At 71.7% G+C, this 54,458-nt stretch carries 53 protein-coding genes (1 of these 53 running past the window's edge); 24 read left to right on the forward strand and 29 right to left on the reverse strand.

Annotation, left to right across the window (positions count from 1 at the left end):
* From ACFSNB_RS08610 to ACFSNB_RS08655, 10 genes are all read right to left on the reverse strand, one after another.
* The coding region (locus ACFSNB_RS08610) for a hypothetical protein (protein ID WP_377315765.1) at positions 1-642 on the reverse strand (642 nt) is incomplete at its 3' end.
* A complete protein-coding gene (locus ACFSNB_RS08615; RefSeq protein ID WP_377315766.1) occupies positions 632-1,651 on the reverse strand; it encodes an ABC transporter substrate-binding protein in 1,020 nt (339 codons plus the stop codon). The genes ACFSNB_RS08615 and ACFSNB_RS08610, both read right to left, overlap by 11 nt.
* A complete protein-coding gene (locus ACFSNB_RS08620) occupies positions 1,639-4,410 on the reverse strand; it encodes an MFS transporter (RefSeq protein WP_377315767.1) in 2,772 nt (923 codons plus the stop codon). The genes ACFSNB_RS08615 and ACFSNB_RS08620 overlap by 13 nt, the downstream gene beginning before the upstream one ends.
* A gap of 4 nt (positions 4,411-4,414) precedes the next feature.
* Positions 4,415-5,074, reverse strand: a complete 660-nt coding sequence (locus tag ACFSNB_RS08625) for an RraA family protein (RefSeq protein ID WP_377315768.1) — start codon at positions 5,072-5,074, stop codon at positions 4,415-4,417.
* Positions 5,071-6,057, reverse strand: coding sequence for a hydroxyacid dehydrogenase (locus ACFSNB_RS08630; protein WP_377315769.1), 987 nt, complete (start codon positions 6,055-6,057; stop codon positions 5,071-5,073). Before ACFSNB_RS08630 ends, ACFSNB_RS08625 begins: the two co-directional genes overlap by 4 nt.
* Before the next feature lie 25 nt (positions 6,058-6,082).
* Positions 6,083-6,502, reverse strand: coding sequence for an ATP-binding protein (locus ACFSNB_RS08635; protein WP_377315770.1), 420 nt, complete (start codon positions 6,500-6,502; stop codon positions 6,083-6,085).
* 3 nt (positions 6,503-6,505) lie between these two features.
* Positions 6,506-6,844, reverse strand: coding sequence for an STAS domain-containing protein (locus ACFSNB_RS08640; RefSeq protein ID WP_377315771.1), 339 nt, complete (start codon positions 6,842-6,844; stop codon positions 6,506-6,508).
* Between the two features lie 96 nt (positions 6,845-6,940).
* On the reverse strand, positions 6,941-8,401 hold the full coding sequence (locus ACFSNB_RS08645) for a GNAT family N-acetyltransferase (protein WP_377315772.1): 1,461 nt from the start codon (positions 8,399-8,401) through the stop codon (positions 6,941-6,943).
* A 42-nt stretch (positions 8,402-8,443) separates the two neighbouring features.
* Complete coding sequence (locus tag ACFSNB_RS08650) at positions 8,444-9,268, reverse strand: glycoside hydrolase family 25 protein (protein WP_377315773.1); 825 nt, start codon at positions 9,266-9,268, stop codon at positions 8,444-8,446.
* A 117-nt stretch (positions 9,269-9,385) separates the two neighbouring features.
* On the reverse strand, positions 9,386-9,796 hold the full coding sequence (locus ACFSNB_RS08655; protein WP_377315774.1) for a bacteriohemerythrin: 411 nt from the start codon (positions 9,794-9,796) through the stop codon (positions 9,386-9,388).
* A 201-nt stretch (positions 9,797-9,997) separates the two neighbouring features.
* Here ACFSNB_RS08655 and ACFSNB_RS08660 point away from each other — a divergent pair, with 201 nt between their 5' ends.
* From ACFSNB_RS08660 to ACFSNB_RS08670, 3 genes are all read left to right on the forward strand, one after another.
* Positions 9,998-11,017: a cysteine synthase A gene (locus tag ACFSNB_RS08660; protein ID WP_377315775.1), complete on the forward strand. Its 1,020-nt coding sequence runs from the start codon at positions 9,998-10,000 to the stop codon at positions 11,015-11,017.
* A 17-nt stretch (positions 11,018-11,034) separates the two neighbouring features.
* Positions 11,035-11,883, forward strand: a complete 849-nt coding sequence (gene sseA, locus ACFSNB_RS08665; protein ID WP_377315776.1) for a 3-mercaptopyruvate sulfurtransferase — start codon at positions 11,035-11,037, stop codon at positions 11,881-11,883.
* 177 nt (positions 11,884-12,060) lie between these two features.
* Positions 12,061-13,308 carry a dicarboxylate/amino acid:cation symporter gene (locus tag ACFSNB_RS08670; protein WP_377315777.1) on the forward strand — a complete coding sequence of 416 codons (1,248 nt, stop codon included), beginning with the start codon at positions 12,061-12,063 and terminating at the stop codon, positions 13,306-13,308.
* Between the two features lie 79 nt (positions 13,309-13,387).
* Here the strand turns inward: ACFSNB_RS08670 and ACFSNB_RS08675 are convergent, their stop codons facing one another.
* The 4 genes from ACFSNB_RS08675 to ACFSNB_RS08690 form a co-directional block, all read right to left on the reverse strand.
* On the reverse strand, positions 13,388-14,323 hold the full coding sequence (locus ACFSNB_RS08675; RefSeq protein ID WP_377315778.1) for an L-lactate dehydrogenase: 936 nt from the start codon (positions 14,321-14,323) through the stop codon (positions 13,388-13,390).
* Positions 14,324-14,423: 100 nt separating this feature from the next.
* Complete coding sequence (locus tag ACFSNB_RS08680) at positions 14,424-14,885, reverse strand: Spy/CpxP family protein refolding chaperone (protein WP_377315779.1); 462 nt, start codon at positions 14,883-14,885, stop codon at positions 14,424-14,426.
* Between the two features lie 89 nt (positions 14,886-14,974).
* Positions 14,975-15,454, reverse strand: coding sequence for a BPTI domain-containing protein (locus tag ACFSNB_RS08685; RefSeq protein WP_377315780.1), 480 nt, complete (start codon positions 15,452-15,454; stop codon positions 14,975-14,977).
* Positions 15,455-15,523: 69 nt separating this feature from the next.
* Positions 15,524-16,126, reverse strand: coding sequence for a thiamine phosphate synthase (locus tag ACFSNB_RS08690; RefSeq protein ID WP_377315781.1), 603 nt, complete (start codon positions 16,124-16,126; stop codon positions 15,524-15,526).
* A 34-nt stretch (positions 16,127-16,160) separates the two neighbouring features.
* Here ACFSNB_RS08690 and ACFSNB_RS08695 point away from each other — a divergent pair, with 34 nt between their 5' ends.
* Positions 16,161-16,829, forward strand: a complete 669-nt coding sequence (locus ACFSNB_RS08695) for a YggS family pyridoxal phosphate-dependent enzyme (protein WP_377315782.1) — start codon at positions 16,161-16,163, stop codon at positions 16,827-16,829.
* Between the two features lie 74 nt (positions 16,830-16,903).
* On the opposite strand, the gene grxD is transcribed toward ACFSNB_RS08695, so the two are convergent.
* The 3 genes from grxD to ACFSNB_RS08710 all read right to left on the reverse strand — a co-directional run bounded on the left by grxD (position 16,904) and on the right by ACFSNB_RS08710 (position 19,317).
* Positions 16,904-17,242, reverse strand: a complete 339-nt coding sequence (grxD, locus tag ACFSNB_RS08700) for a Grx4 family monothiol glutaredoxin (RefSeq protein WP_377315783.1) — start codon at positions 17,240-17,242, stop codon at positions 16,904-16,906.
* Positions 17,239-18,429 carry an ATP-binding protein gene (locus ACFSNB_RS08705; protein WP_377315784.1) on the reverse strand — a complete coding sequence of 397 codons (1,191 nt, stop codon included), beginning with the start codon at positions 18,427-18,429 and terminating at the stop codon, positions 17,239-17,241. Before ACFSNB_RS08705 ends, grxD begins: the two co-directional genes overlap by 4 nt.
* Positions 18,430-18,522: 93 nt before the next feature.
* The gene (locus ACFSNB_RS08710) at positions 18,523-19,317 is read right to left on the reverse strand and encodes an undecaprenyl-diphosphate phosphatase (protein ID WP_377315785.1); all 795 of its coding nucleotides are present in this window, start codon (positions 19,315-19,317) and stop codon (positions 18,523-18,525) included.
* A 167-nt stretch (positions 19,318-19,484) separates the two neighbouring features.
* Here ACFSNB_RS08710 and ACFSNB_RS08715 point away from each other — a divergent pair, with 167 nt between their 5' ends.
* The 8 genes from ACFSNB_RS08715 (at position 19,485) to cydC (ending at position 29,501) form a co-directional block, all read left to right on the forward strand.
* On the forward strand, positions 19,485-19,796 hold the full coding sequence (locus ACFSNB_RS08715) for an STAS domain-containing protein (RefSeq protein WP_377315786.1): 312 nt from the start codon (positions 19,485-19,487) through the stop codon (positions 19,794-19,796).
* Positions 19,797-19,809: 13 nt separating this feature from the next.
* Positions 19,810-21,897: a methyl-accepting chemotaxis protein gene (locus ACFSNB_RS08720; protein WP_377315787.1), complete on the forward strand. Its 2,088-nt coding sequence runs from the start codon at positions 19,810-19,812 to the stop codon at positions 21,895-21,897.
* Positions 21,898-22,253: 356 nt separating this feature from the next.
* The gene (locus ACFSNB_RS08725; RefSeq protein ID WP_377315788.1) at positions 22,254-22,886 is read left to right on the forward strand and encodes a response regulator transcription factor; all 633 of its coding nucleotides are present in this window, start codon (positions 22,254-22,256) and stop codon (positions 22,884-22,886) included.
* A gap of 407 nt (positions 22,887-23,293) precedes the next feature.
* Positions 23,294-24,865 carry a cytochrome ubiquinol oxidase subunit I gene (locus ACFSNB_RS08730; RefSeq protein ID WP_377315789.1) on the forward strand — a complete coding sequence of 524 codons (1,572 nt, stop codon included), beginning with the start codon at positions 23,294-23,296 and terminating at the stop codon, positions 24,863-24,865.
* A 14-nt stretch (positions 24,866-24,879) separates the two neighbouring features.
* Complete coding sequence (cydB, locus tag ACFSNB_RS08735; protein ID WP_465264563.1) at positions 24,880-26,034, forward strand: cytochrome d ubiquinol oxidase subunit II; 1,155 nt, start codon at positions 24,880-24,882, stop codon at positions 26,032-26,034.
* Between the two features lie 16 nt (positions 26,035-26,050).
* Entirely contained in the window at positions 26,051-26,161 is a 111-nt protein-coding gene (gene cydX, locus ACFSNB_RS08740) for a cytochrome bd-I oxidase subunit CydX (RefSeq protein WP_377315790.1), read from the forward strand.
* Positions 26,158-27,855, forward strand: a complete 1,698-nt coding sequence (cydD, locus tag ACFSNB_RS08745) for a thiol reductant ABC exporter subunit CydD (RefSeq protein ID WP_377315791.1) — start codon at positions 26,158-26,160, stop codon at positions 27,853-27,855. Before cydX ends, cydD begins: the two co-directional genes overlap by 4 nt.
* On the forward strand, positions 27,852-29,501 hold the full coding sequence (gene cydC / locus ACFSNB_RS08750; RefSeq protein WP_377315792.1) for a thiol reductant ABC exporter subunit CydC: 1,650 nt from the start codon (positions 27,852-27,854) through the stop codon (positions 29,499-29,501). The genes cydD and cydC overlap by 4 nt, the downstream gene beginning before the upstream one ends.
* A 136-nt stretch (positions 29,502-29,637) precedes the next feature.
* Here the strand turns inward: cydC and ACFSNB_RS08755 are convergent, their stop codons facing one another.
* The 9 genes from ACFSNB_RS08755 to ACFSNB_RS08795 all read right to left on the reverse strand — a co-directional run bounded on the left by ACFSNB_RS08755 (position 29,638) and on the right by ACFSNB_RS08795 (position 40,143).
* Positions 29,638-30,507 carry an OmpA family protein gene (locus tag ACFSNB_RS08755; protein WP_377315793.1) on the reverse strand — a complete coding sequence of 290 codons (870 nt, stop codon included), beginning with the start codon at positions 30,505-30,507 and terminating at the stop codon, positions 29,638-29,640.
* 165 nt (positions 30,508-30,672) lie between these two features.
* Positions 30,673-32,589, reverse strand: coding sequence for an adenylyl-sulfate kinase (gene cysC / locus ACFSNB_RS08760; protein WP_377315794.1), 1,917 nt, complete (start codon positions 32,587-32,589; stop codon positions 30,673-30,675).
* 23 nt (positions 32,590-32,612) lie between these two features.
* A complete protein-coding gene (gene cysD / locus ACFSNB_RS08765; RefSeq protein WP_377315795.1) occupies positions 32,613-33,413 on the reverse strand; it encodes a sulfate adenylyltransferase subunit CysD in 801 nt (266 codons plus the stop codon).
* The gene (locus tag ACFSNB_RS08770) at positions 33,406-34,140 is read right to left on the reverse strand and encodes a phosphoadenylyl-sulfate reductase (protein ID WP_377315796.1); all 735 of its coding nucleotides are present in this window, start codon (positions 34,138-34,140) and stop codon (positions 33,406-33,408) included. The genes cysD and ACFSNB_RS08770 overlap by 8 nt, the downstream gene beginning before the upstream one ends.
* Complete coding sequence (locus tag ACFSNB_RS08775; protein WP_377315797.1) at positions 34,137-36,161, reverse strand: nitrite/sulfite reductase; 2,025 nt, start codon at positions 36,159-36,161, stop codon at positions 34,137-34,139. Before ACFSNB_RS08775 ends, ACFSNB_RS08770 begins: the two co-directional genes overlap by 4 nt.
* 151 nt (positions 36,162-36,312) lie before the next feature.
* The gene (locus tag ACFSNB_RS08780) at positions 36,313-37,368 is read right to left on the reverse strand and encodes a sulfate/molybdate ABC transporter ATP-binding protein (protein WP_377315798.1); all 1,056 of its coding nucleotides are present in this window, start codon (positions 37,366-37,368) and stop codon (positions 36,313-36,315) included.
* A gap of 54 nt (positions 37,369-37,422) precedes the next feature.
* Positions 37,423-38,256: a sulfate ABC transporter permease subunit CysW gene (gene cysW, locus ACFSNB_RS08785; protein ID WP_377315799.1), complete on the reverse strand. Its 834-nt coding sequence runs from the start codon at positions 38,254-38,256 to the stop codon at positions 37,423-37,425.
* Positions 38,256-39,110 carry a sulfate ABC transporter permease subunit CysT gene (gene cysT, locus ACFSNB_RS08790; protein WP_377315800.1) on the reverse strand — a complete coding sequence of 285 codons (855 nt, stop codon included), beginning with the start codon at positions 39,108-39,110 and terminating at the stop codon, positions 38,256-38,258. The genes cysW and cysT overlap by 1 nt, the downstream gene beginning before the upstream one ends.
* A complete protein-coding gene (locus tag ACFSNB_RS08795) occupies positions 39,097-40,143 on the reverse strand; it encodes a sulfate ABC transporter substrate-binding protein (protein ID WP_377315801.1) in 1,047 nt (348 codons plus the stop codon). Before ACFSNB_RS08795 ends, cysT begins: the two co-directional genes overlap by 14 nt.
* Before the next feature lie 199 nt (positions 40,144-40,342).
* Between ACFSNB_RS08795 and ACFSNB_RS08800 the strand changes: the two genes are divergently transcribed.
* The 3 genes from ACFSNB_RS08800 to ACFSNB_RS08810 all read left to right on the forward strand — a co-directional run bounded on the left by ACFSNB_RS08800 (position 40,343) and on the right by ACFSNB_RS08810 (position 41,510).
* Positions 40,343-40,558 (forward strand): hypothetical protein, encoded by a 216-nt coding sequence (locus tag ACFSNB_RS08800; RefSeq protein ID WP_377315802.1) that lies wholly within the window; start codon positions 40,343-40,345, stop codon positions 40,556-40,558.
* A 105-nt stretch (positions 40,559-40,663) separates the two neighbouring features.
* Entirely contained in the window at positions 40,664-40,897 is a 234-nt protein-coding gene (locus ACFSNB_RS08805) for an FmdB family zinc ribbon protein (protein ID WP_377315803.1), read from the forward strand.
* A 97-nt stretch (positions 40,898-40,994) separates the two neighbouring features.
* Positions 40,995-41,510 carry a disulfide bond formation protein B gene (locus ACFSNB_RS08810; RefSeq protein ID WP_377315804.1) on the forward strand — a complete coding sequence of 172 codons (516 nt, stop codon included), beginning with the start codon at positions 40,995-40,997 and terminating at the stop codon, positions 41,508-41,510.
* Positions 41,511-41,523: 13 nt separating this feature from the next.
* On the opposite strand, the gene ACFSNB_RS08815 is transcribed toward ACFSNB_RS08810, so the two are convergent.
* Entirely contained in the window at positions 41,524-42,114 is a 591-nt protein-coding gene (locus ACFSNB_RS08815; protein ID WP_377315805.1) for a malonic semialdehyde reductase, read from the reverse strand.
* 98 nt (positions 42,115-42,212) lie between these two features.
* Between ACFSNB_RS08815 and ACFSNB_RS08820 the strand changes: the two genes are divergently transcribed.
* From ACFSNB_RS08820 to ACFSNB_RS08835, 4 genes are all read left to right on the forward strand, one after another.
* Positions 42,213-43,226 (forward strand): polysaccharide deacetylase family protein, encoded by a 1,014-nt coding sequence (locus ACFSNB_RS08820; protein WP_377315806.1) that lies wholly within the window; start codon positions 42,213-42,215, stop codon positions 43,224-43,226.
* A gap of 139 nt (positions 43,227-43,365) precedes the next feature.
* Entirely contained in the window at positions 43,366-44,241 is an 876-nt protein-coding gene (locus ACFSNB_RS08825) for a glycine--tRNA ligase subunit alpha (RefSeq protein WP_377315807.1), read from the forward strand.
* Positions 44,242-44,243: 2 nt separating this feature from the next.
* On the forward strand, positions 44,244-46,310 hold the full coding sequence (glyS, locus tag ACFSNB_RS08830) for a glycine--tRNA ligase subunit beta (RefSeq protein WP_377315808.1): 2,067 nt from the start codon (positions 44,244-44,246) through the stop codon (positions 46,308-46,310).
* A 189-nt stretch (positions 46,311-46,499) separates the two neighbouring features.
* Positions 46,500-46,853, forward strand: coding sequence for a hypothetical protein (locus ACFSNB_RS08835; protein ID WP_377315809.1), 354 nt, complete (start codon positions 46,500-46,502; stop codon positions 46,851-46,853).
* Here the strand turns inward: ACFSNB_RS08835 and ACFSNB_RS08840 are convergent.
* Both ACFSNB_RS08840 and ACFSNB_RS08845 read right to left on the reverse strand, forming a co-directional pair.
* Complete coding sequence (locus ACFSNB_RS08840; RefSeq protein WP_377315810.1) at positions 46,808-47,617, reverse strand: hypothetical protein; 810 nt, start codon at positions 47,615-47,617, stop codon at positions 46,808-46,810. The genes ACFSNB_RS08835 and ACFSNB_RS08840 overlap by 46 nt on opposite strands.
* 76 nt (positions 47,618-47,693) lie before the next feature.
* Positions 47,694-48,836, reverse strand: coding sequence for a carotenoid 1,2-hydratase (locus ACFSNB_RS08845; RefSeq protein WP_377315811.1), 1,143 nt, complete (start codon positions 48,834-48,836; stop codon positions 47,694-47,696).
* A gap of 208 nt (positions 48,837-49,044) precedes the next feature.
* On the opposite strand from ACFSNB_RS08845, the gene ACFSNB_RS08850 reads away from it, so the two are divergent.
* The 5 genes from ACFSNB_RS08850 to bchZ form a co-directional block, all read left to right on the forward strand.
* On the forward strand, positions 49,045-49,911 hold the full coding sequence (locus ACFSNB_RS08850) for a polyprenyl synthetase family protein (RefSeq protein WP_377315812.1): 867 nt from the start codon (positions 49,045-49,047) through the stop codon (positions 49,909-49,911).
* Between the two features lie 260 nt (positions 49,912-50,171).
* On the forward strand, positions 50,172-51,110 hold the full coding sequence (gene bchC, locus ACFSNB_RS08855) for a chlorophyll synthesis pathway protein BchC (RefSeq protein ID WP_377315813.1): 939 nt from the start codon (positions 50,172-50,174) through the stop codon (positions 51,108-51,110).
* Complete coding sequence (locus ACFSNB_RS08860; RefSeq protein WP_377315814.1) at positions 51,107-52,102, forward strand: chlorophyllide a reductase iron protein subunit X; 996 nt, start codon at positions 51,107-51,109, stop codon at positions 52,100-52,102. The genes bchC and ACFSNB_RS08860 overlap by 4 nt, the downstream gene beginning before the upstream one ends.
* A 14-nt stretch (positions 52,103-52,116) precedes the next feature.
* Complete coding sequence (gene bchY, locus ACFSNB_RS08865; protein ID WP_377315815.1) at positions 52,117-53,523, forward strand: chlorophyllide a reductase subunit Y; 1,407 nt, start codon at positions 52,117-52,119, stop codon at positions 53,521-53,523.
* A 2-nt stretch (positions 53,524-53,525) separates the two neighbouring features.
* Positions 53,526-54,458 carry the 5' portion of a chlorophyllide a reductase subunit Z gene (bchZ, locus tag ACFSNB_RS08870; RefSeq protein ID WP_377315816.1) on the forward strand. Its footprint extends 528 nt past the window's final position, so only the first 933 of its 1,461 coding nucleotides appear in the window; its start codon is at positions 53,526-53,528; its stop codon lies beyond the right edge, outside the window.

The following is a 54,458-nucleotide window of genomic DNA, read 5'->3' on the forward strand; positions in this document are numbered from 1 at the left end:
GCCGGCCAGCGCCCGCCGCGCCCGGGCCAGCCGCCGCCCGAGCGGACGGTGGGCGCGGGCCAGGGTCAGCCCCAGCAGCAGGGCGGCGCCGGCCAGCAGCAGGATGGCGACCGCCAGCAGCGGCGGCGGCAGCAGCGGCGCGGCGGCGGCGGTGCCGTAGCGCACCGCGAGCTGCCCGACCGGGACGCCGAAGCCGTTCAGCAGCGGCAGGCCGACCACCCCGGACCCGTCCTCCTCGGCCTGCCACGGCCGGGTGCCGGCGGCGGCGGCCAGCCCCAGCCAGCGTTGCGCCACCAGATCGCCGAGGAAGCTGCGGTCGGTGCCGAACACCACCCGGCCCTGGGGGTCGAACAGCTCGATCGACAGGGTGCCGGAGCGGGCCTGCTCGCGTTCGAGCAGATCCTGGGCGCGCGGCAGCTGGTCCAGCGGCAGGCCGAGCGAGATCGCCGCCTCCAGCGGTTCCTTCAGGCTGTGGGCCAGGGTCAGGGCGCGGGCGGCGCGCAACTGGTCGAGCCGGGCGTGGCTGGCCTCGTCCGCCACCCAGGTCAGCAGCAGCGCGGCGGCGGCGGCCAGCGCCACCAGCCCGGCCCACAGCGGCCGGATCAGCCGCCAGGGCGGCGCGGCCGGGTCATCAGGGCGCATCGATCACCTCGGCATAGCGCAGCATGGTGATCGGCGGATAGACCGCCAGCCGCCGCGCCACCCGCATGTTGATCAGCAGCGAGAAGCGCGACAGCGATTCGACCGGGATCGCCTCGGCCCGGGCCTGCCCGGTCAGGATCCGTTCGATCTTGTAGCCGGCGAACTGGCCGACCTCGTGGAACGACGCCACCAGCCCGGCCAGCGCGCTGCCCTGGCGGATCATCGGCTCGTTGCCGCTGAAGCTGGCCAGGCCGAGATCGAGCGCGGCGGCGGTGACCGCCCCGGCCTGCGGGATGAAGAACGAGGTCGAGGGCAGATACAGCACGTCGGGTTTGCGTGCCGCCAGCCGTTCCAGCGCCGGGCGGATCAAGGCCGTCTGCGGCCGGCCGGCGCCGTCGAGCGGGGTCTCGGTCACCAGCTCGATCCCGCTTTTGTCGCACAGCGTCCGCAACTGGGCCACCGCGCCGTGGCCGTAGCTTTCCGCCTCGTTGTAGAGCACCGCGATCCGCTGCGGGGTGAACAGCGACAGCATCGCCTCGTACTGCACCGGCACCGGGGCGAGATGGATCACCCCGGTGGCGTTGCGGCCCGACAGCGGCAGCGACCGCACCAGTCCGGCGGCCAGCGGGTCGCCCACCGCCGCGAACACCACCGGGATGTCGGGCGGCACGTTGTCGCTGCCGTCGGGGTCATCGACCGGGCCGAGCACGCCGAGGGTCGCCTCGGTGGTGACGACATAGACCAGATCGGGCCGGGTGGCGCGGATCTCGGCGACGATCCGCGCCAGGGCGTCGCGGCTCTGCGCCGCGTCGCGCACGATGTATTCGACCGGCAGGCCGGCGCGGGCGAGATAGTCGCGCATGCCGCGATCGAGGTCGGTCGGGCCGCGCCACAGCACCACGAACACCCGGCGCGGCGGGGGCGCGGCGCGCAGTGGGGCGGGCAACGCCGCGACGGTGGCGGCGGCGGCGAGGGCATGCAGCAGGGTGCGGCGCCTCAGGGCGGGCATGGACGGGATCTCCGGCGCGGGGCGGTCAGACGGAACAGGACGATCAGGGCCAGGGTGGACAGCACCAGTCCGGCGCCCCACACCGCCACGGTCGGGCCGTAGCCCAGCCAGGCGGCGAGGCCGCCGGCGAGGATCAGGCCGAAAAAGGCCGGCACCCGCTCGACCACGCGGAACACCGCATAGACCCGGGGCAGGCCCAGGCTCTCGGCCTGACGGGGGGCGAGCGCCGGCAGCACGCTCATCTGCGACGGGATGCTGAGGGCCTGACCGACCCCCATCCCCACCACCGCCGCAGTGATCGCGGTGGCGGCCGGCAGCGGCAGCCCGGCCAGCGCCGCCCCGCCGCAGATCAGCGAACCGGCCAGCACCAGCCGGACATGCCAGGAAAAACGGTCGGCCAGCCGCGCCCCGAGCGGCGCCACCAGCGCCATCACCAGCCCGTAGACCGACACCACCCGGGCGATCTCGGCCTTCGACAGCCCGGCATCGAACAGGCAGAGCGGGGCGAGGTAGAACACCAAGGCGAGGTTGAACATCCGGTTGGGCAGCGCCGACAGCAGCAGCAGCCCGGCATAGCGGCTGTTGCGGGCGAGGGCGAGATAATCGCGCCAGCCGGCCTGCGTCTCGGCCCCGCCGGCGCCGGGGCGGCGCGGCTCGCGGGCGCGGCCGAGGCCGGGCCATGCCGCCAGCCCGGCCAGCACCGCCTGACCCGCCACCACCAGGAACAGCGCCCGCAGCCCGATCTCGTCGGCGATCAGCCCGCCCAGCGCGGTGCCGCAGAAGGTGGCGAGGAAGAACACGCTGGAAAAGCCGGCCATCGCGTAGGCGCGGTGGCGGGCCGGGGCCAGACTGGTGGTCGCCGCCTGCGTGACGGTGAAGACGATGCCGAGTCCGGCGCCGCCCAGCGCCCGCGCCGCCAGCAGGCTGGGCAGATCGGGCGCCCAGGCCGCGCCGAGGCCCCCCGCCGCCGCCGCCGCCGCGCCGAGGGCGAAGGTGGCGCGGTAGGACAGCCGGTCGAGCCAGGTCGAACAGGGCAGGTGGATCAGCGCCGAGGCCAGCCAGTACACCATCACCGGCGCCGCCAGCAGCATCTCGCGGCTGAGCCCGGCCATCGGCTGGTACAGTTCGGCGGCATAGAGCGGCAGCACCGACAGCGGCAGCGCGTCGGACAGCACGAACAGGAACAGGCAGATCCGCACCGAGCGCAGCGCCACCGGCCAGGGCGGGCGGCCGGCGCGGCGCTCCTCGGGCGGCGGGCCGTCCTGGCACCGCTCGCCCCAGGCCTGGGCGCGGCGCACCAGCCCGGCCAGCCCGAACCCGGCCCCGGTCGCGGCGCGGTAGGGCCGCTCGCCCCGCAGCACCGCCGCCGACCAGTCCTGGAGACTCAGCAACGGCCCGGTCAGCACCCGGTCGAGCAGCAGCAGCAGGATCTCCAGGCTGACGAACACCGCCACCAGCCCGACCGTGCCGATGTCGATCAGCCGCTCCTTGATCAGCCGGCCGGCGTAATCCTGGGCGACGCCCAGGGTGAGGGCGCCGTGGCGCGGCGCCCCGTCGCCCTCGCCCTCGACCGCCACCGTCAGCAGGTCGAATCCGCCCCGCCGCAAGGGACGCGGCTCGTCCTCGCCCTCCGGCGGCGGCGGGGCGATCGCGGCGAGGTCGGCCGGCACCGCCCCGTCCTCGGCCAGAATCCGCCCGTCGGCCCCGGTCAGGCGCAGGAAGGCGATCTCGGGATGGGCGGCGCGGGCATCGGCGAACAGCCGCTCGACCCCGCGCAGCGCGTCGGGCGGGATGCCGAGGTCGATCGCGTGGGCGATGTCGCGGGCCAGCAAGGCGGTGACGGTCAGCGGCTTGGCCAGCAGCGCCTCGCCCAGCACTTCATCCTGATGGCGGGCGATGGCGAGGCCCGAGGCCCCCGCCGCGATCACGATCGCCGCCACCGTCAGCGCCACCACCCGCGCCTTCAGCCGGCGCAGCGCCGGGCCGGCATCGGCCAGGGGCTCGATGGGCGGCTCGGCCGGGGCGGGGGCGCCGTCGAGCCGGGCCAGCGCCGGCCGCAGCAGCCCGTCGAGCAGGTCGCCCGCCGCCGCCGGCGGCGGCGGCGGCGTCCGTCCGGCCAGAAGGGCGTCGAGATGGGCCCGCCACAACGGCAGCCGCGCCGCCAGCGGCCGCAGCAGCCACCCCACCAGCAGCGCCAGCGCCAGCATCACCGGCAGCGCCACCGCCCCGGCCTGCCGCAGCAGGAAGGAATCGAATTCGTCCTGGGGCTGGTCCAGCACCGCGCGCGACTGCACCAGGGCGATCAGACCGATCGTGGCCCCGAAGCCGGAGCGGATCGGCACCAGCACCCCGAACCCGTCGGGATCGTCGATCTGCCAATGGCTGGCGGTGGGGGCGCGGCGCATCGCCCGCGCCCAGCCGGCCGGCAGGTCCTCGCCCGCCCGCGCCCCGGCCAGGGCCAGGGTGTGGAAATGGTCGCCCGCGCTTTCGAAGGCGACGATCCGCCGCAGCGCCGGGTCGGCGCGGCGGGTCTCGGCCAGCACCTGCTCGCCGCCCTGGAACTGGGCCAGCGGCAGGCCGAGGCTGGCGGCGCGGGCGAACACGTCGCGCACGTCGATCGCCGCCGCCAGCAGGCGCGAATCGCTGGCATTGACCAGGAAGCGATGGAAAAACAGGCTGTTGGCCACCGCGCCGATGCCGAGGCTGCCGAGCAGCACCAGCAGGACGGCGGCGACCAGCGGCAGGCGGACCGAGCGCATCCGCTCAGCCCCGTTCCGCCGGCCCGACCTCGAACAGCTCGACCAGCCGTTCGCCGCGCTCCAGCGCCGCCACCCAGCGTTCCTCCTTGGTCAGGTGATGGCGGGCGGCCGCTAGCACCGCGTCGGTCCAGGCCAGCGGCACCACCACCACCCCGTCCTCGTCGCCCAGGATCAGGTCGCCGGGCTGGACCGCCACCCCGCCGACCGCCGCCGGGGCGTCGATGTAGCCGCCGAAATTCTTGTGCGGGCCGCGCGCGGTCCGGCCCCGGCAGAACACCGGCAGATCGAGCGCCACCACCGCCGCGCTGTCGCGCACCGCGCCATCGACCACGATCCCGCCCAGGCCGCGCAGCCGCGACTGGCGGGTGACCATCTCGCCCAGCATCGCCACGTCCTCCAGCCCGCCGGCCGCCACCACCACCACCTCGCCCGGATTGGCGGTGCTGCACAGCCAGTGGACGCAGGCATTGTCGCCCGGCGCCGGCAGCACGGTGCGGGCCTGCCCGCACAGCCGCCAGCCCGGCTTCAGCGCCTGGATCGCCCCGGCCATCGCCATGTTGCGGTTGAGACAGTCCGACGCCACCGCCGTCGGGATCTCCCGCCACGCCGCCAATTCCTCGGCGTCGAGCCGGCGGAACGCCGCCTCCAGATATCGGATCGTCATGCGCGCTCTCCTTGCCGCGCCGTCCACACCGCCGGATTGGCGAGATGGGCCGGGCGCCGTCCCCCGAGCAGGTCGAGGATCTGCTCCGCCACCGCCTGTCCCATCCGCTCCAGCGCGGCCTCGGTCGAGCCGGCGACATGCGGGCTCAGCACCACGCGGTCGAACCCGGCCAAGGGATGGGCGGCCGGTAGCGGCTCGGCCTCGAACACGTCGAGCCCGGCCCCGCCGAGGCGCCCGTCCTGCAACGCCGCCACCAGCGCCGCCTCGTCGAGCACCGCGCCGCGCGCGGTGTTGATCAGGATCGCCCCCGGTTTGACCAGGGCCAGTTCGGCCGCGCCGATCAGGTGACGGGTGTCGGGCCGGCCGGGCAGATGGAGCGAGATCACGTCGGCCTCGGCCAGCAGGGCGGGCAGGTCGCGCCGCTCGGCGCCGCAGGCGGCGAACACCGCATCGGCGGTGGTGGGCGAACTGGCGAGGATCCGCATCCCCAGCCCCAGCCCGGCGATGCGGGCGAGCTGGCGGCCGCTGGCCCCCAGCCCGACGATGCCGAGCCGCTTGCCGGCCAGTTCGGTGAAGTCGGCGCGGAACTTGTAGCCGAAATCGCCCGCCCGCACCGCGCGGTCGGCCGGGACGATCCGCTTGGCCACCGCCAGCATCAGCGCCACGGCATGCTCGGCCACCGACAGGGCGTTGGCGCCGGGAGTTGACACCACGCAGATCCCGCGCGCGCTGGCGGCGGCGAGGTCGATCGCGTCGAGCCCGGCGCCGTGCTTGGCCACCACCCGCAGCTCGCCCAGCCGGTCGAGCAGGGCGGCGGTGACCGGGGCGTTGCGGCTGACCAGGGCGACGATGCCGTCGGGGGCGACCGCCTCGGCCGGGCCGGTGATCACCGCCAGTCCGCCCGCCTCCAGCCGCGCCACCGCCGCCGGATGGATCGGCTGGAGGCACAGGCACCGCGCCCGCTTGCCGTCTGTATCGCCCATGCCCGCAATCCGCCTTCCCTGGCCGTTACCAACGCTTGACCGCGCGGGTGTGGTTGATGCCGCCGTCGCGGCGATAGGCCACCTCGTCCATCATCCGGCGGACGAGGTGGACGCCCAGCCCGCCCACCCGCCGTTCGGCGGTGGAGCCGGTCAGGTCGGGCGGCGGGGCCTGGGCGAACGGGTCGAAGGCGAGGCCGTCGTCGCGCAGGTCGCAGACCAGATGGTCGGCGCCCAGCTCCAGCCCGATCTCGATGCGGTGGCGCCCGCCCTCGGGGAAGGCATGGCGGACGATGTTGACCGCCAGTTCCTCCAGCGCCAGCATCACCTGCATCGTCACCTTGTGCGGCAGGCCGTGGCCGGCGGCGAAAGCCTCGAACGCCGCCAGCAGGCGCGCCACCTCGTCGGTCCGGTTGTCCAGCACCAGATCGAGGCGGGCGCCGTCCATCGGCTAGCCCCGGACGGCCGCCACCGCCGCGGCGGGGTCGGGATGGACGCCGAGAATCGGGCCGAGCCCGCTGATCTCCAGCACCTCGGCCACGGTGTCCTGCACCTGGCAGATCGCGAAGCCGATCCCCAGCGCCATCGCCCGCTTGGCCGCCAGCACCAGCACCCGCAGCCCGGCGCTGCTGATGTAATCGACCCCGCCGAGATCGATCACCAGCGCCGGCCGGCCGTCGCCGACCCGGGCCAGCAGATATTCCTCGCAGGCCGGGGCGGTGGCGCTGTCGATCCGTCCGGCGACGGCGATCACCGGCATGCCGTCATGGCTGGTTTCGCTGAAACTCATCTGGCCTTGCTTCCTCCCTTGCCGCCGGCGCGGCGCCGGCCGGTGCCGTCGCAGTGTCCGCGTCGCCGGCATGGGTCGTCAAGCCCACCCTGTCGGTCAGGGGGGCTGGCCGGTCAGGCGGCGGCGTTCGGCGACGACATGGTCGAGCAGGGCGCGCCCGGCCGGCGAGACGGTGACGATCGCCTCGACGTTGAGCGCGAGATTGTTGAGATATTGCAGCCGCAGCACGTCGCCCCGGTTCAGCTCCGGGATCACCCCGCCGAAGAACAGGCCGAGCGCCTCAAGCCGGGCGCAGCCGGCGGCGGTGGCCGGGTCCTGCAACGGCAGGTCGAGATAGATCGCGTCGATCCGCCGGCAGCACAGGTCGATCAAATGGTGGCGGACCTGGGCGACCAGATCGGGGCCGAACGCCTCGACGGTGAGGAAGGCCATCCCCAGTTCCGGCCGCACCCGCACCCCCAGCCGGGTCTCGCCGCCCGGTTCCGCCGCCGGGCCGGGTTCGGCGAAGGTCCGGTCGAGCCCGAGCCGGCGGCAGAGGTCCTCGATCAGCGGGCGGTGATGCGGCGGGGCGTGGATCGCGCGGGCCGGCTCGGGATGGGTGCGCAGGTAGTACAGTGCCACCGCGGCGCGGTCGCCCTGGGGACAGGTCTCGATCCGGCGCGGATCGACGTCGCGCGGCAGGAAGCCGAGCAGGAAGCCGGTTTCCTGGGCGCCGAGCGCGTGGTTGCCCTTCTGGGTGAAGGGATGCAGCGTCATCGCCTCGCTGTAGATCCCGTACAGGCCGCGCGCTTGCGCCTGCTCGGCCAGGGTCTGCTTCATCGTCTTGAACAGATTGTGGCCGCGATAGCGCGGATCGACCACGGCGATGCCGGATTCGACGATCCGCGCCTCCGGCCCGTCGCGCAGCAGGGCGACATGGCCGACGATCTCGCCGCCCTCGGCCTCGGCGACGCAGGAGATCATCAGCCCGCTTTCCAGCATCTCGCGGATGCGGTCGGGGAAATAGACGAACTCGGCGTAGGTGTAGCCCCACGAGCGGTAGATGCAGCGCGCCAGCGCCAGCGCGTCGTCGGGGGTCATCATCCGCAGGCGCGGCGGCGCGGTCGGGGCGGGGGCGGCCGGGCGCGCGCGTTCCTCGGCGGTGAGGTAATCGGTGATCGGCGCCACCGGCAGGCTGGCGGAAAAGACGATGCGCCGGCCGTTCTTGCCGAGATTGAGGAACTCGATCTGTTCGGCCAGCCCGCGCATCAGGGTCAGGCCCAGCCCGGCCCCGTCGGGCAGGCGGGAGAAATCGACCGGCAGCCCCTTGTATTCCAGCGCCACCTGCAACCGCCCCGGCTGGCGCAGCAGGGCGACGCCGATCTCGCCCGGGTCGCCCGGCTCGAACGCCTGCTCGATCACCAGCAGGCAGGCCTCCTCGGCCAGCAATTCGAGCCGCACCAGCGCCTTGGCGGCGAAGCCCTCCAGTTCGGCCACGGCGCGGATGAAGTCGCGCACCGGGGTGACCAGCGGGCGGCGGGCGGGAACGGTCAGGCGGGCCAGCAGGGTTTCCGACATCGGGCGGGCTCCGGATCGGCCGGCGTCAAGCCGGGCGCGGGATCAGCCGCGCCGGACGAGGCGGCTGGCCGGGCGGCCGGCTTCCTGCTTCCAGAACCGGCCGAGGGCGACGGCGTCGCCCCGGAACAGGTTGCGGTCGCAGCGTTCGATCCCCCACACCCCGCGCACCCGGGCCTCGCGCGGGCCGCCATCCTCGGTGTCGCCGGCATATTGCCAGAAATGCCAGCCCTTGCCCTTCCAGGCGGTCGGCACCTCGGGCTCGGTGCGGTAATCGCCCAGCCACAGCGGGCACTGGGCCAGGATCGAATGCGGGCCGATCCGGCCGCGCAGACTGTGGCCGCCGCGCCCGGCCGGCTTGCCCTCGGCCCAGGCGGCGTTGGTGTAGATCAGCGGATAGCGGCCGGTGGCGGCGAACACCGCATGGACGAACTCCTCGGCCTGATGCAGCGTCATCGAGTTGCCGGGATTGAGTTCGTTCAGTTCGAGGTCGAGCGCGATCAGGGTGGTCGGGCCGGGCTTGGCGGTGGCGAGGAACATCGCCGCCTGGGCCGCGCCGGGATATTGGTGGGTGCCGAAATGATAGGCCCCCCACAGCAATCCGGCCTTTTCGGCCTGGGCGCGGCGCTGGGCATAGGCCGGGTCACGCCAGTCGCCGCCCTCGCTCGCCTTGTGGATCACGCCGAGGATGTGGCTTTTTTCCCGGGCCAGGGTGAAATCGCGCACCACGGTCGAATGGCTGATGTCGATCACCGCGTCGATCCGGCCGCGCGGCTTGGCCGCCACCTTGCGCGACCCGCCGGTATTGGCCAACGCCGGTGCGGCGGCCAGACACATCAGACCGGACAGCATCGCTCTCCGCGTCAGCATCGCGTTTCATCGCCTCGATATGTTGCAAGGGCGGGACGCAAGACCCCCGAGGCAACATGACACCACAAAAAAGCCGCGATCGCAATCTTCACCAGCGAAAACCGGGGCTTGCCGGCCTCAGCGTTCGAGATAGGGGCGGTAGCCCTGATCGATCTCGATGATGTGTTCAATCAGCGCCTGGAGGAAATGGCGCAGCGACAGCCGGAACAGGTCGGGGTCCGGCACCAGATTGGCCGACAGGCGGATGTGGCGGGCGAGGTGGCGCAGCACCCGGTGTTCGACCTTGTGGGCGGCGGTGTGGGGATAGGCGGTGTCGGAGAAGAAGCGTTCCTCCCCCTGGCAATGGCGTTCGAGCGTCGCCACCAGCCGGTCGAGCGCCTCAAGCAGCGGCAGATCGACCCCACGGCCGATCAGCCCGCCCACCGCCGCGATCTGGTCGAACAGGGCCTGATGCTCGCGGTCGAGTCCCGCATCGCCGACGGCGATCGCCGGGGTCCATTTCGGCAGGGTTTCCACCCGTGTCGCCATGTCGCCCACCGGGCTCTCTCCTGTTCGCGGTCTTGATTACTTTTAGTATAAGCGGTCGCGGGGTTGTTCCGCCAGAGCTTTGCATTGCCGTCTTCCCCGTTTCGGTTGCGGCCGCTCCCGTCCTCCCCGGTGCGGGCTTGCGCCGGGCGGTCTGGAAAGTTACAGTTCCAGAGTCGTAGAAATCTCGGGTTCAACAAAATCATGACGGACATTCGTGACGGGCTGGTCGGCGCGATCGGCGAAACCCCGCTGCTGCGTCTGGCCCGCGCCTCGGCGGCGACCGGGTGCGAGATCCTGGGCAAGGCCGAATTCCTCAATCCCGGCGGCTCGATCAAGGACCGCGCCGCGCTCGGCATCATCCGCGACGCCGAGCAGCGCGGCTGGCTGCGGCCGGGCGGGCTGATCGTCGAGGGCACCGCCGGCAATACCGGGATCGGGCTGGCCCTGATCGGCCGGGCGCTCGGCTATCGCAGCCTGATCGTGATGCCCGAGACCCAGAGCCAGGAAAAGCGCGACATGCTGCGCCTCGCCGGGGCCGAGCTGGAACTGACCCCGGCGGTGCCCTACGTCAATCCCGACAATTACGTCCGGGTGGCGCAGCGGCGGGCGGCGGAACGGGCGGCGAGCGAGCCCAACGGCGCGATCTGGGCCAACCAGTTCGACAATCTCGCCAACCGCGAGGCCCATCGCGCCACCACCGGCCCGGAAATCTGGCGCCAGACCGGCGGCCGGATCGACGCCTTCACCTGCGCGGTCGGCACCGGCGGCACCCTGGCCGGGGTCGGCCGGGCGCTGAAGGAACGCCGGCCCGAGGTGCGGATCGTGCTGGCCGATCCGCACGGCTCGGCGCTCTACAGCTATTTCGCCGAGGGCCATCTGCGCGCCGAGGGCAATTCGGTGGTCGAGGGGATCGGCCAGGGCCGGATCACCCGCAATCTCGACCATGCCGCGATCGACGATCAGGAGCGGATCGGCGACGACGAGGCGCTGGCGGTGCTGTTCGACCTCGCCGAGCACGAGGGCCTGCTGCTGGGCGGCTCGTCCGGGATCAACGTCGCCGCCGCGATCCGGGTGGCGCGCAAGCTCGGGCCGGGGCACACGGTGGTGACAGTGCTGTGCGATCATGGTACGCGTTATCAGAGCAAGCTGTTCAACCCGGCCTTCCTGCGGCAGAAGGGTCTGCCGGTGCCGGCCTGGCTGGAGGGCGAGCCGCCCCACTGAGCGCGGAGACCGTGCCGATGAGCCTTTCCGTTCCGGACCCGCTGGTGACCGCCGCCTGGCTGGCCGACCACCTTGCCGCTCCCGATGTCCGGGTGGTCGATGCCACCTGGTTCCTGCCCACCCTCGGCCGCGACGCCCGTGCCGAATACCGCGCCGGCCACATCCCCGGCGCGGTGTTTTTCGACATCGACGAGATCGCTGACCGCAGCGTCGATCTGCCGCACATGCTGCCGCCGTCCGAGCGTTTCGCCGCCCAGGTGGGGGCGCTCGGGCTCGGCAACGGCCACCAGATCGTGGTCTATGACGGCAATGATTTCGCCGCTTCGGCCCGGGTGTGGTGGATGTTCCGCGCCTTCGGCCATGACGATGTGGTGGTGCTCGACGGCGGCCTCGGTCAATGGCGGCGCGAGGGCCGGCCGGTCGAGGATCTGCCGCCGCCGCCGCGTAACCGCGTCTTCGTGCCCCGGGTCAACCGGGTGCTGGTGCGCGATTTCGACCATGTGCTGGCCAATGTCGCCTCGGGCCACGAGCAATTGGTCGATGTCCGCCCCGCCGCCCGTTTTCGCGGCGAGGCGCCGGAACCGCGTCCCTGTCCGATCGCCGGCCATGTTCCCGGCGCGCTCAACCTGCCGGCCTCCGAGGTGCTCGATCCGGTCCACCGCACCCTGCTGCCGGCCGAGACGCTGCGGGAGCGGGTCGCCGCCGCCGGGATCGATCTCGCCCGGCCGATCGTGGTCAGCTGCGGCTCGGGGGTGACCGCCTGCATCGTTGCCCTTGCCTTGTTCCGGCTTGGCGTCACCGCCGCGATCTATGACGGGTCCTGGGCGGAATGGAGCCAGCGCCCCGGCGCCCCGGTGACGCGCTGAGCCGGTTCCGGCCGGGGCGAATATTACAATTCGCCCGCCCCTGACGAAAGCAGGCTTCCCCTTCCCGGCAAATTGTGTCCGAAATATGTCGGAAAGCCGCAATCGACAGCGAATACGCCGTCCCGTATTCCATCGCCGATTGGGGGCGCGAGGCTGGAACGCTGGAAGGGCGAATAAATGAGACGGTTGACTCGGCATCTTTATTTCTGGGTTCTGATTGCGATCATCTCTGGTGGGACTCTAGGTTATTTCGAGCCGCAGTTGGGGGTGAACCTGAAGCCGCTGGGCGACGGCTTCATCGCCCTGATCAAGATGCTGATCAGCCCGGTGATCTTCTGTACCGTGGTGCTGGGCATCGCCGGGGCCGGCGACATGAAGAAGGTCGGCCGGGTCGGCGGCAAGGCGCTGCTCTATTTCGAACTGGTTTCCACCCTGGCCCTGATCATCGGGCTGGTGGTGATGTGGCTGATCCGGCCCGGCGACGGCTTCCACGCCGATCCCAGCCAGCTCGATGCCAAGGCGGTGGCGAAATACGCCAAGCTGGCCGAGGAACAGAGCACGGTCGATTTCATCCTGCATATCATTCCGAAGACGCTGTTCGACGCCTTCACCGCCGGGGGCGACCTGCTCCAGGTGCTGCTGGTGGCGATCCTGTTCGGCTACGCCATGAGCCGGATGGGCGAGAAGGGCGCCGGGGTCCATCGTTTCATCGAGGAATGCTCGCACATCTTCTTCGCGATGATGAACGCGATCATGAAGCTGGCGCCGCTCGGTGCCGGCGGGGCGATGGCCTTCACCATCGGCAAGTACGGCATCGCCGCGCTGAAGCCGCTGGCGGCGCTGATGGGCAGCTTCTACCTGACCTGTTTCCTGTTCGTCGTGGTGGTGCTCGGCCTGATCGCGCGGGCCACCGGCTTCTCGATCTTCAAGTTCATCGGCTACATCAAGGAGGAGCTGCTGACGGTGCTCGGCACCTCCTCATCGGAATCCGCTTTAGTGCCGCTGATGGCCAAGCTTGAGAAGCTCGGCTGCTCGAAGTCGGTGGTCGGGCTGGTGGTGCCCTCGGGCTATTCGTTCAATCTCGACGGCACCAACATCTACCTGACCATGGCGGCGTTGTTCGTCGCCCAGGCGCTCGACATCAACCTGACCCTCGGTCAGGAGGCGACCTTGCTCGGCGTGGCGATCCTGACCTCGAAGGGGGCGTCGGGGGTGACCGGGGCCGGCTTCATCACCCTGGCGGCGACGCTGGCGGTGGTGCCGAGCGTGCCGGTGGCCGGTCTGGCCCTGATCCTCGGCATCGACCGCTTCATGTCCGAGGCGCGCGCCCTGACCAACTTCGTCGGCAACGGTGTCGCCACCATCGTGGTGTCGCGCTGGGAAAAGGAACTCGACACCGAGAAGATGAAGCGGATCATCGGCTGAGGCGACGGCTCGCCGCGCGGCGAAACGGCGGGGCGGGGCGCGGGGGCGCCCCGCCCCGTGGCGTTTTCGCGCCTCGCCGTTACAGCGTGACGCTGTCTGCGGCCTCGCGCAGCAGGGTGGCGGAGCGGCGCAGGGCGGCGCGCTCCTCCTCCGACAGATCGGGCGGGAACAGGGTGGCGATCACCCCGCCCGCGCCGACGATGCGCGGCAGCGACAGGGTGACGTCGGCGATGCCCTCGATCTCGGCGGTGGGGGCCGACACCGACAGCAGCAGCCGCTCGTCCTGGTCGATCGCGCGGATGATCCGGCTGAGCCCGGCGCCGATCCCGAACCAGGTCGCGCCCTTGCCGTCGATGATGCGATAGGCGGCGCGGCGGACGGATTCGTCGATCTCGGCGCGGATGGCGGGGTCGAGCGGCCGGCCGCGCTGGGCCGCCACCTCGGCCACCGGCAGGCCGCCGATGGTGGCGCCCGACCAGCCCAGCACCTCGGAATCGCCGTGCTCGCCCAGCACATAGGCATGGACCGAGGCCGACGACACCCCGAGATGCTCGGCCAGCAGGGCGCGGAAGCGGGCGGTGTCGAGGATGGTGCCCGAGCCCAGCACCCGCCCCCGCGCCGGTCCGGCGAGGCGGGCGACCATGTCGGTGATCACATCGACCGGGTTGGAGGCGACCAGCAGCACCGCCTCGGGGGCGGCGTCGAGCACCGCCGGCACGATCTGGCGGAACACCCGGGCGTTGCGTTCGAGCAGGTCGAGCCGGCTGTCGCCCGGCCGCTGCGCCGCGCCGGCGGCCAGCACCACCACCCGCGCTCCGGCCAGATCGGCATAGCCCCCGGCCCGCACCCGCGACGACCACGCGAACGGGGTGGCGTGCTGGATGTCCTGGGCCTGGGCCTCGGCCAGCTTGGCGTTGAGATCGACCAGGACGATGTCGCTGGCGCTGCCCTGCAGGACCAGGGCATAGGCGGCGGTGCTGCCGACCGCGCCGGCGCCGATGATGCCGACTTTCATGGGGGGAGTCCTCCGGGGGGGGATGAGGGGTCCCGCCAGCTTACCCCGGGAATGCCGCCGGGGGGGACGACATTGTCGCCGCCCCGGGGGCGTGCCGGCCTCAGCGCATGCCGCCGGGTGGGGGCGGGGGCGGCAGCAGCGGCGCCTCGCGGTCGAGCAGCGCCCGCTGTTCCGGCCGCAGCAGCTCGGCCAGGGCGGCGCGGCGCTGGTTGAGATCCTCGTGCACCTGGGCGCCGGCGGCCTGACGCTCGGCCCGGCCTTCCATCCGCTGCGGCATCGGCTGGGCCTGGGCCTCGGCCCGCATCTTGGCGCGCATTTCGTTGGCGGCGGTGACGCCCTCGGCATAGGAGGACCACGCCGCCTCCTGCGCGGCGGTGATGCCGAGCCGGGCCTTGAGGTCGGGCAGCTTGGCCGGATCGGGCAGCAGGCCGCCCCGGCCCATGCCCCCCTGGCCCATCCCCATTCCCATCCCGGGTCCCATCCCCTGGGCCAGCGCCCCGCTCAGCGGGATCGCGGCCAGGGCAAAAGCCAGCGCGGCGGCCATCAGGCAAGGTCTGTTCATCACGACCTCCTAAAGTGCGACAGAGCTAATATATAACACGGATCGCCACCGGCGGCGAGTCCGACCCGGGGCCGTGCCGCTCCCCCGGGTCAGCGTCGCTCGGGCCCGGGCGCCGGTGCTGGCGTGGGACAGTCCGGGATCGTGCCGGACAGGTCCTCGATCCGGGGCAGCAACTGGTTGAGCGGCTGGGCTCCCCGGCCGTCGCCGAAATCGACCCGGGACAGGATCACCCCGCCGGGGATGATCCGGGCGGTGTAGGTGTCGCCGGCGGGGCCGGAGCCGCAGCCGGACACGGTGAAGCGCAGCCGGCCGCTGGTCGGGCGATAGCCGAACCGCGTCACCTCGCCGCCGCACAGCCCCCCTTCCGACCATTCGAAGCGCAGGGTCCGGTTGGCGCCCCGCCCCTGCACCGTCAGGCGGTGACCGGCGGCGTCGCCGGATTGGTGTTCCCAACACAGGGTCGAATAGACCGCGGTCTCGGCGTCGGGCCAGGGCGCGGCGCGGGCCGCCCCGCTGGCGCCCAGCGCCGCCAGTCCGCACAGGGCCGTCGTCAGTGCCGTCCTGATCATGCCGTTGGTTCCTTCGCCTCCCACCGGGCAAGCGAAGGATAGCGGCCCTCGGTTCGGTTGAGAAGGCGTTCAGGCCAGCGCGCCGATGGCGGCGACGCCATCGACCGCGCCCGGGGGCAGGCGGCGGAGCGTGGCGGGGGCGATGCCGCCGAGGGCGAGGCGGGGCGGGCCGGGCCAGCGCCGCCACAGGCCGAGCCGCACCGGGCCGAGGGTCGGCGCGCCGGGATGGCTGCGGGTGGGGAACACCGGCGAGACCAGGGCGGCGGCGGCGCCGAGCCGGCCGGCGCGGACCAGGGCGGCGGGGCCGTGGGCGGCGACGGTCAGCAGCCGGCGGTGGCGGCCGACCCAGCCCAGCGCCGGGGCGAGCAGGCCGTGGCGGGCCAGCCCCTCGGGCAGATGCAGCCCGGCGGCGGCGAGGCGGGCGGCGAGGCGCCAGTCGGCGGCGACCAGCAGCACCAGCCGGCGGCGGCGGCACAGACGGGCCAGCGCCTCGGCCCCGGCCGCGCCGCGATAGGGCCGCAGCAGCAGCCCGGCCCCCGGCGGCAGGCGGGCGGCGGCGGCGGCGGGATCGGGCAGACGGACCGGATCGCTGAGCAGCAACAGACGCGGGGCCGCCCCCTGGCGCTGGGGGGGTGAAACCGGGCGCCGGATGGCGTTAACTAGGGCCGTCATTGCATCTTGGTTCCGTCAGAGAAGGGGTTTCGCGTTGTCGTCCGCCATTGCCGCCGGCCTTGCCGCCATCCGCTCCCGTATCGCCGAAGCCGAAGCCGCCGCCGGCCGCGCCCCCGGCGCGGTCACCCTGGTGGCGGTGGCCAAGACCCATCCCGCCGCCGCGGTCGAGGCGGCGCTGGCCGCCGGCCAGACCGTGTTCGGCGAGAACCGGGTGCAGGAGGCGATGGGAAAATATCCCGAAATCAAGGCGCGTGTCCCGGCCCTGCGCCTGCATCTGATCGGTCCGCTGCAAACCAACAAGGCGCGCGAGGCGGTCGGGCTGTTCGACGTGATCGAATCGCTCGACCGGCCCAAGCTGGCGCGGGTGCTGGCCGAGGAGGTCCAGCGCGCCGGCCGTTGTCCCGAGATCCTGATCCAGGTCAATATCGGCCGCGAGGCGCAGAAGGCCGGGGTCGATCCCGACCAGACCGAAACGCTGGTCCGCTTGGCCCGCGATGAATACGCCCTGGCCCCCCGCGGCCTGATGTGCATCCCGCCGGCCGGGCTCGATCCGGCCCCGTTCTTCCGCCAGCTGGCGGAGCTGGCCGCCCGCTGCGGCCTCGACCGCCTCAGCATGGGGATGAGCGAGGATTTCCCCACCGCGATCGCCTGTGGCGCCACCCAGGTGCGGGTCGGCTCGGCGATTTTCGGCCATCGCGGCTGACGGCCAGGGGGGCCGCAGGGCCTGACGGCCCTGCGCGGAGAGCGCCGAGAGGCAGCGCCTCTCGGCCCGCCGGCTCAGGCCGGCGCCTTGACCGCGACGCCCTGATTGGCCAGCAGTTGGGCCAACTCACCGCTGGCCGCCAGCTCGCGGACGATGTCACAGCCGCCGACGAACTCGCCCTTGACGTAGAGCTGGGGGATGGTCGGCCAGTTGGTGAATTGCTTGATCGCCTCGCGCAGGCTGGGATCGACCAGCACGTCGATCCCCTTGAAGCTGACGCCGAGGTCGGCCAGCACCTGGACCACCGCCGCCGAGAAGCCGCATTGCGGGAACATCGGCGTCCCCTTCATGTACAGCACCACGTCGTTGTCGGCGAGATCCTGACGGATGCGATCGAAAACCGGGTTGTTCATGGGGCGGACACCTTCGCGGAGTGTTTTCTGGAATTCCTCAAATCTACCCCCGCCGCCGGGCCGGCACAAGAGCGGGGAAGGCGCAGGGTGACGGTGGTGCCGACGCCGGGCCTGCTGTCGGTTTCGATCCGGCCGCCATGGGCGGCGGCGATGCGGGCGCAGATATAGAGCCCAAGCCCGGTGGTCGGCTCGCCGGCGGTGCCGCTGGCGCCCCGGCAGAACGGCTGGAACAGGCGGGCGGCGATCTCGGGCGGGATGCCGTCGCCCTGGTCGCCGACCGCGAGCAGGATGTCCTCGCCGTCCTGGCGGGCGGCGATCCGCACCTCGCCGCCGGGATGGGAGAACTTGACCGCGTTGCCGATCAGGTTGGCCAGCACCTGTTCGAGCCGCAGCGGGTCGGCCCAGCCCAGCAGCGGCTCGGCCAGCGGCGGATCGACCGCCACCCGCACCCGTTTGGCGCGGGCGAGCAAAGCGTGGGCGCGGGCCACCCGCTCGACCAGGGCGCGGTATTCGACCCAGCGCGGGGCGAGATGGACCTGCTCGGCCTCCTCGATCGCGTCGGCCAGCACCTCCTCGATCAGGCCCTGGGCGAAGGCGACCGCCTGACGGATCTGGCCGACATAGCCGGCGCTGCGGGGGTCGAATCCCTCCGGCCGGGTCAGTTCCAGCATCTCGAGATAGCCGAGCACGATGTTGATCGGGCTGCGCAGGTCGTGGGCCAGCACGCCGAGGGCGCGGTTCTTGCCGTCGATCGCGGCGCGCAGTTCGGCCAGCCGGGCTTCCTGCTCGCGCAGCAGCCGCAGCCGGGTCAGCACCTGCTCGATCACCCGGACGATCACCCCGGGCGACACCGCGTCGCGGAGGACGTAATCCTCGGCGCCCTGGGCCAGCAGGGATTCGATCGCCCCCGCCCCGGCGACGGTGACCAGCATCACCACCGGCAGTGTCGGCGCCTCGCGCCGCAGCCGGGCCAGGGCCTGATCGGGCGGGCCGTCGGCCGCGGTCGCCGACAGCAGGGCGATGTCGGCGCCGGCGGTGGGCAGGGCGGCCAGGGCCGCCTCCAGCCCGGCGCAGGGGATGACCGCGCAGCGGCGGCCGGGGCAGTGGGTCAGGTCCCGCCCGATCCGCGCCGCGCCGGCCGGATCATCCTCGATCAGCAATACCCGGACCGGTGCCCCGCCCGACATCCCGTCTCCCCCCGGTTTCCGTCGCCCAGCCCCTGAAACAATAGAGCATCGTGGCGGTCGGGACCAGTCTGGGTTGCCGAGGGGGCGGTGGGGTCAGCGGGTCAGCAGCAGCGCCAGCATCACCCCGCCGAACAGGATCCGGTACCAGGCGAACGGGGCGAAGCCGTGGCGGCCGACGAAGGTCACCAGCGAGCGCACCACCACCAGGGCGGACAGGAAGGCGGCGACGAAGCCGACCGCGATCAGGCTGCCGCCATCGAGCGAGACGTCGGCCCAGTTCTTGTAGAGCGAATAGGCCGAGGCCCCGACCATGGTCGGGATGGCGAGGAAGAACGAGAATTCGGTGGCGGCGCGGCGATCGACCCCGAGCAGCAGCGAGCCCATGATCGTCGCCCCGGCGCGCGACACCCCCGGCACCATCGCCAGCACCTGACAGGCGCCGATCGCCAGCGCCCGCTTGGCCGACAGGTCCTCGATGGCGTGGACGGTGAAGTTATGGCGCATCCGCTCGATCGCCAGGATGACGAAGCCGCCGCCGATCAGGGCGATCGCCGCCACCTCGGGGGTGTCGAGCAGGACGCGGATATGCTTGTAGGCCAGCGCCCCGATCACCGCCGCCGGCAGGAAGGCGATCAGCACGTTGCGGACGAAGGCGCGCGAGCCGGGGCGGTCGAGGCTGGTCGCCACCGACCACAGCTTGCCCCAATAGACCACGCAGATCGCCAGGATCGCGCCCAATTGGATGACGATCTCGAAGGTCTTGCCGGCCGGACCCTCGAAGCCGAGCAGCTTGCCGACCAGCAGAAGATGGGCGGTGCTGGAGATCGGCAGGAATTCGGTCAGGCCTTCGACCACGCCGAGAAAAATCGCGTCGAAATAGGCGGACATCATTTCTCCGGAAACGAGCAGAACAGGATGGGGGCGAAGTCTGCCCGCCTGCCGGCCCGGGTGCAATGCCGATCATGGTTGTGACATAAAACCGCAACTGGAGTCTTGGCGTCACGGTCTGTTAAGGGATCGGCCACGGGGGGAGCAACAGACTCCGGATCGGACTCATGGATTTCGACATCATCACCCACGCCGGCGGCCTGCGCGTGGCGCTCAAGGGCCGTCTGACCTTTACCGAGAACGAGGCGTTCCGCCGCATGCTCGCCGCCCTGGCCAGCGCGCCCGGCGCGGCGGCGCGGATCGAGTTCGACCTCGCCGAGGTCAGCTTCATCGATTCGGCCGGGCTCGGCCTGCTGCTGCATGCCCGCGATTCCTGGCGCGGCCAGGACGGGCGGGTGACGCTGGCCGGGGCCGCCGGGCAGGTGGCGCGGATGCTGACCCTGGCCCGCTTCGACGCCCTGTTCGACCGGGCGGCCTGAGGGGCGGCCGGTCGTGAGCCTTTCCGAGCAGGCGGCGGTGGTGGCGGGTGCCGCCCCCTGGCCGTCCCGTCCCGGCCCGCTCTGGGCCGCCCGTCTTGTCCGCCGTCTGGCCGCGCTGTGGCGCGAGGGCGAGCTGCCCGGCCTCGCCCGTCTGTCGATCCGTGCCCGTTTCGTCGCCCTGGTCGGGCTGGCGCTGGCGGCGGCGATCGGGTTCGGCGTGGTGCTGGAACTGGCCGACCTCCGCATCGACACCATGCTGAGGGCCCAGGACGATTACCGCCGGCTCAACGATCTCGCCGCCGACATGCGGTCGGGCGCGGCGGCGGCGGAAACCCAGCAGGAACTGTTCGTCCGCGACCGCGATCCCGCCGCCGCCGAGGCGTTTCACCGCGAGATCGCGGCGATGCGCGGCCGGATCGAGACGATGGCCGGGCTGACCGCGGCCGGGCCGATGGCCCAGGCGGTGGCCGACGCCCGGCGCGGCATCGACGCGGTCGATCAGGCCTTCGCCGCGCTGGAGGGCGAGGCGCGCCGGCTCGGCCTCAGCGAACGCGACGGACTGCGCAGCCGGCTCGATGATTCGACCCGGGCGATCGAACAGGAGATGGCGCAATGGCCGCCGACCCTCGGCGCCCTGCCGGTGTGGCTGGCGCGGATGCGGCTGGCCGAGCGCGACTTCATGCTCTATGGCCAGACCGCCGCGCTCGGCAAGCATCGCGCCGCCGCCGCCCAGTTCGATCTGGCGATCGAGTCCTCGCCGCTGCCGCCGCCGACCCGCGACGAGTTCCGCCGGCTGGTCAAGGTCTATGCCGCCGATTTCGCCGCCTTCGCCGAGGGCAGTCAGGCGGTGCGCAAGGAGGCCGCCCGCGAGCGCGACGGCTTCAAGGCGCTGCGGCCGGTGATCGCCCAGGTCGCCGGCTTCGCCCGCGAGGGGATGGCCGGGGCGATCCTGGCCCAGGAGCGTGAGCGCCAGGCCGCCAACCGGATGGTGGCGCTGGTCGGGCTGTGCGCCGCCGCCCTGTTCCTCGCCGCCGCCCTGCTGCTGGCCCGCAGCGTCACCCGGCCGCTGCGGCTGATCCAGCAGGCGATGGAGCGGCTGGCCGCCGGCGATCACGATGTCGGCGTGCCGGGCGCCGGGCGGCATGACGAGATCGGCGAGATGGCCCGCGCCGTGGCGGTGTTCAAGGAGAACGCCATCGCCATGGTCCGGATGCGCGCCGAGCAGGACGGCATCCGCGCCGAGGCCGAGGCGGCCCATCGCGCCCATCTGCTCGGCCTCGCCGACGGGTTCGAACGCGCGGTCAAGCAGACCGCCGGGCTGGTGGCCGACCGTTCGCTGGCGATCCGCGACACCACGATGCGGATGGTGACGCGCAGCGAGTCGCGCGGTGCGGGCAGTCTGGCGGTGGCCGAGGCGGCCGAGCAGGCCCGGACCGCCGCCGGGGCGGTCGCCGCCGCCCTGGCCGAGATGGACGGCTCGGTGCGCGAGATCGCCGCCGCTGCCACCGCCGCCAGCGGGGTGGTCGCCGGGGCGGTGGGCGAACTCGACCGCAGCACGGCGCGGATCCAGCAACTGGCCGAGCTGGCGGCGCGGATCGACCGGGTGGTGGCGCTGATCGGCGAGATCGCCGGCCGCACCAACATGCTGGCCCTCAACGCCGCGATCGAGGCCCAGCGCGCCGGCCCGGCCGGCAAGGGCTTCGCCGTGGTCGCGGGCGAGGTCAAGAGCCTCGCCGCCCAGACCGCCCGCTCCGCCCAGGAGGTCGCCGGCCAGATCGCCGCGATCCAGGCCGCCACCGGCGACACCGTCGCCACCATCGACGGCATCGGCGGGGCGATCCGGCGGATGGACGACATCGCCCGCCGGGTGTCCGACGCGGTCGGCCGCCAGGGCGAGGCCGCCCGCCGGATCGAACGCTGCGTCGAGGAGGTGGTCACCGACACCCGGCTGGTCAGCGAGGGGGTGGCGGCGGTGGCCCAGTCGGCGGCGCGCTATTGTGGCGGCGCGATCAGGGTGCTGTGGGCGGCCGAGGATCTGGTCGCCCCGGCGGAACGGCTCGACGCCGAGGTCGGCGGTTTTCTCGCCTCGGTCAGGGATTGAGGGGAGGGCCTTTCCCGGATGACGGGCAAGTAATCCCGCAATCCCGGGCAAGGGCGCGACCGTCGGACCGCAACAGCGCGGCCCGTTTCCGCCGGCCCCTTTGCCAATCGTCGCGGCAAGTTGGCGTGGTATTATTCCCCCCCCTGGCTTCAGAAGGGGGTCGCGCGCGTTGCTGTTCCCGGCAAACCATGCTTAAGTATTAACTGGGTAAGCAATGCCGACCTCTTTGTCGTTCGCGGCGAAATAGGGATTGGGGGAGTCTCGCCGGTTGCCGCCGCTGCGGCCCGACATGAAGACGGATGAGGATGTCATGTCCGTATCAGGGGAGACGGCGGCTTGAGTTGGGGACGAGCGAGATGAAAGTGCTGCTGGCCGACGATCATGCCCTGTTCCGCGAAGGGGTGCGGATGGTGCTCGAAACCATGGCCGGGGAACCGCTGACCGTGGTCGAGGCCTGCGATTTTCCCCAGGCGCTGACCCAGGTGCATGCCACCCCCGACCTCGACATCGCCCTGGTCGATCTGACCATGCCGGGGATGGACGGCGTCTCGGCGATCGGCGCGATCCGCCGCGCCGCTCCCGACCTCTATCTCGTGGTGGTGTCGGCGTCGGAGGATCCGCACATGGTGCGGCGCGCCCTCGATGCCGGGGCGCATGGCTACATCTCCAAATCGGCCGGCAGCGCCCAGATGATGAAGGGGATCCGCTCGGTGCTGAGCGGGGAAAGCTTCGTCGCCCCGCCCGCCGCCGCCGCCGCCGCCGCCGCCCAGCCGGGCGATTTCGATGCCGAGCGGCTGCGCGCCCTGCTCACCCCGCGTCAGCGCGACGTGCTGGCGATGCTGCGTCAGGGCAAGTCGAACAAGGAGGTCGCCCGCGACCTCAATCTGGCCGAGATCACCGTCAAGCTCCACGTCACCGCCATCCTGCGCTCGCTCGGCTGCGAAAACCGCACCCAGGCCGCGATCCTCGCCGCGCGCATGGGGCTCTGACCCGCGCGCGCTTCGCGCGCCAGAGCAACGATGAGGCGGGCTTGCCGCCCGCACCCGCCCGGGGCGAGGCCCCGGACCCCCTTCTTTTTCGTCAGGACACCGGACTCGGCCCGTCTCTCCCGCAGGTGGGAGGGGCGGTTGGGTGTGTCTCCACTCCAACGGGTGGGGATGGGGTCCGGCCGGGGGCGGGCGGGGTATTTCCCCGCCGGGGAAAAAGGTAAAATTTTAAAGGTTCTGGCCGTCGCGCGCCTCGGCGCGGCGGGGCGGCGCATGGCCCAAATCCCCCTTATGATAATTAAAATGTTGGCGCTTCCCCCTTCCCGGGCCTACACTTCCTGACGTTGCTCTGTCGCTGAAGCCCGCCGGAGCGGCCTCCGCCGGGCGTGGAGAAAAGGGGGAGTGCGCCGATGATCGATCCACTGTTCATCGAGCTGTCGCGTTGGCAGTTCGCGGCCACCGCGATGTACCATTTTCTGTTCGTGCCCCTGACGCTCGGCCTGTCCTGGATCCTCTTCATCATGGAATCCGCCTACGTGATGACCAACAACGAGGTCTATCGCGACATGACGCGGTTCTGGGGCAAGCTGTTCGGGATCAATTTCGCGCTCGGGGTCACCACCGGGCTGACGATGGAATTCGAGTTCGGCACCAACTGGGCCTATTACTCGCATTATGTCGGCGACGTGTTCGGCGCGCCGCTGGCGATCGAGGGCCTGATGGCCTTCTTCCTCGAATCGACCTTCATCGGTCTGTTCTTCCTCGGCTGGGACAAGCTGTCCAAGCGCCAGCATCTGATGGTGACCTTCTTCACCGCGCTCGGCTCGAACCTGTCGGCGCTGTGGATCCTGGTCGCCAACGGCTGGATGCAGAACCCGGTCGGCTCGTCCTTCTCGGCCGAAACGATGCGGATGGAGATGACCAGCTTCACCGAGGTGCTGTTCAACCCGGTGGCCCAGGTCAAGTTCGTCCACACCGTCGCCGCCGGCTACGTCACCGCCTCGATGTTCGTCCTCGCCATCAGTGCCTTCTACATGCTGAAGGGGCGCGATGTCGGCTTCGCCAAGCGTTCCTTCGCCATCGCCGCCGGCTTCGGCGCCGCGGCGGTGCTGTCGGTGCTGGTGCTGGGCGACGAGAGCGGCTACACCCTGGGCGACGTCCAGAAGACCAAGCTGGCCGCGATCGAGGCCGAATACGACACCCATCCGGCTCCGGCCGGCCTCAGCCTGTTCGCCGTGCCCGACGACCAGACCATGACCAATCAGGTCAGCGTCAAGGTGCCGTGGCTGCTCGGTCTGATCGGCACCCGTTCGACCGATCAGCAGGTGACCGGTCTCAAGGACCTGATGGCCCAGCACGAAATCCGCATCCGTTCCGGCATGCAGGCCTACGAGGCGTTGCAGCGGCTGCGCGCCGGCGACAGCAGCGACGAGGCCAAGGCGGCGTTCGAAAGCCGCAAGGTCGATCTCGGCTACGGTCTGCTGCTCAAACGCTATACCGACAAGGTGGTCGATGCCACCCCGGAGCAGGTGGCCCAGGCCGCCCGCGACACCATCCCGCCGGTGCTGCCGCTGTTCATCACCTTCCGGGTGATGGTGCTGTTCGGCTTCGCCATGCTGTTCCTGATCGCCGCCTCGCTCTATTTCACCCTGCGGCGGACGATCGACCGTCAGCGTTGGCTGCTGAAGGCGCTGCTGTGGTCGCTGCCGCTGCCGTGGGTCGCCTGTGAGACCGGCTGGTTCGTCGCCGAATTCGGCCGCCAGCCCTGGGCGATCGGCGAGGTGCTGCCGACCTTCCTCGCCACCTCCAGCCTGACCAGCGGTGATCTGATCTTCAGTCTGGTCGGCTTCATCGGCTTCTACACCCTGCTGCTGGTGATCGAAATCTTCCTGATGGTCAAGTACGCCCGTCTCGGCCCGGCCAGCCTCGGCACCGGTCGTTACCATGGCGAGGCCGGCGGCGCGTCCGCCCATGCCGGTTGAGGGGAGGAAACGTCATGATCCTCGATTACGAGACCCTGAAACTGATCTGGTGGCTGTTGATCGGCGTGCTGCTGATCGGCTTCGCCATCACCGACGGGATGGACATGGGCGTCGGCGTGCTGCTGCCGTTCCTGGGCCGCACCGACGATGAACGCCGGGTGATCATCAACGCGGTCGGGCCGCACTGGGACGGCAACCAGGTGTGGCTGATCACCGCCGGCGGCGCGATCTTCGCCGCGTGGCCGGCGGTCTATGCCGCCGCCTTCTCCGGCTTCTACATGGCGATGCTGCTGGTGCTGTTCGCCCTGTTCTTCCGCCCGGTCGGCTTCGATTACCGCTCGAAGATCGCCGATCCGCGCTGGCGCAACACCTGGGACTGGGGCCTGTTCGTCGGCGGGCTGGTGCCGGCGCTGATCTTCGGCGTCGCCTTCGGCAACCTGCTCCAGGGGGTGCCGTTCCATCTCGACGAGTTCCTGCGCTCGCATTATCAGGGCTCGCTGCTCGGCGCGCTGCTGCCGCTGCTCAACCCGTTCGCGCTGCTGGCCGGGGTGATCAGCCTGCTGATGCTGGCCCTGCACGGGGCGATGTGGCTTCAGGTCCGCGCCGACGATCCGGTCGCGGCGCGGGCCCGCAAGATCGCGGTGCCGCTGGCGCTGGCGGTGGCCGCCGCCTTCGCCCTGGCCGGGCTGTGGGTGGCGCAGGGGATCGACGGCTTCCGGGTGGTCACCCATCCGCCGTTCGACGCCCCCTCTAACCCGCTGGCCAAGACCGTCGCGGTCGAACGCGGCGCCTGGCTGGCGATCTATCAGACCGTGCCGGTGGCGGTGCTGGCCCCGATCTTCGGTTTCGCCGGCATCCTGTTCGCCGCCGGGCTGTCGCTGCTGCGCCGGCCCGGGCTCGGCTTCGTCGCCAGCGCCCTCGGCATGGCCGGCATCATCGCCACCGCCGGCCTGTCGATGTTCCCGTTCGTGCTGCCGTCGAGCACCGATCCCGGCTCCAGCCTGACCCTGTGGGACGCGGCCTCCAGTCCGCTGACCCTGACGGTGATGTTCTGGGCGGCGGTGATCTTCCTGCCGATCGTGTTGTCCTACACCGTGTGGTGTTACGTGCGGATGTGGGGCAAGGTCACCGTTGCCGGGGTGCGCGCCAGCGGCCCGGCCGCCTACTGAGACGAAGGAGGCGCAGATGTGGTACTTCACCTGGATCCTGGGCGTCACCGCGGCGCTGTCGATCGGTGTGATCAACGCGCTGTGGTATGAGGCCGATCAGGCCTTCGATCACACGCACGAAAAGTGAAACCGGCCGAGTCTCCGGACGAGGCCAAGGCGGCGGCGGGGTTTCTCCGCCGCCGCGTCGTCTCGGTCCGCCGGCCGCTGGCCTGGGTCGCCCTGGCCCAGTTCGCCCAGGCGGCGCTGATGATCCCCCAATATGGCCTGCTGGCCGCCGCGCTCGACCGCGCCTTGTTCGCCGGGGCCGGGCTCGACGCGCTGTGGCCGCTGCTGGCGCCGGTGCCGGCGCTGATCCTGCTGCGCGCCGGCCTGACCTGGCTGGCCGAGGTGCTGGCCCAGGGCGCCGGGGCTTCGGTCCGCCGCGCGGTGCGCGACGCGGTGGCGGCGCGGATGCTGGCGCTCGGCCCGGTGCGGCTGGGCGACGATGCCGCCGGCGGGCTCGGCGCCCTGCTGGTCGAGGGGGTCGAGGCGCTCGACGCCTATTACAGCCGGTTCGTGCCGGCGATGCGGCTGGCGGTGCTGGTGCCGCTCGGGCTGCTGGCGGTGGTGTTCCCGCTCGACTGGATGTCGGGGGTGATCCTGCTGGTCACCGCGCCGCTGATCCCGCTGTTCATGGCCCTGATCGGGGCCGGGGCGGAACGGCTCAACCGCCGGCAATGGGCCCAGCTGGCGCGGATGGGCGGCCATTTCCTCGAACTGATCCAGGGCCTGACCACCCTGTCGCTGTTCAATGCCGCCGAGGCCCAGGCCGGTGCGGTCGGCCGCATCGCCGAGGAATACCGGGTGGCGACGATGGCGGTGCTGCGGATGGCCTTCCTGTCGGCGCTGGCGCTGGAATTCTTCGCCACCCTCGGCGTGGCGCTGACCGCGGTGCTGATTGGCTTCCGTCTGCTCGGCGGCGAACTCGGCTTTGAACGCGGCCTGCTGATCCTGCTGCTGGCCCCCGAATTCTACGCGCCGCTGCGCAATCTCGGCGTTCAGTACCATGCCCGGATGGAGGCGCTCGGCACCGCCGGCCGGCTGGCGGCGCTGCTCGACGCCCCGTTGCCGGCGGCACCGGCGGTGCCGGCCGTCCCGCCGCAGCGGGCGCCGGAGATCGTGTTCGACCGGGTGCGGCTGGAATACGCCCCCGGCCGGGTCGGCCTCGACGCGGCCAGCTTCACCCTGCCGGCCGGCCGCATCACCGCTTTGGTCGGGCCGAGCGGGGCCGGCAAGAGCAGCGCGGTGACCCTGCTGCTCGGCTTCGCCCCGGCGACGGCGGGCGAGATCCGGGTCGATGGCGTGCCCCTGTCTTCCTTCGTCCTCGACCAATGGCGCGCGCGGATCGCCTGGGTGCCGCAGCGGCCGCATTTGTTCGCCGGCAGTGTCGCCGACAATCTGCGCCTCGGCTGTCCCGACGCCGACCCGGACGCGATGCAAGCGGCGATGGCGGCGGTGGGGGCCGAGGCCCTGCTCGAATCATTGCCGGCCGGGCTCGACACCCGCCTGGGCGAGGACGGCGCCGGCCTGTCCGGCGGTCAGGCCCGGCTGATCGCGCTGGCCCGCGCCGCGCTGCGGCCGGCGCCGCTGCTGATCCTCGACGAGCCGGCGGCCAGCCTCGACGGCGAATCCGAGGCGGCGCTGCTGCGCGCTTTGCCGGCGCTGGCGGCGGGGCGGACGGTGCTGCTGATCGCCCACCGCCCGGCGACGATCGGCGCGGCCGAGCGGCGGGTCCGGCTGGAGGCCGGCCGGGTGGCGGCGGTGGAGGAGGAGGTCGGATGATGCCCCTGCTGCTGCGTCTGATCCGGCTGTATCTGCCGGTGTGGGCCTGGCTCGGCCTCGCCTTCGTGCTGGCGCTGGCCACCCTGCTGGCCCAGAGCGGGCTGATGGCGCTGTCGGGCTGGTTCATCGCCGCGATGGCGCTGGCCGGGGCCAGCGGCGGCCGGCTCGATTATTTCACCCCGGCGGCGCTGATCCGCGCCGCCGCGATCCTGCGCACCGGCGGCCGCTATGGCGAGCGGCTGATCGGTCATGAGGCGACCTTCCGCCTGATCGCCCGGCTCCGGGTGTGGCTCTATCGCAAGATGGCGCCGCTGCCGCTGGAGGCGCGCGGGGCCGAGGCCGCCGCCGATCTCGCCCAGCGCCTGCGCGGCGACCTCGACCGGCTGGAAACCCTGTTCCTCCGCCTCGCCGCCCCGCTCGGGGTGGCGCTGGCCGGCGGCGCGGTCGGGGTGGCCTGGATCGCCCGCTCCTCGCCGGCTCTGGCCGTGGTCGAGGCCGGGCTGCTGCTGCTGGCCGGCTTCGCGGTGCCGGGGCTGGTCGCCCGCGCCGCCACCCGCCGGGGCGTGGCCCAGGTGCGGCGGCAGGCGGCGCTGGCGGTGGCGGCGGTCGAGCTGGTGCAGGGCTTGCCCGAACTGCTGGTGTTCGGTGCCGGCGGCCGTGCCCGTGCCCGTCTCGCCGCCGAATCCGACGCCCTGATCGGTGCCCAGCTCGGCCTTGGCCGCCTCACCGCCTTGTCGCAGGCGGCGCTGCTGCTGTGCGGCCAACTGGCGTTGTGGGCGGCGGTGCTGCTGGTGCTGCCGCTGGTTGCCGCCGGCGGCCTGCCCGGCCCCGATCTGGTGATGCTGGCCCTGCTGGCGCTGGCGCTGTTCGAGGCGGTGGCGCCGCTGCCGGCGGCGTTCCTCGCCCTCGGCGGCACGATCGAATCCGCCCGCCGGGTGTTCGCCCTGGCCGATGCCGCCCCGCCGGCGCCGCTGCGGGCCGGGCTGGGGTCGCTGCCGCCGCGCTGCGACCTCGCGGTGCGCGGGCTGCGCTTCGCCTGGGCCGGCCGGCCGCCCCTGTTCGACGGGCTCGATTTCGACCTGCCCCAGGGTGGCCGGGTCGCCCTGCTTGGCCCGAGCGGCAGCGGCAAATCGAGTCTGGTGCTGCTGCTGACCGGGTTGCTGACGCCCGAGGCCGGGGTGATCACCCTCGACGGCCGTCCGATCACCGACTGGGATGACGAGACGCGGCGGCGCTGCTTCGCCGTCGCGCCGCAGAATGGCGGCCTGTTCAGCGGCAGCGTGCGCGAGATCCTCTGCCTCGGCCGGCCCGACGCCGACGATCCGGCGCTGTGGCGGGCGCTGGCGCTGGTCGGGCTCGACGATTTCGTCGCCGGCCTGCCGCAGGGTCTGGGCAGTTGGCTGGGCGCCGCCGGGCTGACCCTGTCGGGTGGGCAGGCCCGCCGCCTTTCGATCGCCCGCGCCCTGCTGCGGCCGGCGCCGGTGCTGGTGCTGGACGAACCGGGCGAGGGCCTGCCGATCGAAGCCGAGCAGGATCTGCTCGACCGGGTGATCGACCGGCTCGACGGGCGCTCGCTGCTGCTGATTACCCATCGCCTCGCCGGGCTGGCGCGGATGGATCGGGTGGTGCGGCTGGGAAACCCCTGAGCGCCCCCCCCCTTTGTTTTCAAAAAAGAAGGGGGTCCGGGGCATCGCCCCGGGCGGGGCGCGGGGCGGCAGCCCCGCCGAAAGGAAAGCCGCGCCCCCGCTCCGGCCTTTCGCGGACCGGAGCGGGGGCGGCGGGTCACTTGATGAACTGGATCTCGACCCGGCGGTTGCGCTGCTCGGCGACACCGGCACCGGTCGGCACCGCCAGTTCCTGCTCGCCGACCCCGCTCTGCACCGTGACCAGGCCGAAATGGCCGAGCGCGGTGGCGACGCTGCGGGCGCGCTGGACCGACAGGCGCTGGTTGGCAGCCTTCTTGCCGGCGGTGTCGGTGTGGCCGACCACCCGGATCTCGCTCGGCTTGAGGTCGGCGTGGGCGGCGACCACTTCGGTCAGCAGCTTGCGCGCCTTCGGGGTCAGCCCTGCCTTGCCGAGGTCGAAATAGACCTCGAAGCTGCGGATCACCGTCGGTTCCGCCGCCTGGGCCGCCGCCGGACGCGGCGCCGGGGGCGGCGGGTCGAGCTGGGCGATGGTGCGGACGAAGGTCGAACGGCACTTGGTCAGGCTGTCGCCCTGGTCGTACTCGGCCTCTTCCTCGACCCAGCAATCGAAATTGGTCTGGGCCTCGGCCGCCAGTTCGGGCTGGCGTTCGCCGGCGCCGGCGGCCAGCACCCGGGTCAGCCGGGCATGGGCGGCGGTCAGGTCGCCGATCCGCTCGGCCGGGATTTCCCACTCCGCCGGGTTTTCCGGCGCCACCACCTCGCCGGCGGCGGCGCGCAGCCCCTTGCGGGCGAACAGGGCGGCATGGACCCAGTCATATTCTTCCAACGCTTCGTCGCGGGCCTGAATCCGGTAGCCCTCGAACAGGGCGCGGGTGAAGGCCGGGCCGGTGGCGGCGGGGGGGGGATCGCCGATCACGGTTTGAACGTCGTCGACCTCCCAGGGCGTGGCGCAGGCTGTGGCCAGGGCAGCGGTGCCGATGGCGCAAGCGATGCGGAGCCTTTTCATCTCGCCAGTCTCCTCGTCTGAACTCGGTTTCCGCGGTTCCGGGGACACCGGCGCGGCTTTTCGCAATGCGCCAGATTACCGCGCCGATGCCCGCCGGTCGAGCCCCGGCTTATCGCCAAGGTTGACCGGCGGGCCGCCGCTGATGCCGTTACGCGGGTTGGGCGGTCACAGGCCCCAGCGTTCGGCCTGATCGCGCGCCGACAGCGCCAGCGCCCGGTCGAGATAGCCGAGCAGCTCGCCGACGCTGTCCTCGATGGCGCGGCCGGCGGTCTCGATCACCAGTTCCGGCGCCTCCGGCGGCTCGTAGGGGGCGGTGAGGCCGGTGAAATCGGGGATCGTGCCGGCGCGGGCCCGGACATAGAGCCCCTTGGGATCGCGCCGTTCGCATTCGTCGAGCGCGGTGGCGACGTGGATCTCGTGGAACGCCTCGGGATTGATCGCCCGCACCCGGTCGCGGTCGGCGCGATAGGGCGAGATGAAGGCGGCCAGCACGATCATCCCGGCATCGGCCAGCAGGTGGGCCACCTCGCCGGCGCGGCGGATGTTCTCGCTCCGGTCGGCCGGGGCGAAGCCGAGATCGGCGTTGAGCCCGAGCCGCAGGGCGTCGCCGTCCAGCACCTTGGCCTGCCAGCCGCGCAGGAACAGCCGCCGTTCGACCTCGGCGGCCAGGGTCGATTTGCCCGCCCCCGACAGACCGGTCAGCCACACCACCCCGCCGCGATGGCCGTTGGCCAGGGCGCGGGCGTGGATGTCGACGGTGACCACGCCGCTGCCGTCGCCGGCCTGGGCGCGGTCGCTCTCGGTGGCGGCGATCACCCCGCCGCCGACGATGTCGTAGGACTCGACCAGCACGAAGCGGCCGAGGCGGGGATTGTCGGCGAAGGAATCATGGGCGATCGGGGTGCGGCTGCGCAGTTCGATCTCGGCCACCGCGTTGCGGCCGACGCTGTCGGCGGCGTCCTGGCGGCCGAGATCGATCACGTCGATTACCCGGCGGATCGCCGCCACCTCGACCCAATGTTCGGCGGTGGCCAGCTTGAGGCGGTAGCGCCCGCCGACCCGCAGCGGCTGGTGTCCCAGCCAGAACAGCCGGGCGAGCAGACGGTGCGACAGCTGCGGCGCGGTTTCGACCCGGCTCGCCACCTGACCGCGTTCGACGAAGATCTGCTCGTCCAGCGTCAGGGCGATCGAGCGGCCGGCCTCGGCCCGGTCCGACGCGGTCCCGGCGCCCCAATGTTCCAGGCTGGCCACCCGCGCGCTCTTGCCCGAGGGCGAGAACAGCAGGGTATCGCCCACCGCCAGCCGGCCGGATTCGATCCGGCCGACGATCAGCCGGCGCTGGTCGAACTTGTAGACGTCCTGCACCGGCAGCCGCAGCGGGCGGTCGGTCGGCGGCGGCGCGGCGACGAAGGCGTCGAGCGCGGCCAGCACGGTCGGCCCCTGGTACCACGGCATTTCCGCCGCCGGCCGGGTGATGTTGGCGCCGGAGCGGGCCGACACCGGGATCACCTGGGTCGGCACCAGCCCGATCGATTCGAGATAGGCGACGATCTCGGCCCGCACCTCGGCGAAGCGGTCGCGGTCATGGCCGACCAGATCCATCTTGTTGACCGCCACCGCCACCTGGCGCAGCCCGAGCAGGTGCAGCAGATAGCCGTGGCGGCGCGACTGCTCGCGCACCCCCTCGACCGCGTCGATCACCAGCAGCGCCGCCTCGGCCGAGGCGGCGCCGGTGATCATGTTCTTGAGGAATTCCTTGTGGCCGGGGGCGTCGATGATGACGTAGGGCCGGCTCTCGCTGCGGAAGCGGATGCGGGCGGTGTCGATGGTGATGCCCTGGTCGCGTTCGGCCTGGAGCGCGTCCATCACGAAGGCCCACTCAAACGGCATGCCGCGGCGTTCGCACACCTCGCGCAGGGTTTCGACCTTGCCCTCGGGCAGGGCGCCGGTCTCGTGCAGCAGCCGGCCGACCAGGGTCGATTTGCCGTGATCGACATGGCCGACCACGACGATGTTGAAGGGAGACGCGGCGTCGGCGGCGGCCGTGGGCGCGGCGGGGGAAAGCAGGGCGGTCTCGGTCATGATGGGGCTCTTCGCCTTCGGGTCTACATGTAGCCGCCGACCCGGAGACGCTCGAAGGCGTCCTCCGAGGCGCGGTCCTGGGCGCGGCCGGCGCGCTCGGCGATCCGGGTGGTTTCCAGCTCGGCGATGATCTCCTCGACCGAATTGGCCTCGGACTCGATCGGGCTGGTGCAGGGGGCGCAGCCGAGCGAGCGGTAGCGTTTGCCGTTGGTGGCGAAATACAGGCTGACCAGCGGGATCGATTCGCGCTGGATGTAGCGCCAGACGTCGAGTTCGGTCCAGGCCAGCAGCGGGTGGATCCGCAGGTGGGTGCCGGGGGGGAAGTCGGTCTTGAACTGGTCCCAGAATTCCGGCGGCTGGTCGCGCACGTCCCATTCCGCCGTTTCCGAGCGCGGGCTGAACACCCGTTCCTTGGCCCGGGTGCCTTCCTCGTCGCGGCGGATGCCGGCGATCACCCCGGTCAGCTTGAGGTCGGCCACCACCTGCTTCAGCCCCTCGGTCTTCAGTGCGGTGCAGCATTCGACCCGGCCACGGTCCGGCCCCATCCCCGAGTCGAGCGCGGGCCGGTTCTCGCCGATCACCAGCGGCAGGTTCCATTCCCGCGCCATCCGGTCGCGGAATTCGATCATTTCCGGGATCTTGTGGTGGGTATCGACATGGATCACCGGGAAGGGAACGTGGCCGAGGAACGCCTTGCGCACCAGCCACAGCAGCACGTTGGAATCCTTGCCGATCGACCAGAGCAGGCCGATCCGGTCGAGACGGTTGAACGCTTCGCGCAGGATATAGACCGACTGGCTTTCGAGAGCGTCGAGATCATTCATGGTCGGGATGTGCCTCGGTTCGGGCGGGGGGCGCCGCCGGAGGGGAAGAGGGGAGGTGGATGCCGCATTCGGTCTTGGCCGCGCCGGGCCAGCGTCCGGCCCGGGCCGGTTCGCCCGGGGCGACCGGCCGGGTACAGGGCCAACACCCGATCGAGCGGTAGCCGGCCCGTTCCAGCGGGTGACGCGGCAGGGCGCGGGCGGCGAACGCGGCGGCGATGCCGGCATCGTCGAGGCCGACCAGCGGGCTGAGCCGCAGCACGCCGTCGCGCAGCTCGGCCGGGGCGACCGCCTCGCGGCCGAAGCCGTGGGCGCGGCGGCGGCCGTCGATCAGGGCGGCGTAGCCCCGGCTGGCCCGGGCCAGCGGCGCCACCTTGCGCAGGCCGCAACAGCGGTCGGGGTCGCTTTGCCACAGATCGGCGGCGGCGGCGATCTCGGCCGGGTCGGGGCGGACGATTCTCACCCCGGTCAGGGCGAGATGGGCGGTCAGGCTGGCGATGTAGGCGTGGGTCTCGTCGAACAGCTCGCCGGTGTCGATCACGATCACCGGCAGGGCCGGATCGACCTGGGCGATCAGATCGAGCAGCACAGCCGATTCGGTGCCGAACGAGGCGATCGCGGCCAGCCGGCCGGGCAGGGCGGTGCGGGCGGCGGCAATCAGGGCGGCGCCGTCGAGCCCGGCCCAGCGCGCCGGCCAGAGGGCAAGGTCGTCGGAGGTCGGCACGGTCATCGGCCCGGCTCCTCTTCCGGCCGCAGCAGATCTAGCAGCCAGGCCAGGGCCTCGCGATAGGGGCCGGCCTGTCCGGTGACCAGGGCCGAGGTGCGCTCGGCCTGGATCGAGTCGAAGGCGTCGCGCGCGGCGCCCTGGTCGGCCGGCCCGGCGCGGAAGCGGGCGAACACCGCCTCGGCCGAATCGCCATCCTCGCCGGCGGCCAGGCCATGGCGGGCGAGCAGGGCGCGCAACGCCAGCGCCGAGGCCTCCTCGCCGGCCTTCAGCGCCTCGGGCCAGCGTCCGGCGGCGAGGAAGCGGTCGAACCGCTCCAACCCATCATAGGCGAGGTCGGCAAGATGCGCCACCGGAGCTTGCGGCGCGGCGCATTCGCCGCCGGCGCGGGGCGGGCCGGCGAACGGCGCGTCGGCGCCCCAGTCGAACAGCCAGTCGGGCCGCGGCGCCTCGGCCTCCAGCGGGGCGAGCAGGGCGGCGATGCCGTCGGGGCCGAGCCGTTCGGCCCAGGCGCGGACGCTTTCGCCCGGGTGGCGGCCTTCGGCCAGGGCCCGGCGCAGCAGGGTGACGGCGCGGTCGGCCTGACGGGCCGGCACCAGCGGGCCGGCGAGGGCGAAGCGGGCGCTGGCGGCCTCGCCGCCGAAATGGAGGCGGTAATAGGGCGCCGGCTTGCCGTCGATCAGCCGGGTCAGCCCGTGCAGGCCGATGTCGGCGAGGTGATGCAGCCCGCAGGAATTATGGCAGCCCGACACCGACAGCCGCACCGGGGCGCCGTCGTCGAGCCCGGCGGCGAGCCGGGCGGCGAGGCCGGGGGCGTTGGTGATGCCGATCCGGCAGGTGCTGGTGCCGGGGCAGCTGATCAGCCCGGCCTCGCGCCCGACGCTGGCCGGCCCCTTCAGCCCGATCGCCGCCAGGGCGTCGTCGAGCCCGTCGAGCGAATCGGCGCCGAGGCCGAGCAGCACCAGATCCTGGCTCCGGGTCAGGCGGATCTCGCCCACCCCGCGCGCCAGCGCCAGCGCGTGCAGCCCGTCGAGCTGGTCGGCCGACAGCCGGCCGAACGGCACCGGCACGATCGCGGCGGTGCTGCCGTCATTGGCGGCGATCAGCCCCTCCGGGGCGAGCGGGCCCTCGGCCGGGGCGGGGCGGTGCCAGTCGAGCGGCGGCCACGGCCGCTGGGCCAGACCGCGCAGGCTGGCCAGTTCGGTGGCGAAGGCGGCGCGGAAGGTGTCGGCGCCGATCCGGCGGATGGTCGCTTTCAGCCGGGCGCGGGCGCGGTCGGTGCGGTCGGACTGGGCGACATGGACCCGCAGCAGCGCCTCCAGCACCGCCGGCAGCTCCTCCTCGCGGGCGAAATCGAGCAGCTCGATCGCCGCCGCCGGCTGGCTGCCCAGCCCGCCGCCGACGACGACGCGGAAGCCGTTCTCGCCGTCGCGCTCGGTCGCGATCAGGCCGAGATCATGCACCCGCGCCGCGCCGCAATCCTCGGCGCAGCCCGACACCGCCAGCTTGATCTTGCGCGGCATCGCCTGGACCAGCGGCCGGCGCAGCCACAGCCCGGCCAGACGTCGCGCCACCGCGCCGGCATCGACCCGCTGGCGCGGGCAGGCCCCGGCCAGGGCGCAGGCATTGACGTTGCGCACGGTGTTGCCGCCGGCCTCGCGCGAGGTCAGCCCGGCCGCGGCCAGCCGTTCCAGCGCCTCCGGGGTGCGGTCGAGCGGGATGTGATAGAGCTGGAGGTCCTGCCGGGTGGTGAGGTGGGCGATCTCCTGGGCGAGATCGCGGGTCAGCCCGGCCAGCGCCGGCAGCGCCGCCACCGGCAGCACCCCGCCCGGCAATTTGATCCGCAGCATCTGGCGCCCCGGCTGGCGCTGGCCATAGACGCCGTGGCGCAGCCGGAAGGCGGTCCAGCGGGTCTCGTCCCAGGCCCCGGCGCGATAACGCTCGAGGCCGGCGCGGTATTCGACGACGTCGTCGGCGCGCACCAGCGGTTCGCCACGGTCGAAGCCGGAGGGAGAGATTTCGTTCATCGCCTGGCCCTTTCCTGTCCGCCCCGGCGGTCCGGGGGGCTGTTCAGGACTGAGGCAATAGCCGGTCTCGCCCGCCTTCGTCAATCGGTTTGTGTATTATTGACCATAATAACACACAAAAATGTGTTGTTTTCCCGCCGGGGCGGGGGCGTCAGGCGGCCCCGGCGAACACCCGCGCCCGGCGCAGGGTGACCCCGACGGCGGCGCCCCGGGCGAGGCCGAGCAGGCCCTGCTGTTCGCGGCTCAGCTCGACCTCGAGCGGGATGTCGCCGGCGAGGCGCAGGTCGGCCCGCACCACCGGGCCGAGGATCGCCATCTGCTCGACCACCGCCTGGGGCAGGCCGGGCGAGGGCGGGCCGAGGGCGACGTCGTGGGGGCGGACGAAGGCGACCGCGCTGCCGTTGACCGGGCCGTCGCCGTTCAGCTCGGCGGCCAGCCGCACCCCGCCGACCTCGGCGATGCCGTCGCGCAGGTGGCAGGGCAGGGCGTTGACATTGCCAAGGAAGCGGTAGACGAACGGGCTGGCCGGGCTGTCATAGATCGCCGCCGGGCTGCCGATCTGCTCGATCCGGCCCTGGTTCATCACCACCACCTCGTCGGCCACTTCCAGCGCCTCTTCCTGGTCGTGGGTGACGAACACCCCGGTCAGGCCGAGTTCGTCATGCAGCCGCCGCAGCCAGCGGCGCAGTTCCTTGCGCACCTGGGCGTCGAGTGCGCCGAACGGCTCGTCGAGCAGCAGCAGGCGGGGTTCGACCGCCAGGGCGCGGGCCAGCGCCACCCGCTGGCGCTGACCGCCCGACAATTGGTTGGGATAGCGCCCGGCCAGCCCCGACAATTGCACCAGCTCCAGCAGTTCGGCGACGCGGCGGGCGATCTCGGCCTTGGCCGGCTTGTCGCGGCCGCGCCGCACCGTCAGGCCGAAGGCGATGTTGTCGGCGACGGTCATGTGACGGAACAGGGCGTAATGCTGGAACACGAAGCCGACCCCCCGGTCGCGCGCCGCCAGTTGGGTTGCCTCGGTGCCGTCGAGCCAGACGCTGCCGGAATCCGGCGCGTCGAGCCCGGCCAGGATCCGCAGCAGGGTGGTCTTGCCCGAGCCGGACGGGCCGAGCAGCGCCACCAGCTTGCCCGGCTCGACCCGCAGCGACACCGCATCGAGGGCGCGGAAGGCGCCAAAGCGTTTGGACAGGGAACGGACTTCGATCATCGGGGCCTCGGACGTGCGGGGGGGAGAGAGGGGGGGGCGGGAAGGGGCGCGGGCTCAGGACCGGCGCAGGGCGGCGATCTCGTCGCGCAGGCGCCATTCCAGCCCCGCCTTGACCACCAGGGTCAGCACCGCCAGCAGCGCCAGCAGCGAGGCGACGGCAAAGGCGCCGACGAAATCATATTCGTTGTAGAGGATCTCGACATGCAGCGGCATGGTGTTGGTCAGGCCGCGAATGTGGCCGGACACCACCGACACCGCGCCGAACTCGCCCATCGCCCGGGCGTTGCACAGCAGCACCCCGTGCAGCAGGCCCCATTTGACGTTGGGCAGGGTGACCGACCAGAAGGTCCTGAGGCCGCCGGCGCCCAGCACCAGCGCCGCCTCCTCCTCCTCGCGGCCCTGTTCCTCCATCAGCGGGATCAGTTCGCGGGCGACGAAGGGGAAGGTGACGAACATCGTCGCCAGCACGATCCCCGGCACCGCGAACAGGATCCGCACCCCGTGGTCGCGCAGCGCCTCGCCGAACCAGCCCTGGAGGCCGAACAGCAGCACGAACACCAGACCGGAAATCACCGGCGAGACCGAAAAGGGCAGGTCGATCAGGCTGATCAGCAGGCTCTTGCCGCGAAAGTCGAACTTGGCGATCGCCCAGGCGGCGACCAGCCCGAACGCCAGATTGACCGGCACCGCCACCGCCGCCACCAGCAGGGTCAGCCGGATCGCCGCCCAGGCGTCGGGCTGGGTCAGCGCGGCGAGATAGGCCCCGGCCCCCTTGGCGAAGGCCTGGGTCAGCACCGCCGCCAGCGGCAGCACCAGGAACAAGGCGAGGAAGCCGAGGGCAAGGGCGATCAGCAGCGGCGGGCCGAGGCGGAAACGACGACGGGCCATCACGCGGCGCTCCCCGCCATCCGGTCGCGGTTCCAGCGTTGCAGGCCGTTGATCAGCAGCAGCAGCAGGAACGAGGCCACCAGCATGATCGCGGCGATCGCGGTGGCGCCGACATAATCATATTGTTCGAGCCGGACCACGATCAGCAGCGGCACGATCTCGGACAAACCGGGGAAATTGCCGGCGATGAAGATCACCGAGCCGTATTCGCCGACGGCGCGGGCGAAGGCCAGGGCGAAGCCGGTCAGCAGCGGCGGCGCCAGCGTCGGCAGCAGGACGCGGCGGAAGGTCTGCCAGCGGCTGGCGCCGAGCGAGGCGGCCGCCTCCTCGACCTCGCGGTCGATGTCCTCCAGCACCGGCTGCACCGTGCGCACCACGAACGGCAGGCCGACGAACACCATCGCCACGATCGCCCCGAGCGGGGTGAAGGCGACCTTGAGCCCGAGCGGCTCGATCAGCCGGCCGAGCCAGCCGGTCGGGGCGTACAGCGCGGCCAGGGCGATGCCGGCGACGGCGGTGGGCAGGGCGAAGGGCAGATCGACCAGGGCATCGACCACCCGCCGTCCGGGGAAGGAATAGCGCACCAGCACCCAGGCCACCAGCAGGCCGGCGCCGGCATTGATCAGGGCGGCGACCAGGGCGCCGCCGAAGCTGAGCAGGAAGGCGGCCTCGACCCGGTCATCGGCCAGGATCGCCCCCCATTGCTGCCAGGACAGGCCCGAGGCCAGCATGAACAGGCTGGCCAGGGGAATCAGCACCAGGATCGACAGCCAGCCCAGCGTCAGGCCCAGCGTCAGGCCGAAGCCGGGGATCACCCGCCACGGCCGGCCCGCGCCACCTCTATTTCTTGGCATTGACGATGATCCGGTCGAACAGGGCGCCATCGGCGAAGTGGGTGGCCTGCGCCTTGGTCCAGCCGCCGAACACGTCGTCGATGGTGAACAGCCGCACCGGCGGGAATTCGGCCTGATGGCGCCGGGCCACGTCGGGATCGCGCGGGCGGTAATGGTTGCGGGCGATGATCTCCTGGCCTTCCGGGCTGTAGAGGAAGGCGAGATAGGATTCGGCCAGGGCGCGGGTGCCGTGGCGATCGACCACCTTGTCGACCACCGCCACCGGCGGCTCGGCCAGGATCGACAGCGGCGGGGCGACGATCTCGAACTGGCCGGGCACCTCGGCCAGGGCCAGGATCGCCTCGTTCTCCCAGGCGATCAGCACGTCGCCGATGCCGCGCTGGGTGAAGGTGGTGGTGGCGCCGCGCGCGCCGGTGTCGAGCACCGGGACGTTGTGGAACAACTGGGTCAGGAACGCCTCGGCCTTGGCCGGATCGTTGCCCGAGCGATTCAGTTCGTAGCCCCAGGCGGCAAGGTAGTTCCAGCGCGCCCCGCCCGAGGTCTTGGGGTTGGGGGTGATCACCTGCACCCCGGGACGGACCAGATCGTCCCAGTCCTTGATGTGCTTGGGGTTGCCCTTGCGCACCAGGAACACGATGGTCGAGGTGTAGGGCGCGCTGTTGGCGGCCAGTCGGGTCTGCCAGTTGGGCTCGATCTGGCCGCGCTGGGCGATGGCGTCGATGTCGTAGGCCAGCGCCAGGGTGACCACGTCGGCCTCCAGCCCGTCGATCACCGCGCGGGCCTGCTTGCCCGAGCCGCCATGCGACTGGTTGATCCTGAGGTCCTCGCCGGTCCGCGCCTTCCACTGCTTGACGAAGGCGGCGTTGACGTCCTGGTACAGCTCGCGGGTCGGGTCGTAGGAGACGTTGAGCAGGGCACGGCTGTCGGCGGCATGGGCGCCGGGGATCGCCAGCGCCAGCGCCAGGGCGATGCCGACGGCCGAGGCCGCGGTCAGGATCAGTTTGGCGAGGTCGCCACCGTCGTCTCGGATCATCGCTGCGTTCCCTTCGGTCGCCCGGTTTTGAAGTTCATAAACCGTATAGATAGGTGTGTTTTTGCTGTCAAGCCGAGTTTAACAGCGCCGGTTTTCATAATCTACAAAATCTATAGATTTATCTTGACGCGGCGGGGCTCCGCCCCTATCGTGACCGTCACGCCCGCAGGATGCGGAGCCCGCTCCGATGGAGGCCGTGATGACGCGCGCGACGCTTGCCCCCGTTTCCTCGCCCCCGGCCCGGCCGTGGGATCCCTGGCGCAATGGCGAGCCGGCGCTGGCCGACCTGATGGCCGATCCGATCATCCACCTGTTGATGCGGCGCGACGGCCTGACCCCGGCCTCGGTGTGGCCGCTGCTGGCCGAGGCCGGCGCCGCCCTCGGCCACGCCCCTTGTCGGCTGAGCGCCGCCTGACCGGCCACTCCGCTGCCCGGTTTTTGTTCTTTCGTCCGTCGTGCCGCTTTTCGTCGCATCCCGTCGGCGCTATGCTCCCCTGTCCGTCCGGCGACAGGAGGAATCATGCCGATTTTTTCGTTTCGATGCAGCAAATGCGGTGAGGAATTCGAGGCCTTGTTGCGCGGTGGCGAGAGTGCGGCCTGTCCGGCCTGCGCTTCGGTTGAGGTCGAGCGTCAGGTCTCGTCTCCGGCGATCGGCGGCCGGGTCAAGGCGGCGATCGGCCGCGCCCGCCAGCAGGCCGCCAAGGAAGGCCATTTCAGCAATTACAGCGCGTCCGAGCTGAAGGGCAAACTGTAGCCGGCGGCCCGCCCGCCGCCGGCGGCGGCGGGCCAATCCTTTCGGCAGGGCCGGCGCGCGCTTCCGCCTCGGGACAAAGCCCGATATAGTTCCGACGATGAGCCGTTCGTCCCGCCTTTCCATCGCCGCCGCCCCGGCCCTGGTCGTCCTGGCCGGCTGCGTCGCCGCTCTCGCCATCGCCTTCACCGCCCAGTACGGCGCCGGGGCGCGTCCCTGCGTGCTGTGCCTGACCGAGCGGGTGCCCTATGCCCTGGCGGTGCCGCTGCTGGCGCTGGCCTGCTGGCCGGTGCTGACGGTGGGGCTGCGCCGCCGTCTGGCCGGGCTGGCGGCGCTGGTGCTGGCGGTCAACGCCGCGATCGCCGCCTATCATGTCGGGGTCGAACAGAACTGGTGGCATTCGGCGGTGTGCGGCTCGACCCCGCCCGGTCTGGCCGAGATGGATCCCGCCACCCTCGATCTGGCGGCGGCGATGAGCCGGCCGGTCGATATGCCGCCGTGCGACCAGCCGTCCTGGTCCTATCACGGCATCACCTTCGCCGCGCTCAACGTCGCCTATTCCGCCCTGCTGGCGCTGCTGCTGGTCCGGGCCCTGGCGCCGCGCCGCCGCCGCTGATCCCCCCGCCGGTTCAGAGCAGGGTGCAGGCCTCGGCAAAGGCGAGGCGCGGCGCGCGCGGCCGCACGAAGGCCGGATCGGGATAGCCGATGTTGATCAGCAGGTTGCTGCGCAGGCTGGTGCCGGCGAAGAAGTCGGCATCGACCCGGGCGGCGTCGAACCCGCTCATCGGTCCGCAGGCCAGCCCGACCGCGCGCAGCGCCAGGATCAGGTAGCCGGCCTGGAGGGTGCCGCTGCGGAAGGCGGTTTCCTCGGCCAGCGCCGGCTTGTCCTGATACCAGGCGCGGGCATCGACGAACGGGTACAGCGTCGGCAGCCGTTCGAAGAAGGCGAGGTCGTGGGCGGCGATCGCGGTGACCGGGGCCGAGCGGGTCTTGTCGAGATTGCTGGGCGCCAGCGCCGGCAGCAGCCGCGCCTTGGCCTCGGCGGTGCGCAGGAACAGCACCCGCAGCGGCTGGCCGTTGGCGGCGGTCGGCCCCATCCGGGCCAGGTCCCACGCCCGTTCCAGCGTCTCGTCCGCCACCGGCCGGTCGAGGAAACGCTGGGGGGTATGGGCGGCGTGAAACAGCAGATCCTGTCCGGCCTGATCGAGCCCCTCGGTCATCCTGCCCCTCCTTCACCCGCTTTGTTCTTGTACTCGGCCGCCCCGATGCGGCAAACATCCCACTATAAGGGGGCCGGGGCCGGGGAGACCAGGGGAGGATGCGGACAGGCTGCGCTGCCGCGGCGGTGATGATCTGGCTGTTCGGCCTGTTCGCGCTCGCGCCGCCGGTGCGGGCGGCGGACTCGGCGGTGGTGCTGCTGTATCACCGCTTCGACGATGATCGCGTCGCCGCCCTCAACACCACCTCCGACCAACTCGCCAGCCATATCGCCGAGTTGAAGAGCGGCGGCTTCACCGTGCTGCCGCTGCCCGAGATCGCCCACGCCTTGCGCGAGGGCCGGCGCCTGCCCGACAAGACGGTGGCGATCACCGTCGATGACGCCTCCTACGGCTTCTACAGCCGGGCCTGGCCGCTGCTGCGCGATGCCGGCCTGCCGGTCACCCTGTTCGTCGCCACCGACGAGATCGACCATGGCGGCGAAACCCTCGGCTGGAGCCAGCTGCGCGAATTGCGCGCCGAGGGGGTGACCATCGGCAGCCTGGGCGCCGCCCGGCTGCGTTTCCCCCGCGTCGGGGTCGAGGCCGCCGCCGCCGATCTCGGCCGCGCCCAGTCCCGCTTCGCCCAGGAACTCGGCACCGCCCCCGATCTGTTCGCCTGGCCGGGTGGCGAGGCCGACGCCATCTCGATCGCCCTGGTGCGTCAGGCCGGCTTCCTCGCCGCCTTCGGCCAGCATTCCGGTGCGCTGTGGCGCGGGTTCAATCCTTATTATCTGCCGCGCTTCATCATGATCGGGGCGCATGGCGAGCTTGACCGCTTCCGGCTGGTGGTGCGCTCGCTGCCGCTGCCGGCGGTCGATCTCACCCCGGCCGATCCGGTGGTGCGGGTCAATCCCCCCGCCTTCGGCTTCACCCTGGCCGAGGAGATCCCCGGCATCGCCGCCTTGTCCTGCTACGCCTCGCATGAGGGGCAGGTCCGGGTCGAGCAGCTCGGCCCCCGCATCGAGGTGCGGATGACCAAGCCGATCCCCCCCGGCCGCGCCCGGCTCAACTGCACCCTGCCCACCCTCGACGGCCGCTGGCGCTGGTTCGGCTGGCAGTTCGCCACCCCCTGAGCGTGGGCGCCGCCCACACCCGCCAAGGGCCGGGGGCCCTTGGATCCCGATCCTTCTCCGAGCGCCCGCGGACGGCCTTGACCGGCCGGGAGCCCATCGCTAGGGTTGCCGCTCCCCCCTTCCAGCGATGGCGGTTCCGATGGCGAGCAGCGGCGCAGCGCCCAGTTTCCAGAGCCTTATCCTCACCCTTCAGGCCTTCTGGGCCGAGCGGGGCTGTGTGATCCTCCAGCCCTACGACATGGAGGTCGGCGCCGGCACCTTTCACCCCGCCACCACCCTGCGCGCGCTGGGGCCGAAGCCGTGGCGCTGTGCCTATGTCCAGCCGTCGCGCCGGCCCAAGGACGGGCGCTATGGCGAGAATCCCAACCGGTTGCAGCATTATTATCAGTTCCAGGTGCTGCTGAAGCCGAGCCCGGCCGATCCGCAGGGGCTCTATCTCGACAGCCTGCGCGCGCTGGGGATCGATCCCGCCGCCCATGACATCCGTTTCGTCGAGGACGATTGGGAAAGCCCGACGCTGGGGGCCTGGGGCCTGGGCTGGGAAGTGTGGTGCGACGGGATGGAAGTCACCCAGTTCACCTATTTCCAGCAGGTCGGCGGCATCGAATGCGATCCGGTCGCGGTCGAGCTGACCTACGGGCTGGAACGGCTGGCGATGTACATCCAGGGGGTCGAGAACGTCTACGACCTGCGCTACAACGATGACGGCGTGCGCTACGGCGACATCTTCCTCGAAGCCGAGCGCGAATATTCCGCCCATAATTTCGAACATGCCGACACCGCGATGCTGCTGCGCCATTTCGAGGACGCCGAGGCGGAATGCAATGCGCTGCTGGCGGCCCGGCTGCCGCTGCCGGCCTATGACCAATGCATCAAGGCCAGTCACCGCTTCAACCTGCTCGACGCGCGCGGGGTGATCTCGGTCGCCGAGCGGCAGGCCTATATCGGCCGGGTGCGCGCCCTGGCCAAGGCCTGTTGCGAAGGCTGGCTCGCCCGTCAGGCGGAGGAGGCGTGATCATGGCCCAGTTCCTGCTCGAAATCCTGTCCGAGGAAATTCCCGCCCGCATGCAGGCCCGCGCCGCCGAGGATCTGCGCCGGATGATCGGCGACGGCCTCGCCGCCGGCGGCATCGCCTTCGACGATGCCCGCGCCTTGGTCACCCCGCGCCGGCTGGTGCTGGCGATCGACGGGCTGCCGCTGGCCGGGCCCGATCTGTCCGAGGAACGACGCGGCCCCCGCGTCGGCGCCCCGGCCCAGGCGCTCGACGGCTTCCTCAAATCGACCGGTCTGGCCCAGGACCAGCTCGAACAGCGCGACACCGGCAAGGGGGTGTTCTGGTTCGCGGTGATCGAGCGCAAGGGCCGCGCCACCGTCGATCTGCTGCGCGAGGTGGTCGAGGCCACCCTGGCCAATTTCCCCTGGCCCAAGTCGCAGCGTTGGGGCGCCCATGACGTGCGCTGGGTGCGGCCGATCCAGTCGATCCTGGCTTTGTTCGACGGCGCGGTGGTGCCGGTCGCCTTCGGCCCGGTCGCCGCCGCCGACACCAGCCGGGGCCATCGCTTCCTCGCCCCCGAACCGTTCGCCGTCACCGATTTCGCCGATTATCAGGCCAGGCTGCGCGCCGCCCAGGTGGTGCTCGATCCCGAGGAACGCCGCGCCGCGATCCTGGCCGGGGCCGAGGCGCTCGCCGCCGCCGAGGGGCTGCGGCTCAAGCCGGATGACGGCCTGCTGGCCGAAGTCACCGGGCTGGTCGAGGCGCCGGTGCCGCTGATCGGCAGCATCGACGACGCCTTCATGGACGTTCCGGCCGAGGTGCTGATCACCTCGATGCGCAGCCACCAGAAATATTTCAGCCTGCTGAAGCAGGACGGGTCGCTGGCGCCGCGCTTCGTGGTGATCGCCAACATGCGGGCCGCCGACGGCGGCGCGGCGATCGTCGCCGGCAACCAGCGGGTGCTGCGCGCCCGTCTGTCCGACGCCAAGTTCTTCTGGGACACCGACCGCCGCCACCGGCTCGATTCGCGCCTGCCCAAGCTGGCCGAGCGCACCTTCTATGCCGGGCTCGGCTCGATGCTCGACAAGGCCGGCCGCATCGCCGCGCTGGCGGCCGAGATCGCCCGCCGCCTCGGCGCCGACGCCGCCCTGGCCGAGCGCGCCGGCCGGCTGGCCAAGGCCGATCTGTCGTCGGAAATGGTCGGCGAGTTCCCCGAACTCCAGGGGATCATGGGCCGCTATTACGCCCGCAACGACGGCGAGGATCCGGCGGTGGCCGAGGCGATCGCGGCGCATTACGCCCCGGTCGGCCCGTCCGACGCCTGCCCGACCGCCCCGGTGGCGGTGGCGGTGGCGCTGGCCGACAAGATCGATTCGCTGGTCGGTTTCTTCGCCATCGACGAAAAGCCGACCGGTTCGAAGGATCCGTTCGCCCTGCGCCGCGCCGCGCTCGGCGTGATCCGGCTGATCGGCGAGAACAAGTTGCGCCTGTCGCTGGCCGCGCTGTTCGCCCATGCCCATGGGCTCTATCCGGCCGGGCTGAAGCGCGATGCCGCCACCACCACCGCCGATCTGTTGGCCTTCTTCGCCGACCGCCTCGCCGTCGCCTGGAAGGAACAGGGGATCCGTCACGACCTGATCGCGGCGGTGTTCGCGCTGGGCGGTCAGGACGATCTGGTGCTGCTGCGCCAGCGGGTCGAGGCGCTGGCCGGGTTCCTCGCCTCGGACGACGGCGCCAACCTGCTGATCGCCTATCGCCGCGCCGCCAACATCGTCCGCATCGAGGAGAAGAAGGACGGCATCCGCTTCACCGGCACGGTCGATCCGGCGGTGCTGGTCGAGGCCGAGGAACAGGCCCTGGCCGCCGCGCTCGACGCGGTCGGGCCGGCGGTGGCCCAGGCGGTGGCGGGCGAGGATTTCGCGGCGGCGATGGCGGCGCTGGCCACCCTGCGCCGGCCGCTCGACGCCTTCTTCGACCGCGTCACCGTCAACGCCCCCGAGCCGGAACGCCGCGTCGCCCGCCTGACCCTGCTCGCCGCGATCGGCGCGGCGATGGAGGCGGTGGCCGATTTCTCCCGGGTCGAAGGCTGACGTCTCGGCGGGCTGCCGCCCGCACCCGCTTGGAGGCTGGCGCCTCCAAACCTCCCTTTTTTTCATCGATGAAAACAAAGGGGGGCCGGGGCATCGCCCCGGCCGGGTGCGGGCGGGAGCCCGCTTTAATCACTTGTTATAGGCCGCCTGATATAGCTGACTCCGCCCGGTCAAAGGGAGGGAGGCATCATGGCGGCCAAGTCGCGCAGCGAAATCATCGGCGACATCGAGGACTTCATCGCGCGCAACGGCGGCGAGTTCGGCGGGTGGTATGTCGGGGTGGCGGCGGCGCCCCGGGCCAAGCTGCAACGCCAGCACCGGGTCAAGGACAAGGGCGACGCCTGCATCGCCCGCCGCGCCAGGGATGAATACGAGGCGCACGAGGTGGCGGAATATTTCCGCACCACCCGGGGCACCCGGGGCCGGGCGGGCAACCGGGCGATGCCGATGTCTGCGTCTACGGCTACAAGATCAAGTCGCACACCAAGCCGTGAGGCTCAGCCCGGCTTGCGGGCCAGCCAGCTGCGCTTGAGCAGGGTGTAGAGCCGGACCTCGGTCTGCTGGCGGGGGTCGAGCCGCGCCGCCAGTTCGGCCCGGGCCAGCGCCAGCAATTCCGCCCCGGTGGTGGGGGCGGCCAGCAGCGAGGTCACCAGCTCGCGCCGGATCAGCGGCGGATAGGCCAGGATCTCGCGCAGCAGCGCGGCCTTGATCACCATCGAGATCCGTTCGCTGGCGAACAGCCGGTCGACACACATCGCATAGATGCCGAAATCGAGCTTGCCGGCGACCTGCCGGGTGAAATCGAGGAACTCGTCAACGAAGGCGCCGTGCGAGATCCGTCCCTCGCCCAGCAGGCGGACCACGTCGAGGAAGGCGCGGTAGCGCTGGCGGGCGACGCCGATGCTGTCGCCCAGTTCGGCGGCGAGGTCGCGGATGCGGGCCTCGCGGAAATGGGTCTGGATCAGGCTTTCCGCCGAATCCCGGGCTTCCGGGGCGAAGGCGGTGTCCTCGATCAGGGCGAACAGCCGCTCGTAGCGGTCGCGCTCGCCGGCGCCCAGCTTGCTGGCGGCGACGCCGAGCGGAATCAGCGCGGCGCGGGCGACCTGGCCGTCGCGGGCGACGATCGCCGCCATCGACAGGGCAGCGGGGTCGGGAATCGAGCCGTCGAGCAGGTCGTCGGTGATCACCAGCCGCTGGCCCGGGGCCAGGCTGAGGTTGGTGTCGAGCGCGCCGCATTCCATGAAATGGGCGGCCAGATCGAACGGCGCGGACGCGGCCGGCGCGAGCGGGAACGGGGTCGGTGCCATCGGCGCATTGAGCCATAGAACCGGGGCGGCGGCAAGCGCGGCCCGGCGCCGCGCCGGACCGCGCCCGGTCCGTGGTTCAGGCGAAGCGGCGCGGCATGCGGAACGGCAGCAGCGCCTGGACCCAGCTCTTGCCGAAGCGGTCGAGGCACAGGCTTTCATGCACCCCGGTCACCTTCTCGCCGAACAGATGGGTGCCGATCACCGAGCGGGTGTAGAACGGCGTGTCCTCCAGCGCCTCGACCAGCCGGGCGGAGTGGCCCGCATCGGCGCGGGTCTCGCGCCACACCTTCCACGCGCCGGTCGGCAGCGGGGCGGGGGGCGGCGGCTCGCGGTCCTCGACCTTGCCGTCACGGCCGATCTTCAGCGCCACCGCGAGGTCGGTGCCGTCGCGGCGGGTGACGTCGTACAGCACCGCGGTGCCGTCCGACAGCGGGGCGCGGGCCCAGGTCCAGCGGGTGAACGAGCTTTCGAGCGGCACCGCGCCGTTGTTGCCGTCGAAATAGCCCGGGCCGGACCAGCTGAGGCCGGGCTGGCTCAGTTCGACCTCGACCCGGGCCTCGGGGGCGAACGGGGTCCAGCAATGCTCGCCCTTGGCGTCGAGCCGGACGGTGTGGCGGGTCAGCACGCGGGGATGGACCCGCACCGTGCCGCGAATCCGGCCGGGCAGGGGGAAGGTCCGTTCCGACAGGCGGATTTCCAGCGCGCTGCCGGTCCAGCGCAGCGCGCTCGGCCCGATCACCAGGGTGTCGGCGGTGCGGTGCACCGCCGCGCGCCGGCGCTCGGTCATCGCCCAGCCCCGGGGGGCGGCGCCGTAGAGGCAGACATTGACCGAGCAATGGTCGAGCGGGTCGGCCTCCCGGCCCCGCCGCGCCCAGGCGTAATAAGGAGAGAACACGCTGCCGAGGAAGAAGATCAGGGTCAGGGCGTGGCGGCCGTCGTCGCTGATCGCGTCGATGTACCACCACGCATAGCCCGAGGCCGGCACCGGCAGGTCGAAACGGGGGCCGCCCCGGTCGTTGAAGGCGTCGGGGCGGGGCGAAGCGAAGCGGCGGCCGCAGGGCAGCGGGCCGGGGTCGGGCAGATCGGTTTCGGAGGGGCGGATCAGGCCTTCGATCAGGCCGTCGGCGGCGCGGCCGGTGTCGATCGCGGCGGGATCGCCGCTGCCGCCGCGCAGCGCGGGGCGAATCCTCAGGGAAGGGCGAAGCCCGTTCAATCGCATCTCTTTTCCGTCTCCGCCGGGAGTCCTGGGCCGGGTGGGGCCGGACCCCGGCGGCGCCGGCCCCGGCGGCTAGGTGTGGTCGAAATCCCCGCCGCTGTCACGGGAAAAACGTGCCGTCCTGCCCCGGTCGCGAGTCCCTTCCCACGGCCGGCGGAATTTGACATATTGGCGACCACGGGACGTTTCAGGACTTTGACAGGGGGACAACATGGATGCCATGGCTCGGGTCGAGGGGGCTCTGACCACGGCGCTGGGGCGGTTCGGCGGGCCGGGATGCCCGCCGCGTCTGGCCGAAGCGGTGCAGCACGCGGTGTTTCCGGGCGGGTCGCGGCTGCGGCCGCGTCTGTGCCTTGCCGTCGCCGCCGCCTGCGGTGACGACGCGCCGGGTCTGGCCGATGCCACCGCCGCCGCGATCGAGCTTTTGCACTGCGCCTCGCTGGTGCATGACGACATGCCCTGTTTCGACAATGCCGACCTGCGTCGCGGTCGGGCCTCGGTCCACAAGGCCTATGGCGAGCCGCTGGCCCTGCTGGTCGGCGACGCCCTGATCGTGCTGGCGTTCGAGCAGCTCGCCTTGGCCGGGGTGCCCCGGCCGGAGCGGATCGCGCCGCTGATGCTGATGGTCGGCGGCTCGGTCGGCGCGCCGACCGGCATCATCGCCGGTCAGGCCTGGGAGTGCGAGGACCAGATCAACCTGTCCGAATACCACCAGCAGAAGACCGGTGCCCTGTTCGCCGCCGCCACCATGGCCGGCGCCGCCGCCGCCGGGGCCGATCCCGAGGCGTGGCGCGCGCTGGGCGAACGGCTGGGCGAGGCCTATCAGGTGCTCGACGACATCCGCGACGTCGCCGCCAAGCCGGAGGAAATCGGCAAGCCGACCGGTCAGGACCGTGCCAACGACCGCCCCAGCGCGGCGTTGCAGCTGGGTCTCGCCGGGGCGCTGCGCCGGCTCGACGAGCTGTCGGCGGCGGCGATCGCCGCGATCCCCGACTGCCCCGGCCGCGAGGCGCTGCAGACCCTGATCCATCAGCAGGTGTCGAGCCTGCTGCCGAAGAAGCTGCGCCGCGCCGCCTGAGGCCGTCGCCGCCCGTTCCAGACCGGCTTGATTCGCTGGCGCCTCCCGTCGCGGTTGCGACGGGAGCGGCGGGGGCGCGTCTGCCCGCCGCCCGCCGGGGTGCTGCAAGAAAAGCGTGTCTTTTCAATTGGTTGGTCTGGAATTTTTCCGCGATCGGGGGCGGGGCGAGCCGCCAGAAATCGATTGACAGCGGGGTCGGCCAGCATAAACTGGCGCCTCGGACGAAGGTTGGCCCGCAAGGGATCCGCTGGGGGAAGTGGATGAACACCATTGCCGTCGTGCTCACGGAACCGGAGCGCCTCGAGCTTAGTCGATTGGAACTGACGCCTCCCGGTGACGAGGACGTCGTCGTCGATATCGAGTGGAGCGGCATCAGCACCGGCACCGAGCGTCTTCTTTATACCGGCCGCATGCCGCCGTTCCCCGGCATGGGCTATCCCCTGGTTCCCGGTTACGAATCCGTCGGCCGCGTCGCCCTGGCCGGCCCGGCCTCCGGCCGCCGCGTCGGCGAGCGGGTGTTCGTGCCCGGCGCCCGCTGTTATGGCGAGGTGCGCGGCCTGTTCGGCGGCGCCGCCCAGCGGGTGGTGGTGCCGGGTGCCCGGGTCCATCCGGTCGAGGATTCGCTGGGCGAACGCGCCGTGCTGCTGGCGCTGGCCGCCACCGCCTATCACACCATGGCGCCCGAAGGGGTCCGTCTGCCCGAGCTGATCGTCGGTCACGGCGTGCTCGGCCGGCTGGTCGCCCGCATCGCGGTGGCGCTCGGCGCCCAGCCGACGGTGTGGGAGCGCAATCCGGTGCGGATGGACGGGGCCCAGGGCTACGCGGTGATCGATCCGGCCACCGACACCCGCCAGGATTACCGCGCGATCTATGACGTCAGCGGCGATGTCGGTCTGCTCGACACCCTGATCGGCCGTCTCGCCCCCGGGGGCGAGGTGGTGCTGGCCGGGTTCTATCACGAGCCGGTCAGCTTCGCCTTCCCGCCCGCCTTCATGCGCGAGGCGCGGCTGCGCATCGCCGCCGAATGGCGCGAGCCGGACCTGCCGGCGGTGATGGCCCTGATCCGCGACGGCAAGCTGTCGCTCGACGGCCTGATCACCCACCGCCATCCGGCGCCCGAGGCCGCCCAGGCCTACCGGACCGCGTTCAGCGATCCGACCTGTCTCAAGATGATTCTCGATTGGGGAGCTTGCTCATGACCGCGCCGCTCGATGGCGTCCCTCCGTCCGGCAAGGGAGGCGCGGCCGCGCCGGGGGTCCTGGCCGATGGCCGCAGCCGGGCGGCGGCCAAGACCCAGATCATCGCCATCTATGGCAAGGGGGGCATCGGCAAGAGCTTCACGCTCGCCAACCTCTCCTACATGATGGCCCAGCGCGGCAAGAAGGTGCTGCTGATCGGCTGCGACCCGAAGAGCGACACCACCTCGCTGCTGTTCGGCGGTCGCGCCTGTCCGACCATCATCGAGACCTCGGCCCGCAAGAAGGCGGCGGGCGAGGAGGTGACGATCGGCGACGTCTGCTTCAAGCGCGACGGGGTGTTCGCGATGGAGCTGGGCGGGCCGGAGGTCGGTCGCGGCTGTGGCGGCCGTGGCATCATCCACGGCTTCGAGATCCTGGAGAAGCTCGGCTTCCATGACTGGGATTTCGATTACGTCCTGCTCGATTTCCTCGGCGACGTGGTGTGCGGCGGGTTCGGCCTGCCGATCTCGCGCGACATGTGCCAGAAGGTGATCGTGGTCGGTGCCAACGACCTCCAGTCGCTCTACGTCGCCAACAACGTCTGTTCGGCGGTCGAGTATTTCCGTCGCCTCGGCGGCAATGTCGGCGTCGCCGGCATCGTCATCAACAAGGATGACGGCACCGGCGAGGCTCAGGCCTTCGCCGCCCAGGCCCAGATTCCGATCCTCGCCACCATTCCCGCCGACGAGGGGATCCGCCGGCTGTCGGCCGCCTACGAGATCGTCGCCCAGCCCGACGGCACCTGGGGCCCGCTGTTCGCGGCGCTGGCCGAGCAGGTCGATCTGGCGCCGCCGATCCATCCGAAGCCGCTGTCGCAGGAAGGCCTCCTCAACCTGTTCAAGGGCGACGCGGTCGGTCGCGACGTGACCCTGGTCCCGGCCACCGCCGAGGATATGGGTGGGCTTCAGGCGGCCCGCAAGCCCTCGCTCGAAGTCATCTACGAAACCCCGTAAGGAAGCCCCTGTCGATGTCGTCCTCCACCCTCCTCACGCCGGCCTCGACCGGTCCCGGCTGCTCCGGCAGCGGGGAGACCGCGTCGGCGGGGAGTGTCCCGGCCAAGGGGCCGCACGATCAGGCCCAGACGATGTGCCCGGCCTTCGGCGCGCTCCGCGTCGGGCTGCGGATGCGGCGCACCGCCACCATCCTGGTCGGCTCGGGCTGTTGCGTTTACGGCCTGTCCTTCACCTCGCACTTCTATGGCGCCCGGCGCACCGTCGGCTACGTGCCGTTCGATTCCGAGACGCTGGTGCGCGGCCAGGTGTTCGAGGACGTGCAGAAGGCGGTCTATCAGATGGCGCGGCCGGAGCAGGTCGATACCGTCATCGTAATCAATCTCTGCGTCCCGACCGCCTCGGGGGTGCCGCTCGACCTGCTGCCGAAGCAGATCGACGGGGTGCGCATCATCACCATCGAGGTGCCCGGCTTCGGGGTGCCGACCCACGCCGAGGCCAAGGACGTGCTGAGCGGGGCGATGCTGCGCTATGCCCGGCTCGAGGCCGAATCCGGCCCGGTGGCGGCGCCGCGCGGCGGCCGCGCCGAGCTGCCGACCGTGGCGCTGATGGGCGAACTGTTCCCGGCCGACCCGATGGTGATCGGCGGGCTGCTCCAGCCGATGGGGCTGGCGCTGGCGCCGCAGGTGCCGTCGCGCGAATGGCGCGACCTCTATGCCGCGCTCGATTGCGTCGTCGCCGCCGCGATCCATCCGTTCTACACCAACTCGGTGCGTGAGTTTCAGGCGGCGGGCCGGCCGGTGGTCGGCTCCGGCCCGGTCGGGTACGAAGGCACCGCCGCGTGGCTGGAGGCGATCGGCAAGGCGGTCGGGATCGGCGACAAGCAGATCGACGCCGCCAAGGACCGCGCCCTGCCGGGGATCCGCGCCGCGCTCGACGCCCATCCGATCAAGGCCCGCGTCACCGTTTCGGGCTATGAGGGCTCGGAATTGCTGGTGGCCCGGCTGATGGTCGAGGCCGGGGCCGAGGTGCCCTATGTCGGCACCGCGACGCCGCGCACCCCGTGGAACCAGGGCGATGCCGAATGGCTGGCGGCCAAGGGCGTCCATGTCCAGTTCCGCGCCACCCTCGAACAGGACATCGCGGCGATGCGGGACGCCCGGCCGGATCTGGCCCTCGGCGTCACTCCGCTGGTGCAGCACGCGAAGGAGATGGCGATTCCCGCCCTGTATTTCACCAACATGGTGTCGGCCCGGCCGCTGTTCGGCCCGGCCGGTGCCGGTTCGATCGCCGCGATCGTCGCCGCCCAGAGCGCCGGCAAGGCCCGGTTCGAACGGATGCTGGCCTTCTTCGATCAGGTCGGCCAGGGCAAGGCCACCGGCTATGGTCCCAACCCGCCGCTCGGCGCGCAGGGGAGGGCCTGATTATGCTGGTGCTCGATCTCGACCGGGCGGGCGGCTACTGGGGCGCGGTCTACGCCTTCTCGGCGATCCGTGGCCTGCGGCTGGTGATCGACGGGCCGGTCGGCTGTGAAAACCTGCCGGTGACCGCGGTGCTGCATTACACCGACGCGCTGCCGCCGCATGAACTGCCGATCGTGGTGACCGGGCTGTCGGAAGAGCAGCTGTCGATGAGTGGCACCGAGGACGCGCTGCGGCGCGCCAGCGCCACCCAGGACCAGTCGATGCCGGCGGTGGTGCTGACCGGCTCGATCGCCGAGATGATCGGCGGCGGCGTCACCCCGGAAGGGTCGAACCTGCTGCGCTTCATCCCGCGCACCATCGACGACGACCAGTGGCAGGCGGCCGACCGGGCGATCTTCTGGCTGTGGACCCAGTTCGGCGCCAAGCATGCCCCGGCCAAGCCGCGGGTGCGGGCGGCGGGGGAAAAGCCGCGCGTCAACATCATCGGCCCGATTTACGGCACCTTCAACATGCCGTCCGATCTCGCCGAGATCCGCCGGCTGGTCGAGGGGATCGGCTGCGAGGTCAATCTGGTGTTCCCGCTCGGGACCCATGTCGACGACATCCGCCGGCTGGGCGACGCCGACGTCAACATCGTGATGTACCGCGAATTCGGCCGCAAGCTGTGCGAGGAACTGGGCAAGCCCTACCTCCAGGCGCCGATCGGGGTGTTCTCGACCACCGCCTTCCTGACCAAGCTGGGCGAACTGACCGGGCTCGATCCCGAGCCGTTCATCGCCCAGGAGAAGCAGACCACGCTGAAGCCGGTGTGGGATCTGTGGCGGTCGGTGACCCAGGATTTCTTCGCCACCGCCCCGTTCGGCATCGTCGCCAGCGAGACCTATGTGCGGGGCGTGCGCGGCTTCCTCGAGGGCGAACTGGGCATGCCCTGCGCC

The sequence above is a fragment of the Phaeospirillum tilakii genome, from assembly GCF_042683125.1.
Taxonomy (GTDB): Bacteria; Pseudomonadota; Alphaproteobacteria; order Rhodospirillales; family Magnetospirillaceae; genus Phaeospirillum; species Phaeospirillum tilakii.

Excerpts from the sequence above, each read along its gene's own strand:
- ACFSNB_RS08615 (WP_377315766.1), bottom strand. The coding sequence starts at position 1,651 with ATGCCCGCCCTGAGGCGCCGCACCCTGCTGCATGCCCTCGCCGCCGCC.
- ACFSNB_RS08620 (WP_377315767.1), bottom strand. The coding sequence starts at position 4,410 with ATGCGCTCGGTCCGCCTGCCGCTGGTCGCCGCCGTCCTGCTGGTGCTG.
- ACFSNB_RS08625 (WP_377315768.1), bottom strand. The coding sequence starts at position 5,074 with ATGACGATCCGATATCTGGAGGCGGCGTTCCGCCGGCTCGACGCCGAG.
- ACFSNB_RS08630 (WP_377315769.1), bottom strand. The coding sequence starts at position 6,057 with ATGGGCGATACAGACGGCAAGCGGGCGCGGTGCCTGTGCCTCCAGCCG.
- ACFSNB_RS08635 (WP_377315770.1), bottom strand. The coding sequence starts at position 6,502 with ATGGACGGCGCCCGCCTCGATCTGGTGCTGGACAACCGGACCGACGAG.
- ACFSNB_RS08640 (WP_377315771.1), bottom strand. The coding sequence starts at position 6,844 with ATGAGTTTCAGCGAAACCAGCCATGACGGCATGCCGGTGATCGCCGTC.
- ACFSNB_RS08645 (WP_377315772.1), bottom strand. The coding sequence starts at position 8,401 with ATGTCGGAAACCCTGCTGGCCCGCCTGACCGTTCCCGCCCGCCGCCCG.
- ACFSNB_RS08650 (WP_377315773.1), bottom strand. The coding sequence starts at position 9,268 with ATGCTGACGCGGAGAGCGATGCTGTCCGGTCTGATGTGTCTGGCCGCC.
- ACFSNB_RS08655 (WP_377315774.1), bottom strand. The coding sequence starts at position 9,796 with ATGGCGACACGGGTGGAAACCCTGCCGAAATGGACCCCGGCGATCGCC.
- ACFSNB_RS08660 (WP_377315775.1), top strand. The coding sequence starts at position 9,998 with ATGACGGACATTCGTGACGGGCTGGTCGGCGCGATCGGCGAAACCCCG.
- sseA (WP_377315776.1), top strand. The coding sequence starts at position 11,035 with ATGAGCCTTTCCGTTCCGGACCCGCTGGTGACCGCCGCCTGGCTGGCC.
- ACFSNB_RS08670 (WP_377315777.1), top strand. The coding sequence starts at position 12,061 with ATGAGACGGTTGACTCGGCATCTTTATTTCTGGGTTCTGATTGCGATC.
- ACFSNB_RS08675 (WP_377315778.1), bottom strand. The coding sequence starts at position 14,323 with ATGAAAGTCGGCATCATCGGCGCCGGCGCGGTCGGCAGCACCGCCGCC.
- ACFSNB_RS08680 (WP_377315779.1), bottom strand. The coding sequence starts at position 14,885 with ATGAACAGACCTTGCCTGATGGCCGCCGCGCTGGCTTTTGCCCTGGCC.
- ACFSNB_RS08685 (WP_377315780.1), bottom strand. The coding sequence starts at position 15,454 with ATGATCAGGACGGCACTGACGACGGCCCTGTGCGGACTGGCGGCGCTG.
- ACFSNB_RS08690 (WP_377315781.1), bottom strand. The coding sequence starts at position 16,126 with ATGACGGCCCTAGTTAACGCCATCCGGCGCCCGGTTTCACCCCCCCAG.
- grxD (WP_377315783.1), bottom strand. The coding sequence starts at position 17,242 with ATGAACAACCCGGTTTTCGATCGCATCCGTCAGGATCTCGCCGACAAC.
- ACFSNB_RS08705 (WP_377315784.1), bottom strand. The coding sequence starts at position 18,429 with ATGTCGGGCGGGGCACCGGTCCGGGTATTGCTGATCGAGGATGATCCG.
- ACFSNB_RS08710 (WP_377315785.1), bottom strand. The coding sequence starts at position 19,317 with ATGTCCGCCTATTTCGACGCGATTTTTCTCGGCGTGGTCGAAGGCCTG.
- ACFSNB_RS08715 (WP_377315786.1), top strand. The coding sequence starts at position 19,485 with ATGGATTTCGACATCATCACCCACGCCGGCGGCCTGCGCGTGGCGCTC.
- ACFSNB_RS08725 (WP_377315788.1), top strand. The coding sequence starts at position 22,254 with ATGAAAGTGCTGCTGGCCGACGATCATGCCCTGTTCCGCGAAGGGGTG.
- ACFSNB_RS08730 (WP_377315789.1), top strand. The coding sequence starts at position 23,294 with ATGATCGATCCACTGTTCATCGAGCTGTCGCGTTGGCAGTTCGCGGCC.
- cydB (WP_465264563.1), top strand. The coding sequence starts at position 24,880 with ATGATCCTCGATTACGAGACCCTGAAACTGATCTGGTGGCTGTTGATC.
- cydX (WP_377315790.1), top strand. The coding sequence starts at position 26,051 with ATGTGGTACTTCACCTGGATCCTGGGCGTCACCGCGGCGCTGTCGATC.
- cydC (WP_377315792.1), top strand. The coding sequence starts at position 27,852 with ATGATGCCCCTGCTGCTGCGTCTGATCCGGCTGTATCTGCCGGTGTGG.
- ACFSNB_RS08755 (WP_377315793.1), bottom strand. The coding sequence starts at position 30,507 with ATGAAAAGGCTCCGCATCGCTTGCGCCATCGGCACCGCTGCCCTGGCC.
- cysC (WP_377315794.1), bottom strand. The coding sequence starts at position 32,589 with ATGACCGAGACCGCCCTGCTTTCCCCCGCCGCGCCCACGGCCGCCGCC.
- cysD (WP_377315795.1), bottom strand. The coding sequence starts at position 33,413 with ATGAATGATCTCGACGCTCTCGAAAGCCAGTCGGTCTATATCCTGCGC.
- ACFSNB_RS08770 (WP_377315796.1), bottom strand. The coding sequence starts at position 34,140 with ATGACCGTGCCGACCTCCGACGACCTTGCCCTCTGGCCGGCGCGCTGG.
- ACFSNB_RS08775 (WP_377315797.1), bottom strand. The coding sequence starts at position 36,161 with ATGAACGAAATCTCTCCCTCCGGCTTCGACCGTGGCGAACCGCTGGTG.
- ACFSNB_RS08780 (WP_377315798.1), bottom strand. The coding sequence starts at position 37,368 with ATGATCGAAGTCCGTTCCCTGTCCAAACGCTTTGGCGCCTTCCGCGCC.
- cysW (WP_377315799.1), bottom strand. The coding sequence starts at position 38,256 with ATGGCCCGTCGTCGTTTCCGCCTCGGCCCGCCGCTGCTGATCGCCCTT.
- cysT (WP_377315800.1), bottom strand. The coding sequence starts at position 39,110 with ATGCCAAGAAATAGAGGTGGCGCGGGCCGGCCGTGGCGGGTGATCCCC.
- ACFSNB_RS08795 (WP_377315801.1), bottom strand. The coding sequence starts at position 40,143 with ATGATCCGAGACGACGGTGGCGACCTCGCCAAACTGATCCTGACCGCG.
- ACFSNB_RS08800 (WP_377315802.1), top strand. The coding sequence starts at position 40,343 with ATGACGCGCGCGACGCTTGCCCCCGTTTCCTCGCCCCCGGCCCGGCCG.
- ACFSNB_RS08805 (WP_377315803.1), top strand. The coding sequence starts at position 40,664 with ATGCCGATTTTTTCGTTTCGATGCAGCAAATGCGGTGAGGAATTCGAG.
- ACFSNB_RS08810 (WP_377315804.1), top strand. The coding sequence starts at position 40,995 with ATGAGCCGTTCGTCCCGCCTTTCCATCGCCGCCGCCCCGGCCCTGGTC.
- ACFSNB_RS08815 (WP_377315805.1), bottom strand. The coding sequence starts at position 42,114 with ATGACCGAGGGGCTCGATCAGGCCGGACAGGATCTGCTGTTTCACGCC.
- ACFSNB_RS08820 (WP_377315806.1), top strand. The coding sequence starts at position 42,213 with ATGCGGACAGGCTGCGCTGCCGCGGCGGTGATGATCTGGCTGTTCGGC.
- ACFSNB_RS08825 (WP_377315807.1), top strand. The coding sequence starts at position 43,366 with ATGGCGAGCAGCGGCGCAGCGCCCAGTTTCCAGAGCCTTATCCTCACC.
- glyS (WP_377315808.1), top strand. The coding sequence starts at position 44,244 with ATGGCCCAGTTCCTGCTCGAAATCCTGTCCGAGGAAATTCCCGCCCGC.
- ACFSNB_RS08835 (WP_377315809.1), top strand. The coding sequence starts at position 46,500 with ATGGCGGCCAAGTCGCGCAGCGAAATCATCGGCGACATCGAGGACTTC.
- ACFSNB_RS08840 (WP_377315810.1), bottom strand. The coding sequence starts at position 47,617 with ATGGCACCGACCCCGTTCCCGCTCGCGCCGGCCGCGTCCGCGCCGTTC.
- ACFSNB_RS08845 (WP_377315811.1), bottom strand. The coding sequence starts at position 48,836 with ATGCGATTGAACGGGCTTCGCCCTTCCCTGAGGATTCGCCCCGCGCTG.
- ACFSNB_RS08850 (WP_377315812.1), top strand. The coding sequence starts at position 49,045 with ATGGATGCCATGGCTCGGGTCGAGGGGGCTCTGACCACGGCGCTGGGG.
- bchC (WP_377315813.1), top strand. The coding sequence starts at position 50,172 with ATGAACACCATTGCCGTCGTGCTCACGGAACCGGAGCGCCTCGAGCTT.
- ACFSNB_RS08860 (WP_377315814.1), top strand. The coding sequence starts at position 51,107 with ATGACCGCGCCGCTCGATGGCGTCCCTCCGTCCGGCAAGGGAGGCGCG.
- bchY (WP_377315815.1), top strand. The coding sequence starts at position 52,117 with ATGTCGTCCTCCACCCTCCTCACGCCGGCCTCGACCGGTCCCGGCTGC.